Source organism: Nitrosospira multiformis (assembly GCF_900111585.1).
Lineage (GTDB): Bacteria > Pseudomonadota > Gammaproteobacteria > Burkholderiales > Nitrosomonadaceae > Nitrosospira > Nitrosospira multiformis_B.
This window is the reverse complement of record NZ_FOHI01000007.1, coordinates 1-57,671: the sequence shown is the minus strand read 5'-3', so window position 1 is coordinate 57,671 and position 57,671 is coordinate 1. Positions and strand designations below refer to the sequence as shown.

Annotated in this window: 55 protein-coding genes; 23 read left to right on the top strand and 32 right to left on the bottom strand. The window is 53.4% G+C overall.

Annotation, left to right across the window (positions count from 1 at the left end):
- Positions 1–101 precede the first annotated feature (101 nt).
- The 3 genes from guaB to BMW46_RS11200 all read right to left on the bottom strand — a co-directional run bounded on the left by guaB (position 102) and on the right by BMW46_RS11200 (position 2,506).
- Entirely contained in the window at positions 102–1,562 is a 1,461-nt protein-coding gene (gene guaB, locus BMW46_RS11210; RefSeq protein WP_074708572.1) for an IMP dehydrogenase, read from the bottom strand.
- A 191-nt stretch (positions 1,563–1,753) separates the two neighbouring features.
- The gene (locus tag BMW46_RS11205) at positions 1,754–2,044 is read right to left on the bottom strand and encodes an RnfH family protein (RefSeq protein ID WP_074708569.1); all 291 of its coding nucleotides are present in this window, start codon (positions 2,042–2,044) and stop codon (positions 1,754–1,756) included.
- Positions 2,045–2,068: 24 nt separating this feature from the next.
- Positions 2,069–2,506 carry a type II toxin-antitoxin system RatA family toxin gene (locus tag BMW46_RS11200; protein WP_074708567.1) on the bottom strand — a complete coding sequence of 146 codons (438 nt, stop codon included), beginning with the start codon at positions 2,504–2,506 and terminating at the stop codon, positions 2,069–2,071.
- A 367-nt stretch (positions 2,507–2,873) separates the two neighbouring features.
- Between BMW46_RS11200 and smpB the strand changes: the two genes are divergently transcribed.
- Together smpB and BMW46_RS11190 are read left to right on the top strand one after the other, a co-directional pair.
- The gene (smpB, locus tag BMW46_RS11195) at positions 2,874–3,317 is read left to right on the top strand and encodes an SsrA-binding protein SmpB (protein ID WP_074708565.1); all 444 of its coding nucleotides are present in this window, start codon (positions 2,874–2,876) and stop codon (positions 3,315–3,317) included.
- Between the two features lie 38 nt (positions 3,318–3,355).
- Entirely contained in the window at positions 3,356–4,426 is a 1,071-nt protein-coding gene (locus BMW46_RS11190; RefSeq protein WP_074708562.1) for a COX15/CtaA family protein, read from the top strand.
- Positions 4,427–4,964: 538 nt separating this feature from the next.
- Here BMW46_RS11190 and ccmI read toward each other — a convergent pair.
- The 7 genes from ccmI to ccmC all read right to left on the bottom strand — a co-directional run bounded on the left by ccmI (position 4,965) and on the right by ccmC (position 10,890).
- The gene (ccmI, locus tag BMW46_RS11185; protein ID WP_074708560.1) at positions 4,965–6,275 is read right to left on the bottom strand and encodes a c-type cytochrome biogenesis protein CcmI; all 1,311 of its coding nucleotides are present in this window, start codon (positions 6,273–6,275) and stop codon (positions 4,965–4,967) included.
- A 7-nt stretch (positions 6,276–6,282) separates the two neighbouring features.
- On the bottom strand, positions 6,283–6,873 hold the full coding sequence (locus tag BMW46_RS11180) for a cytochrome c-type biogenesis protein (protein ID WP_081355779.1): 591 nt from the start codon (positions 6,871–6,873) through the stop codon (positions 6,283–6,285).
- Positions 6,870–7,394, bottom strand: coding sequence for a DsbE family thiol:disulfide interchange protein (locus BMW46_RS11175; protein WP_011380552.1), 525 nt, complete (start codon positions 7,392–7,394; stop codon positions 6,870–6,872). Before BMW46_RS11175 ends, BMW46_RS11180 begins: the two co-directional genes overlap by 4 nt.
- Complete coding sequence (locus BMW46_RS11170) at positions 7,391–9,430, bottom strand: heme lyase CcmF/NrfE family subunit (RefSeq protein ID WP_074708554.1); 2,040 nt, start codon at positions 9,428–9,430, stop codon at positions 7,391–7,393. The genes BMW46_RS11175 and BMW46_RS11170 overlap by 4 nt, the downstream gene beginning before the upstream one ends.
- A 95-nt stretch (positions 9,431–9,525) precedes the next feature.
- Positions 9,526–9,972, bottom strand: coding sequence for a cytochrome c maturation protein CcmE (gene ccmE, locus BMW46_RS11165; RefSeq protein WP_074708552.1), 447 nt, complete (start codon positions 9,970–9,972; stop codon positions 9,526–9,528).
- Positions 9,956–10,120, bottom strand: coding sequence for a heme exporter protein CcmD (gene ccmD / locus BMW46_RS11160; RefSeq protein ID WP_256326904.1), 165 nt, complete (start codon positions 10,118–10,120; stop codon positions 9,956–9,958). Before ccmD ends, ccmE begins: the two co-directional genes overlap by 17 nt.
- A gap of 29 nt (positions 10,121–10,149) precedes the next feature.
- A complete protein-coding gene (gene ccmC / locus BMW46_RS11155) occupies positions 10,150–10,890 on the bottom strand; it encodes a heme ABC transporter permease CcmC (protein WP_074708546.1) in 741 nt (246 codons plus the stop codon).
- A gap of 425 nt (positions 10,891–11,315) precedes the next feature.
- Between ccmC and BMW46_RS11150 the strand changes: the two genes are divergently transcribed.
- The gene (locus BMW46_RS11150) at positions 11,316–12,209 is read left to right on the top strand and encodes a DNA glycosylase family protein (RefSeq protein ID WP_074708544.1); all 894 of its coding nucleotides are present in this window, start codon (positions 11,316–11,318) and stop codon (positions 12,207–12,209) included.
- 117 nt (positions 12,210–12,326) lie between these two features.
- On the opposite strand, the gene murI is transcribed toward BMW46_RS11150, so the two are convergent.
- The 8 genes from murI to BMW46_RS11110 form a co-directional block, all read right to left on the bottom strand.
- Positions 12,327–13,133 (bottom strand): glutamate racemase, encoded by an 807-nt coding sequence (gene murI / locus BMW46_RS11145; protein ID WP_074708541.1) that lies wholly within the window; start codon positions 13,131–13,133, stop codon positions 12,327–12,329.
- Between the two features lie 106 nt (positions 13,134–13,239).
- Positions 13,240–13,737 (bottom strand): GNAT family N-acetyltransferase, encoded by a 498-nt coding sequence (locus BMW46_RS11140; RefSeq protein ID WP_074708538.1) that lies wholly within the window; start codon positions 13,735–13,737, stop codon positions 13,240–13,242.
- Positions 13,738–13,822: 85 nt separating this feature from the next.
- Positions 13,823–14,482, bottom strand: a complete 660-nt coding sequence (gene ccmB / locus BMW46_RS11135) for a heme exporter protein CcmB (RefSeq protein WP_074708536.1) — start codon at positions 14,480–14,482, stop codon at positions 13,823–13,825.
- Position 14,483: 1 nt separating this feature from the next.
- Positions 14,484–15,104, bottom strand: a complete 621-nt coding sequence (gene ccmA / locus BMW46_RS11130; protein WP_074708533.1) for a cytochrome c biogenesis heme-transporting ATPase CcmA — start codon at positions 15,102–15,104, stop codon at positions 14,484–14,486.
- A 364-nt stretch (positions 15,105–15,468) separates the two neighbouring features.
- Complete coding sequence (locus BMW46_RS11125) at positions 15,469–15,948, bottom strand: VOC family protein (protein ID WP_074708531.1); 480 nt, start codon at positions 15,946–15,948, stop codon at positions 15,469–15,471.
- A gap of 188 nt (positions 15,949–16,136) precedes the next feature.
- Positions 16,137–18,791, bottom strand: a complete 2,655-nt coding sequence (locus BMW46_RS11120) for a M64 family metallopeptidase (protein ID WP_074708528.1) — start codon at positions 18,789–18,791, stop codon at positions 16,137–16,139.
- Positions 18,788–19,258 carry a hypothetical protein gene (locus tag BMW46_RS11115; protein WP_074708525.1) on the bottom strand — a complete coding sequence of 157 codons (471 nt, stop codon included), beginning with the start codon at positions 19,256–19,258 and terminating at the stop codon, positions 18,788–18,790. Before BMW46_RS11115 ends, BMW46_RS11120 begins: the two co-directional genes overlap by 4 nt.
- 111 nt (positions 19,259–19,369) lie before the next feature.
- Positions 19,370–20,329 (bottom strand): DUF5996 family protein, encoded by a 960-nt coding sequence (locus BMW46_RS11110; protein WP_074708523.1) that lies wholly within the window; start codon positions 20,327–20,329, stop codon positions 19,370–19,372.
- A gap of 713 nt (positions 20,330–21,042) precedes the next feature.
- Between BMW46_RS11110 and tadA the strand changes: the two genes are divergently transcribed.
- The 5 genes from tadA (at position 21,043) to ftsB (ending at position 26,049) form a co-directional block, all read left to right on the top strand.
- Complete coding sequence (gene tadA / locus BMW46_RS11100) at positions 21,043–21,534, top strand: tRNA adenosine(34) deaminase TadA (protein WP_074708517.1); 492 nt, start codon at positions 21,043–21,045, stop codon at positions 21,532–21,534.
- A complete protein-coding gene (locus BMW46_RS11095) occupies positions 21,524–22,000 on the top strand; it encodes a L,D-transpeptidase (protein WP_074708515.1) in 477 nt (158 codons plus the stop codon). Before tadA ends, BMW46_RS11095 begins: the two co-directional genes overlap by 11 nt.
- A 591-nt stretch (positions 22,001–22,591) precedes the next feature.
- Entirely contained in the window at positions 22,592–24,292 is a 1,701-nt protein-coding gene (locus tag BMW46_RS11090; RefSeq protein ID WP_074708512.1) for a CTP synthase, read from the top strand.
- Positions 24,293–24,418: 126 nt separating this feature from the next.
- Positions 24,419–25,702, top strand: a complete 1,284-nt coding sequence (gene eno, locus BMW46_RS11085; RefSeq protein WP_074708510.1) for a phosphopyruvate hydratase — start codon at positions 24,419–24,421, stop codon at positions 25,700–25,702.
- A 65-nt stretch (positions 25,703–25,767) separates the two neighbouring features.
- Positions 25,768–26,049, top strand: coding sequence for a cell division protein FtsB (gene ftsB, locus BMW46_RS11080; protein WP_074708507.1), 282 nt, complete (start codon positions 25,768–25,770; stop codon positions 26,047–26,049).
- A gap of 59 nt (positions 26,050–26,108) precedes the next feature.
- Here ftsB and BMW46_RS11075 read toward each other — a convergent pair whose 3' ends face one another.
- Genes BMW46_RS11075 through BMW46_RS11065 form a run of 3 tightly spaced genes read right to left on the bottom strand, consistent with a single transcriptional unit; the run spans position 26,109 to position 28,724 of the window.
- Entirely contained in the window at positions 26,109–27,014 is a 906-nt protein-coding gene (locus BMW46_RS11075) for a metal ABC transporter permease (RefSeq protein WP_074708504.1), read from the bottom strand.
- Positions 27,011–27,838, bottom strand: a complete 828-nt coding sequence (locus tag BMW46_RS11070; protein ID WP_074708502.1) for a metal ABC transporter ATP-binding protein — start codon at positions 27,836–27,838, stop codon at positions 27,011–27,013. Before BMW46_RS11070 ends, BMW46_RS11075 begins: the two co-directional genes overlap by 4 nt.
- A complete protein-coding gene (locus BMW46_RS11065; protein ID WP_256377045.1) occupies positions 27,810–28,724 on the bottom strand; it encodes a metal ABC transporter substrate-binding protein in 915 nt (304 codons plus the stop codon). The genes BMW46_RS11070 and BMW46_RS11065 overlap by 29 nt, the downstream gene beginning before the upstream one ends.
- A gap of 371 nt (positions 28,725–29,095) precedes the next feature.
- Between BMW46_RS11065 and BMW46_RS11060 the strand changes: the two genes are divergently transcribed.
- Both BMW46_RS11060 and nikR read left to right on the top strand, forming a co-directional pair.
- The gene (locus BMW46_RS11060; protein WP_074708499.1) at positions 29,096–31,213 is read left to right on the top strand and encodes a TonB-dependent receptor; all 2,118 of its coding nucleotides are present in this window, start codon (positions 29,096–29,098) and stop codon (positions 31,211–31,213) included.
- A 56-nt stretch (positions 31,214–31,269) separates the two neighbouring features.
- Positions 31,270–31,731, top strand: a complete 462-nt coding sequence (gene nikR / locus BMW46_RS11055) for a nickel-responsive transcriptional regulator NikR (RefSeq protein ID WP_074708497.1) — start codon at positions 31,270–31,272, stop codon at positions 31,729–31,731.
- 99 nt (positions 31,732–31,830) lie between these two features.
- On the opposite strand, the gene BMW46_RS11050 is transcribed toward nikR, so the two are convergent.
- The gene (locus BMW46_RS11050) at positions 31,831–32,466 is read right to left on the bottom strand and encodes a response regulator (protein ID WP_081355778.1); all 636 of its coding nucleotides are present in this window, start codon (positions 32,464–32,466) and stop codon (positions 31,831–31,833) included.
- Positions 32,467–32,500: 34 nt separating this feature from the next.
- Positions 32,501–34,579 (bottom strand): ATP-binding protein, encoded by a 2,079-nt coding sequence (locus tag BMW46_RS11045; protein ID WP_074708494.1) that lies wholly within the window; start codon positions 34,577–34,579, stop codon positions 32,501–32,503.
- 410 nt (positions 34,580–34,989) lie between these two features.
- Here BMW46_RS11045 and BMW46_RS11040 point away from each other — a divergent pair, with 410 nt between their 5' ends.
- The 9 genes from BMW46_RS11040 (at position 34,990) to yut (ending at position 42,718) form a co-directional block, all read left to right on the top strand.
- Positions 34,990–36,213 (top strand): hypothetical protein, encoded by a 1,224-nt coding sequence (locus BMW46_RS11040; RefSeq protein WP_256377044.1) that lies wholly within the window; start codon positions 34,990–34,992, stop codon positions 36,211–36,213.
- A gap of 226 nt (positions 36,214–36,439) precedes the next feature.
- A complete protein-coding gene (locus tag BMW46_RS11035) occupies positions 36,440–37,285 on the top strand; it encodes an urease accessory protein UreD (RefSeq protein WP_074708807.1) in 846 nt (281 codons plus the stop codon).
- A gap of 95 nt (positions 37,286–37,380) precedes the next feature.
- Positions 37,381–37,683: an urease subunit gamma gene (ureA, locus tag BMW46_RS11030; RefSeq protein ID WP_011380583.1), complete on the top strand. Its 303-nt coding sequence runs from the start codon at positions 37,381–37,383 to the stop codon at positions 37,681–37,683.
- Positions 37,684–37,706: 23 nt separating this feature from the next.
- Positions 37,707–38,048, top strand: coding sequence for an urease subunit beta (locus BMW46_RS11025; RefSeq protein WP_011380584.1), 342 nt, complete (start codon positions 37,707–37,709; stop codon positions 38,046–38,048).
- Positions 38,049–38,082: 34 nt separating this feature from the next.
- Entirely contained in the window at positions 38,083–39,789 is a 1,707-nt protein-coding gene (ureC, locus tag BMW46_RS11020) for an urease subunit alpha (RefSeq protein ID WP_074708492.1), read from the top strand.
- A gap of 9 nt (positions 39,790–39,798) precedes the next feature.
- Positions 39,799–40,332: an urease accessory protein UreE gene (gene ureE / locus BMW46_RS11015; protein WP_074708489.1), complete on the top strand. Its 534-nt coding sequence runs from the start codon at positions 39,799–39,801 to the stop codon at positions 40,330–40,332.
- Between the two features lie 2 nt (positions 40,333–40,334).
- Positions 40,335–41,015 (top strand): urease accessory protein UreF, encoded by a 681-nt coding sequence (locus BMW46_RS11010; RefSeq protein WP_074708486.1) that lies wholly within the window; start codon positions 40,335–40,337, stop codon positions 41,013–41,015.
- Positions 41,016–41,034: 19 nt separating this feature from the next.
- Positions 41,035–41,676, top strand: a complete 642-nt coding sequence (ureG, locus tag BMW46_RS11005) for an urease accessory protein UreG (protein ID WP_074708484.1) — start codon at positions 41,035–41,037, stop codon at positions 41,674–41,676.
- A 76-nt stretch (positions 41,677–41,752) separates the two neighbouring features.
- Complete coding sequence (gene yut, locus BMW46_RS11000; protein WP_074708481.1) at positions 41,753–42,718, top strand: urea transporter; 966 nt, start codon at positions 41,753–41,755, stop codon at positions 42,716–42,718.
- 133 nt (positions 42,719–42,851) lie between these two features.
- Here the strand turns inward: yut and BMW46_RS10995 are convergent, their stop codons facing one another.
- From BMW46_RS10995 to BMW46_RS15825, 8 genes are all read right to left on the bottom strand, one after another.
- Positions 42,852–43,349 carry a hypothetical protein gene (locus tag BMW46_RS10995; protein WP_074708478.1) on the bottom strand — a complete coding sequence of 166 codons (498 nt, stop codon included), beginning with the start codon at positions 43,347–43,349 and terminating at the stop codon, positions 42,852–42,854.
- Positions 43,350–43,455: 106 nt separating this feature from the next.
- A complete protein-coding gene (locus tag BMW46_RS10990) occupies positions 43,456–45,114 on the bottom strand; it encodes a glycoside hydrolase family 13 protein (RefSeq protein WP_074708476.1) in 1,659 nt (552 codons plus the stop codon).
- 71 nt (positions 45,115–45,185) lie between these two features.
- Positions 45,186–46,631 (bottom strand): amino acid permease, encoded by a 1,446-nt coding sequence (locus BMW46_RS10985; protein WP_074708473.1) that lies wholly within the window; start codon positions 46,629–46,631, stop codon positions 45,186–45,188.
- A 207-nt stretch (positions 46,632–46,838) separates the two neighbouring features.
- On the bottom strand, positions 46,839–48,872 hold the full coding sequence (locus tag BMW46_RS10975) for a nitric oxide reductase activation protein NorD (protein ID WP_074708468.1): 2,034 nt from the start codon (positions 48,870–48,872) through the stop codon (positions 46,839–46,841).
- Between the two features lie 72 nt (positions 48,873–48,944).
- Positions 48,945–49,790 (bottom strand): CbbQ/NirQ/NorQ/GpvN family protein, encoded by an 846-nt coding sequence (locus BMW46_RS10970; protein WP_256377043.1) that lies wholly within the window; start codon positions 49,788–49,790, stop codon positions 48,945–48,947.
- An 11-nt stretch (positions 49,791–49,801) separates the two neighbouring features.
- Complete coding sequence (locus BMW46_RS10965; protein ID WP_074708465.1) at positions 49,802–51,193, bottom strand: cbb3-type cytochrome c oxidase subunit I; 1,392 nt, start codon at positions 51,191–51,193, stop codon at positions 49,802–49,804.
- An 8-nt stretch (positions 51,194–51,201) separates the two neighbouring features.
- Entirely contained in the window at positions 51,202–52,020 is an 819-nt protein-coding gene (locus tag BMW46_RS10960) for a c-type cytochrome (protein WP_074708462.1), read from the bottom strand.
- A 46-nt stretch (positions 52,021–52,066) separates the two neighbouring features.
- Entirely contained in the window at positions 52,067–52,198 is a 132-nt protein-coding gene (locus BMW46_RS15825) for a hypothetical protein (protein ID WP_256377042.1), read from the bottom strand.
- Between the two features lie 304 nt (positions 52,199–52,502).
- On the opposite strand from BMW46_RS15825, the gene BMW46_RS10955 reads away from it, so the two are divergent.
- The 4 genes from BMW46_RS10955 to BMW46_RS10940 all read left to right on the top strand — a co-directional run bounded on the left by BMW46_RS10955 (position 52,503) and on the right by BMW46_RS10940 (position 57,471).
- Complete coding sequence (locus tag BMW46_RS10955; RefSeq protein WP_074708460.1) at positions 52,503–52,703, top strand: hypothetical protein; 201 nt, start codon at positions 52,503–52,505, stop codon at positions 52,701–52,703.
- Positions 52,704–53,076: 373 nt separating this feature from the next.
- Complete coding sequence (locus BMW46_RS10950; protein ID WP_074708457.1) at positions 53,077–53,364, top strand: hypothetical protein; 288 nt, start codon at positions 53,077–53,079, stop codon at positions 53,362–53,364.
- 653 nt (positions 53,365–54,017) lie between these two features.
- Positions 54,018–56,279 carry a TonB-dependent siderophore receptor gene (locus BMW46_RS10945; protein WP_256377041.1) on the top strand — a complete coding sequence of 754 codons (2,262 nt, stop codon included), beginning with the start codon at positions 54,018–54,020 and terminating at the stop codon, positions 56,277–56,279.
- A gap of 97 nt (positions 56,280–56,376) precedes the next feature.
- Positions 56,377–57,471 carry a PepSY-associated TM helix domain-containing protein gene (locus tag BMW46_RS10940; RefSeq protein ID WP_074708454.1) on the top strand — a complete coding sequence of 365 codons (1,095 nt, stop codon included), beginning with the start codon at positions 56,377–56,379 and terminating at the stop codon, positions 57,469–57,471.
- 61 nt (positions 57,472–57,532) lie between these two features.
- On the opposite strand, the gene BMW46_RS10935 is transcribed toward BMW46_RS10940, so the two are convergent.
- A complete protein-coding gene (locus BMW46_RS10935; protein ID WP_081355785.1) occupies positions 57,533–57,667 on the bottom strand; it encodes a PEP-CTERM sorting domain-containing protein in 135 nt (44 codons plus the stop codon).
- Positions 57,668–57,671: the final 4 nt, after the last annotated feature.

Genomic DNA, 57,671 nt, shown 5'->3' with positions numbered 1-57,671 from the left:
TATTGCTGTCAGTGAAGAGGGGAGGAAAGTAGCAGGGCAGACCGTAAGGTGCAACAGTTAGGCTGAGACAATATATTATTGCCATGCAACGCCATTTCCGTCTAATCGATATGGTAGTTCGGGGCCTCTTTGGTAATCTGCACGTTGTGAACGTGGGATTCACGAATCCCAGCGGCAGTAATCTCGATAAACTCTGCCTTGGCATGCATGTCATCGATTGTTTCACAGCCCAGATAGCCCATGCCTGAGCGTACTCCGCCAATCAACTGATGGATGACCGCAATGACGCTTCCCTTGAAGGGAACGCGGCCTTCCACACCTTCCGGCACGAGCTTCCTGGAGTCCTGCTCGGGCTGCTGGAAATAGCGGTCGCTTGAACCCTGCTGCATTGCCGAAAGTGAACCCATTCCACGGTAGGTCTTGTATGAGCGCCCCTGGAAGAGTTCTATTTCTCCCGGTGATTCTTCCGTGCCCGCGAACAATCCCCCCAGCATGATTGAGCTCGCCCCGGCGGCCAGCGCCTTTGCAATGTCCCCCGAATAGCGGATGCCGCCATCGGAGATCAGCGGCACGCCGCTGCCCGCCAGTTCCGCAGAAACGTTTTTGATGGCCGTAATCTGAGGTATTCCCACTCCCGCCACAATCCGGGTGGTGCATATCGAACCCGGACCGATTCCTACCTTTACCGCGTCGGCGCCATGATCCACCAGAGCCTTGGCAGCGGCGGCAGTACCTACATTGCCGCCAATAACCTGGATTTTAGGGAACCGTTTCTTTACCCACTGTACCCGTTCAAGCACACTCTGCGAGTGTCCATGTGCGGTGTCCACGACAATCACGTCCACACCTGCATCGACCAGCGCCTCCGCGCGCTCTTCACTGCCTTCGCCAACCCCTATCGCAGCGCCAACACGCAGCCGACCCTGTTCGTCCTTGCAGGCGTTGGGGTGTTCGGATGTTTTGATGATATCTTTCACAGTGATCAATCCGCGCAACTCGAAGTCGTTATTCACGACGAGCACACGCTCCAGTCGGTATTTGTGCAACAGGGCCATTGCTTCTTCGCGACTGGCGCCTTCATTCACCGTTACCAGCCGCTCCTTCAAGGTCATGATATTCCGGATCGGCTGATCCAGGTTGGTTTCGAAGCGAAGATCGCGGTTTGTCACAATCCCCACCACTTTCGAACCTTCCACCACCGGTAAGCCTGAAATTCTGAATTTGTGGATCAGATTCAGCACTTCCCGCACAGTCATGTCAGGCGGAATGGTAATGGGATCCTTTACCACGCCGCTTTCGAAGCGCTTGACGTTGGAAACCTGGGCGGCTTGGGATTCTACCGGCATATTCTTGTGTATGATGCCGATTCCGCCTTCCTGGGCGAGCGCGATCGCGAGCCGCGCCTCGGTAACGGTATCCATGGCAGCTGATACAAGAGGAATATTGAGGGAGATTTCGCGCGTGAGTCGCGTTGTCAGATTGACGTTGCGTGGTAAAACGACGGAGTGGGCGGGAAGCAGCAGGACATCGTCAAAGGTTAAAGCTTTCTCAACCAGTCGCATGATAGTGATCCTTCACAAAGCGGCATTATAGCGAACATGGATGCTATGGGGAATCATCCGCACGAAGACGAAGCGCAGGAACGATTCGAAGCTTTCCTATCTGCTCATGCCATAGGCTCTGGCCGCAATTGTTCACGACGCACCTCATTTATAAGCTTGGTTTTTATTTTCGTTCCGGGGTTGATGCGCAATCACCGGTTTTTTGCACGCTTCCTGCGGGCTTCCTTGGGATCGACCCTCAGAGGACGATAAATTTCTACCCGGTCGCGATTGCGTAGAACCGTGGTTGGCGCGACCAACTTGCCATATATACCCAGCTTATTTTTCAGGAGATCGATCTCGGGAAACCGGGGGAGGATGCCGGATAGTTTTACCGCTTGTTCCACGGTAGTGCCCTCCGGCAAATTCATCTGCCGTACAATCTGTTTCTCCGGCAATACATACACCACTTCGATGTCAATATTCCGACCAGGAATTTCCATAGACTTCCCGACGTCAATACCCGATCAGGAACTCCCATAAACTTCTTCTGCACGCTCGATGAATGCTTCCACGAAGCTATTGGCAATGACAAAGAAGACGGGTCCTACCAGTTTTTCCAGAAATATGTGCGAGAACGTGTAGTGCAGGCGAAACTCGATCTTGCACGCATTTTCCGCCAGGGGAATGAAGCGCCAGTGCCCGTCGAGGTTCTGAAACGGTCCGTTCAATAATGTCATTGTAATCAGCTCTGGCGGCTTGCGTACGTTCTCGGTCGTGAAACTGTGCTTGATATGGTGATAATCGATCATGATGGTAGCATGGGTGACCGACTCGCTTTGATACACAACGGAAGATCCTCCGCACCAGGGTAAAAATTTCGGATAATCCTCCACCGCATCCACCAGTTCGAACATGCGGCTTGCGGAATAACCAATCAGAACCGATTTTTCGATGTCAGCCATACGATGAGTTGCTCAGCTTCAGCGAGACAGTATTGAACGTCAACTTGATGGGGGACTGCTCGTTTTTTGACTTGGAAAATTGATACATATGCATTGTTTTAATTGCCTGAGTGTTTCCAGCTTATGAACCTGCGGGGAGCCTGAACTGTGATCTGAGCTGTCTCAGTGCTCCAGCTTTTCCATCTGCCGAATTCAAGGCGAAAGCTGTTAAAATACACGAAACCCGCGTTGAACTCACCCTTTTTCTTCCCTCGAGGACTTATCCAGGGATTTCTTGAACATCGTACCCTCTTATATCGTACCCCTTTATCCTTTGCGTCCTTTGCACTCTTTGTGAGTAGCGAGCACCTGTTTTGAGAACCCCTGAATGAGCATCGTCCAGAATAAGAAAGCTTTTCATGACTATTTTATCGAGGAGAAACATGAAGCGGGGGCAGTTCTGGAAGGATGGGAAGTCAAGGCGATTCGCGCGGGACGAGCACAGCTGAAGGAAGCATATGTCATTATCCGGAACGGCGAATTGTTTCTCATCGGATGTCATATCAGTCCGTTGCTGGCAGCTTCCACTCACATCCAGCCCGACCCGGTTCGTACGCGCAAGCTGTTGTTGCATGCTGAGGAAATCAAACGGCTTATCGGCAAAGTGGAGCGGGCGGGTTACACCCTGGTTCCACTGGATATCCATTATAAGAAAGGGCGAATCAAGCTTGAAATCGGTCTTGCAAAGGGCAAGAAGCAGCATGACAAACGCGAATCCGAGAAGCAGAAAGAGTGGGAGCGCGACAAGCAGCGGTTGATGCGTGTGAAATAATCCTCGATATTTTATAACTTTAGATCAAATTCCTAGCCATGCAGTTTGTCCAAACCTCAATAATCCCGCAAAAAACCGATCAAGAGTTTGCTGTGCAAAAACCGATTGCTATCTGGTTGTTCGTTTGCTGCGCTCTGGTATTCGCCATGGTGGTTGTAGGCGGCGTAACCCGTCTTACCGATTCAGGGCTTTCCATCGTCGAATGGCAACCCCTCGTTGGCACGGTTCCTCCACTCACTCAGAATGACTGGGATGAGCTCTTCGAGAAATATCATCAGACACCTCAGTATAAAAAGATAAATCTTGGCATGAGCCTGGAAGAGTTCAAGACAATCTTCTGGTGGGAATATTTCCACCGCCTATTGGGGCGCGTCATCGGGTTGGCATTTTTCATGCCATTCCTGTATTTTCTGGCGAAAAAGGCAGTCGATCGACCATTGGGTCTGAAGTTGTCAGGAATTTTCCTGCTAGGTGCCTTGCAGGGTGGGATGGGGTGGTACATGGTAAAGAGCGGGTTGGTGGATAACCCCCACGTCAGCCAGTATCGCCTGACTGCGCACCTTGGCCTCGCTTTTGCGATTTATGCCGCAATGTTCTGGGTAGCGCTCGATCTGCTCAATCCCGGCCGCGGTTTGTCCACAAACAGCGGACTACGCAGTTTGCTCAATTTCTCGACCACGCTGTCTGCCCTGATATTCATAATGGTTTTATCGGGAGGGTTCGTGGCAGGCATTCGGGCAGGTCTGGCTTACAATACTTTTCCACTCATGGATGGCCACTTCATTCCCCCGGAACTATTCATGCTGGAACCCTGGTACCGGAATTTCTTCGACAACATGACCACTGTGCAATTCGATCATCGCCTGATTGCATGGACGCTGGCAATTCTTGTTCCGATTTTCTGGCTCAAATCGAGAGCAGCGCCCCTTTCAGGCTCGGCTCGTCTTGCATGCACTCTGCTGTTGATCATGCTGGCAGTGCAGATCACTCTGGGGATTTCCACGCTGTTGCTGGTTGTTCCTCTAACCCTCGCGGCAGCGCATCAGGCAGGCGCACTACTGCTGTTTACCGCTGCCCTTTGGGTGAATCATGAGCTACGGCGTCAATAGTTGAGCGTTTCAGCTCGTCCGCAGCCGGCAGATCTAGGAGCTTGGCCTCGATGCCTTTATTCAGCAGGCGAGCAAGGTCAGCGAGTGATTGTTTTAATTGCTTGTTCGCATGCTTCATTAGTGCACCTCATTAATGACAATGAACATGCATTAATTACTGACGCATCTTCATCATCCCGCGTTATGGCAAATAACTGTAGGTCGGGCTGAGCAGAGCGGAACCCGACAAGAAATTTATCAAGATTGGTAAGCCACCGAATTGCCCTTTGATCTGTTTTGAAGCTTGTTCTTCCTTTCGAACAAGCATGCCGTGAATACCATTCGTCCTGAGCCTGAGGTTGTGGAAGGCATGAAAAACGGACGAAAGATTTAGAACGGCAGCACGCGAAGTTGCAGTGGGAAAGAGCAGATTCTATTTATCCGGAAATCATCTCAAGAGGGATTTCCAGAGAAAGAAGGGGGCGCAAAGGCTTTGCCTTTGCGCCCCCAAGGGGCATACTCCAGAGATAGATATGCTGCCGTCAGTTAGTGCTGACTACTAAGGCAGCTGCTGGTCGATAACCACGCTGATCCCGCTGGCGCCGACCATCACCGGCTGACTGAAACCTTGCAGGTCGCCGCTTTGTGGCATGGGGGATCCCGATTTCGAAATTCTGGCGCCTACTACCACCTCGGCAGGGAAAGTGGATAACTGCACGCCGGATCGAGCCATGGAGTCATTCAGTGAAAAGTTCGCGGGCAGATCCTTGACTTGCAGACGCAGGGTCGCAAGGGGCGCCTTTGGTCCCACTTTGGCACGGGCAAAAATATACAGGCTGTCACCTGGGGAGGCCTTGCTTGCGAGGGCAGGGCTCAGTGTTACCTTGCCGGAAAGTGTACCGGAGGTAGCCCCTCCCGCGCCCGAGGCTGATCCCTGTTTATTTGCAGGAGGAGGTGTCTGACTACCCGGCTGGTCTGGCGCTCTAGCCACCAGGCTTCCTTTTCCTGCTGCCAGCGATTTTGCTTCTGCGATGCTGGCGTTGACGGATTGCACCAGCTCAGTCTCGGACGGTGGAATCAGTGCTGCCAGTTTTTCCCAGTATCTGGCAGCCTCCTTGTATCTCTTCTCCTCGAATTCGGCTGTGCCTGCCAGCGCCAGCGCCTTGGGGTTATTGGGATCCAGGCTCAATGCCTTTTTGATCAGTTCCGTCGGTTTCCCGACTAGGCTGCCATTATTCGTCATCGCCACAATATCGGCGTAATCGGTAATGATGGCGGAGTCTTCGGGCGTCAGGGCAAGCGCCTTTTCATAAGCTTCCTTTGCCTCATTGAACCGCTGCATCATTGCGTAGGTCCGACCAAGCATAAGCCATCCTTCGACGTTGTCGGGATTGTCCTCAAGCTTCGCAATGAGGTTTTCCATCACCGAGGAAAAGTCGGGATGGCCTCCTTGTCCTTGCTCGGCCGACATCGATGGATGCTCCGCAGCAGGCTGTGGCAGCAACGCCTTGGTGTTGCCTATCGCCAGGTAAAGGGAAACCGCGAGGACAGGCAGAGCGAGCGCAGTGACAGTCATGGTCGCCACGTTGTGCCTTCCACCCATTATCATGGTCGTCGTATTGCCATCTTCGGGAATATCCTGCAGCATTCTTTGCTGCAACTCGCGCTTGCTTTGCTCGTATTGTTCCCGCGTCAGGATGTCGCTGCGCAGATCACTATCGAGTTCCGCCAACTGATCCCGATAAACGTCGATATTGGTGGCATCCCGTTCGACGCCGGCGTCGCGATCCTTCTTGCTCCACAATGTAGGCAACACGAACAGCAGGGCGCCGACAATAAATATGCCGGCTACAATCCAGAATGAAGTCATGCGTTTATTACCCTTTGCCTTCCTTCAGCAAGGCTTCCGCCTGCTTGAGTTGCTGTTCGGATAGCGCGGGTTCTTCGATGTGTTTGCGACGGCGCTTGAGATAAAACACCAGAAAGACTGCGCCAGCCAAGAGGAAGATGAAAGGACCAAACCATAGAAACAGGGTAGTACTTTTCATCGGTGGACGATAAAGCACGAAATCGCCGTAGCGCGCCACCAGAAAGTCGACAATTTCCTTGTCACTCTTGTTGGCTTGCATCTGTTCGCGGATTTCGCGCCGTAAGTCGTTGGCAAAATCGGCACGCGAAGCGGCTATCGTCTCATTCTGACAGACCAGACATCGCAGGTCTTCGGATAGCGCAACCATGCGTCTCTCTATTTCCGGGTCTTCGGCAACAGGAGCAGCTTCCTTTGCCCCCGCAAATGGAGCGAGAAGCAACAGACAGAGCAGCAGCGCCGTTTTTAGCAGCGCGAAACCGCCTTCATTTGCCCTCATGCCTTCCAGGGCGCTTCTGGGGTTGCCTATACGGCTGCCTTTATCGTTTTTACCGCTGCCACAAGCCGTCAAAGACGACCGGGATAAAAGTTTCAATCTCATCCTTGTAATTCTCTCACCAGAGGCAGAATTTTATTCTGCAGTGCTTCCACTGTTACGGGACCGATTTGCTTGTAGCGGATCACTCCATTCTTGTCGATGACATAAGTCTCCGGCACGCCGTAGACGCCGAACTCTATGCCCGTCCGGCCTTCGGGATCAACCGCGCTGACTGCGTAGGGGTCACCGAACTGTTGAAGCCATCTTAACGCGTCGTCTCGCTGGTCCTTGTAATTGAGTCCGTAGACAGGGACAATTCCCGACTTCGACAGTTCCACCAATACCGGATGTTCCTGGCGGCAGGAGACGCACCACGAGGCCCACACATTCAATAGCCATACCTTGCCCAGGTTTTCCTTCGAGGTCAGCGTTTTTTCCGGTTCATGCAGTTGTTGCAACTGGAATTCGGGAGCTGGTTTCCCCACCAGGGGAGAGGGGACCTGACGCGGATTGAGGCCCAGGCCGACGAGCAGAAAACCCACCAGTACGACAAAAACAGCGAGCGGCAACAGGAAACGCGTCATGCCTTTTTGCTCCGGGCAATCATGGGCGGAGCGGCTTTCCTGCCGGCTTTGCTGGCTTTAGCGGCCTTCCTTTCCTCGACCTCGACAGTCTCACGCTGCTTGCGTGAGGATAGCCGATAACGTCTGTCAGTGATGGCAAGGAAGCCTCCAAATGCCATCAATATACAGCCGAACCATATCCAGTCCACGAAGGGTTTATGATAAACGCGTACAATCCATGCTCCGTTTTCCAACGGTTCACCCAGGGCAACATACAGATCGCGCAGAATGCCGGTATCTATCGCCGCTTCGGTCATCGGCATGCCGGATGCGTTATAGGTTCGTTTTTCCGGTTCCAGTACATTGATTTTCTTTCCGTCGCGCAATACGTCAACATTGCCGATGTCGGACATGTAGTTTGGACCTGGCGCTTTTTTCACGCCATTGAAGCGGAAGGTATAGTCTCCTACCTCGACTGTGTCGCCAATTTCCATGCGCACATCTTTTTCCGTTTCATAACCACCCACAAGCGCCACACCGATAATAAAGAAGGCAATGCCAAGGTGGGCAGCGTGCATGCCGTAGTAGCTGCGCGATTGCGCGCCCAGCTTGGCAAACAAGCCCTGCTTGCCAGTGCTTCGGAGACGATGAATTACGCTGACGATCACGCTCGTAATGACCCAGCAAGCCATCAGCAAACTGAAGCTCACCATCAGCTTCCATTCGCCCATGACAAAGGGTATTACGAGAGCGGTAACTACGCTTACCCCGAATGCCCAACGCAGGCGTACCGCAAGTTCAGGGAGGCTTGCCTGCTTCCAGCGCGCAAGAGGGCCAAGGCCGATCAGAAAGACGGCAGGGGTCATCAACGGGACGAATACTGCTTCGAAGTAGGGGGGGCCGACCGAAATCTTACCGAGTTCAAGCGCATCCATGAACAAGGGATAGAGCGTGCCCAGCAGGATGCTTCCCGCTGCAACCATCATCAACAGATTGTTGGCGAGCAACATGGATTCGCGTGAAACCAGTTCGAACTTTCCACCCAATCCGATTTTCGGCGCCCGCCATGCAAAAAGCAGCAGAGAGCCTCCAGTGATGGTCACCAGAAAGGCCAGGATGAATATACCGCGCGTGGGATCGGTTGCAAAAGCGTGAACCGAGGTCAGCACGCCCGAGCGAACCAGGAACGTACCGAGCAGGCTCAGGGAAAATGCGCAGATTGCCAGCAGCACGGTCCAGCTCTTAAAGCTGCCGCGTTTTTCCGTCACGGCAAGGGAATGAACCAGGGCAGTCCCTACCAGCCAAGGCATGAAAGAGGCATTTTCAACCGGGTCCCAGAACCACCATCCGCCCCAGCCCAGTTCATAATAGGCCCACCAGCTTCCCATCATGATGCCGATGGTGAGGAACATCCAGGCAACTGTGGTCCACGGCCGCGACCAGCGCGCCCAGGTCGCATCCATCTGGCCGCTCAGCAGTGCGGAAATGGCGAATGCAAACGCCACGGAAAAGCCGACATAACCCATGTAAAGCATGGGTGGATGGCAGACCATGCCGGGGTCCTGCAGCAGCGGGTTGAGGTCGCTTCCTTCCATCGCCCCGGGCAGCATCCGCTCGAAAGGATTGGAAGTGAAAAGCATGAATATCAGAAAACCCACACTGACGAGGCCCATGACGCCCAGTACGCGCGCCACCATATCATTCGGCAAATGCTTGCTGAATACGCTTACCGCCACCGACCAGCATGCCAGCATGAACGTCCAGAGCAGCAGGGAGCCTTCGTGCGAGCCCCATGTGGCGGCAAAGCGGTACTGCAGCGGCAGGTTCGAATTCGAGTTCTGCGCTACGTTGACCACGGAAAAATCGCTGTTTACGAATGAATAGGCCAGGCAGAAGAATGCGATGGCTACAAACACAAACTGCCCCTGAACCACCGGCCGCGCCAGGGCGATCCAGGAAGGGATGCCGCGTGCGGCGCCGATAATGGGCAGGGTGCCTTGTATGAGTGCCAGCAGCAAGGCGAGGATCAGGGCAAAGTTACCAAGTTCTGGAATCATGGCTGAGGCTGTGGGTTATGGAAAAATATGAATAGATATGAGCAGGAATGGCAGAGCCCTTTCGATTCTGGAAAGGCTCGGAGCTGAAACTTTTGCTACTGCATCACTGTCTTGCGTGCCTTGTCGGCTTGATCAAGCGCGCCCGCGGCTTCCGGTGGCATATAATTTTCATCGTGCTTCGCGAGCACCTCTTCCGCCCGGAAAATGCCATCCGAAGCCAGCTTGCCCTGGGCTACCACGCCTTTGCCTTCCTTGAACAGGTCGGGAAGGATGCCGGTATATACGACCGGAATAACCTTTGCGGTATCCGTCACCAGGAAATTGACCGTCAGGCCGTCGGCCTGGCGTTTGACGCTGCCTTCTTCCACGAGGCCGCCGATACGGAAACTCTTGCCAACGGGCGCCTCATTATTGGCGACCTGGGTAGGGCTGAAGAAAAATACCAGATTACTCTGAAATGCGTTTAAAACCAGCACCGAAGCAACGCCCAACGCGGTCACGCTCGAAGCGATGATTGCCAATTTTTTATGACGTGGTTTCATTTCCCTTCTCTTGTTTTGTTGACTGATGAATCAGACTGAGATGCCTGAGCAAAGTTCGCCTGCGGTTGGAAACCAGAACGATTTCCCCTGCAATGCAGATCAAGGTAACGAGGTAGGACCCCCATACGTAGAACCCGTACCCCCCCATATCCAGAAATTCAGACAGACTGTTCCAGCTCATTGCGCTGCCTCCTGCAACTGACCTACCCACGCAGTATGACGTTCACGTTCCAGGATAATGGCGCGCGTGCGCATCAATATCACCGCGATGGCATACATCCAGCATGCGATTGACATGATCAGCATCCCTGTAAGCATGGTGGTGGCCATTTTCGGTGACTGCGTGAGACTGACGGAGGCGCCTTGATGCAATGTATTCCACCACTTCACGGAAAAATAGATGATGGGGACGTTTACCACGCCTACCAGAGCAATCACTGCTCCGGCTTTGTCCGCACGGCGCGGATCGTCTATGGCCGCCTGCAAAGACATGAAGCCGATGTAGAGGAACAGAAGAATCAGTTCAGAGGTAAGGCGCGCATCCCACACCCACCAGGTGCCCCACATGGGCTTACCCCACAAGGCGCCGGTCCAAAGCGCAATAAATGTGAACATTGCGCCAGTGGGGGCAATGGCGGTTGCCACCATGGCGGAAAGGCGGGTATTGAATGCAAGGCCGATACCCGACCATAGCGCCATGATGACGTATAGAAACATCGACAGCCAGGCCGCAGGGACATGGATGAAAATGATACGATAGGCTTCACCCTGCTGAAAATCGGTGGGAGCTACAAAAAAGCCGATATAAAGTCCCACCGCACACAATACAATTGCAGCAATGGAAAACAGGGGAATCATTTTGCCGGCGAGAAAATAGAAGCTAGCCGGAGAGGAATATTTAAACCAGTTTATCGCCATGTAGCAAAGTAGGTAGCAGACTCCATAATTGAGGCCTCGATGAGGCTTTGATAGATTGCGCCGTGCCATATGCTCATATGGCCGTATATCCCATGTGGCCGTGTATCCGGCAGGACACTGTCGGCCACTGCAACCCAATCTACCTACCCATCCTTACGCCCCGTGCGCGTAACTCCCAATTTTAACCTAAAAACCTCAAATTCAGAATTGGTTTGTTAAAAACTATCGCTTGATTGTAATCGGGAGGTGGATGTTGCGGAGGAGAGCGAGGAAGGGTGGATCGGTTACAGCCGATATACATGCAAAAATACGTGCAAAAGCAGGAAAACAGGATTTCGCGCAAGCTATCCTGGCACCATAATCACTTCATTTAGTCGAATAATCCGGCAGCCACTTCTTTCCGTTCGAGAAATCCGAAAGCAACCATGCAATTTTCCTGTTCCATTCCCTTACCTGCGACCCTTCGTCCCGGCGATATCCTAGCCTTTCATCGGCGCGACCGGCAAGAGATCGCAGAGCGTGTCAGCCATGCCTCTGTGCAAAAAGCCATGATTTGGTGTGACGCTCCGGCGTACCTTTCTATCAGCTTTGAGCCAGAATTGGCAAAGGCCTCACTGGTCATCGATGGCAAAGTAGCAGAGGATCGCCAGCCCATCTTCGAAGGTATGGTTCGGCGCATGCTGGGTCTGACCCAGGAGATCGAGATCTTCGAGGAACGGTATCGCGATCACCCGCAATTGGGTATCCTGATCGCGCAACAACCCGGTCTACGTGTGCCGGTCACTGCCACCCCATTCGAGGCACTGACCTGGGCAGTCACTGGCCAACAAATCAGCGTCAACGCCGCGGTTTCCCTACGGCGAAAGCTGATCGGCGCGACCAATATCCCTCACTCCTGTGGCCTGTTCTGCTACCCTGACGCGCGCCGGATTCTCGAATTGCCCGAAGAGACGTTACGGCAAGCGGGTTTTTCGACCACTAAAACCAGGACTCTGCTTGCACTCTCCGCCCTCGTGGCTGACAACGAGTTTCCATTGGATGCGTGGGTTGAGACGCTTCCGGTCGATGTCATTCGCGAAAAACTGGAAGCAGTCCGCGGCATCGGTCCCTGGACGGTAAATTATGGACTGCTGCGCGGCTTCGGTTGGCTCGACGGCTCACTGCACGGCGATGCAGCAGTCCGGCGCGGCCTGCAAGCCTTGCTCGGTGTGCAGGACAAAATAAGCGAGGAAAATACGAAGACCTGGCTCGCCCAGTTTTCCCCCTGGCGGGCCCTGGTTGGCGCCCATCTGTGGGCAGCCCAGGCTGCGATTGCCTGAGGAGAATTTGATGCGCCTCATTGTGGCCCCACAGTCTCGTTGTGCGATACGGACAGCAATTTGGATGATACGTTTTTGTGCCCTTGAGCAATAGGCAAGCCTGACGAATTTCCAGCGCTAAGATGCGGCAGTTATATCGATCAGTTCTATATCGGCAGCCACCAGTCCTTGGTCGAAGAATTTGGAAGCATTGGCGGCAAAGCGCTCGGGATCGTCGGTTGCCAGCATTTTAATCTGGCTCCTTGTTCCCGTAATTCCCGAAAGCTGCCTAGCGGCCGCTTCACCGCTGTTGATGAGTGTGACCGATGATCCCAGAATGTCCCGGAAGAGGGCTTCAAAGACAGGAAAATGCGTGCACCCGAGAATCAACGTGTCCGGCGCTTCGGCTGTGTCGAATATGGGATCGAGATACTGGCGGACAATAGCTGTGGCTATGGGACCTGAAGACCAGCCTTCTTCCGCAAGAGCCACCAGCATCTGACAGGCCTGGGACGATGCCTTTATATGAGGATTGATTTTTTTCAGTTCCTTTTCATATGCTCCGCTCCGGATGGTGCCGAAGGTAGCGATGACGCCGATATGCTGATTTTTTGTTGCCTGAATTGCCGCAGCCGCAGCCGGCTCGATCATGCCGATGACCGGCAGTGGAGCCGCTAGCGCGCGTACGGCCTCCAGCGCATGAGTCGATGCGGTATTGCAGGCGATCACGATTGCACTTGGGTTATAGTTCAGCAGAATCCTGCACAGGCTCTGGCTATAACGCTGCACGATTTCAGGGCTCTTGGTTCCATAAGGAAGGCGGGCGGTATCCCCTAGATAGACGTAAGATTCTTGCGGATAACGCTTTTTCAGCGCCTGAAGAACAGTCAATCCTCCGATACCGGAATCGAATACAGCTATGGGAGAAAATATTTCCGGCATCATTTATCTTTCACTCAATGGCTCACATGTACATATACCCGTGCTTCCTGTATCAGGCTAATGGAGACGGCCTCCAGCAGCGTGTTCATGAGCTCATGCGAGAATCCTCTCAGGTCGCGTCAAACCCAGGGTGGAACACGACTTCGCCTTCAGGCACGATCCCGGTGAACCCCAATCGCTGGAAATACTCCGGTGGCACGTCCCCATAGCGGAGTCCAGGATCACTGATGAACCCGAAACGGCTGTAGTAGCCAGGGTCGCCGAGGACAACGCACCCCTGGGCGTTCATATCTCTAAGGCGGGCAAGCCCCTCGCGGATCAAAGCCTGTCCGATGCCTCTTCCTTGCCGATCAGGTCGGACAGAAACCGGGCCAAGTCCATACCAGCCATTTGTTGCACCGGTGATTGCAACGGGCGAGAAAGCAACATGGCCGATGATCTCGCCATCCTCGATGGCGATGAGCGAAAGGATCAATGCTCCCGCGCTCCTCAACGCAGAGACAACAGCTCCCTCGGTCTGACTGCTATAAGGCATTTCCTTGAATGCGGCAGTTATGAGGCTTTGGATGGCGGCAATATCCTCGGGTCGTTCCAAGCGGATTTGCATGTAAACCTCCTGTCGCAATTGGCAACCCCTCTTCATCGCGCTCGCCGATACGTAATGAAGAGCTGCTGGGATTCTTCGACCTTCTTTATTCCAGGGATATACGCAGCGAGACCGCGGTACTCCACGGCGCCAATACGAGAGATGCCAGCAGGAAAGCGCCTAGCAGCGACATGTGTGCTCCCGCCCCTAACCCGGCGGTGCTTGCCTCCACTGCACCCGCACCGAAAATCAGCACAGGAATGTACAGCGGCAACACCAGCAGGGAGACCAATACGCCCCCACCGCGCAGGCCCAGAGTAAGCGCTGCGCCGATTGCGCCGATCAGGCTCAGCACGGGCGTTCCGAGCAGCAGGGAAGCGGTCAGCACAAGAAGCGCATCACTCGTCAGATCGTACTGAATGCCCAATACCGGCGCCATCAGTACAAGGGGAACCCCGGTCACGAGCCAGTGGGCCAATGCCTTGCCCAATACGAGCAGGGGGAGAGATTGGGGCGAGAGCAACATCTGCTCCAGCGTGCCATCCAGATAATCGCTGGAAAACATGCGTCCCAGTGACAACATCGAGGCCAGCAGAGCAGCCACCCAGACCACGCCTGGCGCCATGAGACGAAGCATGTTCATCTCTGGCCCGACGCCAAGCGGGAAAAGACTGACGACGATGATGAAAAAAAACAGCGTCGTCAGGACATCCGAGCGGCGTCTTGCCGCAAGCAGAAGGTCTCGCCGGAGGATCCAGAAAAACATGTCAGGTGAGCTGCAGCCGCTGGATGGCGGCGCCGGCTATCTCGATTTCCTGGTGGGTCGTCATCACGATCATGCCGCCGTGTTCCAGGTGCCGCTCTATCAAACCTTGTACCAGCTTGACTGCACTCGTATCGAGCGCAGTCAGGGGCTCATCCAGTATCCAGAGCACGGTACCGCATACCAGCAGGCGCGCCAGCGTCACCCGGCGGCGCTGTCCCTGCGACAACACCTTGGCAGGCAACAGTTCGCGTCCGCCCAATCCCATGTGCTGCAAGGCGTCATGGGCCTTGCGTTCATCCAGATCAACCCCACCCAGTGCGCTGGAGATGCGCAAATTCTCGATGGCAGTCAGATCGTCTTTTACTCCGCCTAAATGGCCGAGATAGGTCATCGCGCCAAAATAATCTCCGCCAAGAGAGCGAATCTGGATACCATCCCAGCGGATTTCGCCCTCGGCCGGCGAAGCCAGTCCACACAACATGCGTAGAAGACTCGTTTTACCGCTGCCGTTTGGACCCTGAACCTGCATCAACCCCCCGGATTCGAGCAAAAAATTGACGCCACTGAACAGCTTGCGGTCACCGCGGATGCATGCCAGGTCAATTCCTTCCAGCGTGGGCATTATCAGTCGCCAAAAAAGTCAGCATTATAGCGTAACGATAAGGCCGATGGCCTTTGGATTGATCTTCCAGTTTCTGCGGCAGTACTGCTGGAAATCAGTATGGTTTGGGTACAGCCGGGATATTCATGACATCACCGGTGGTGAGATTGGTCAGAATAGGAGAGATAGAAGCAGGGGAGGGAGGGCGAACAACAGGAATTTCGGAACAAGGCGACGGCGGCCAGTTATCTCGCTCCAGGCCTCTGGTTTGCATTCCCCGCGAAGATGTGAACCCGTCTCTCTTGTGTCAGAAGTACGGGAGTTTTAATCGTACTTCCAATGACGTTGGCAGCGCGTGAGGCATCAAAAGTACTTATTGCTTGAACTACTGCTTGAACTTTACCTCGGCGCGTTGCCTGATCTGCTCCAGCGACACGTCTTCCTTGCGCGTCGCGATGAACCAGATATGGCCGAAAGGATCTTGCAGCGCGCCTGATCGATCGCCATAAAACTGGTCTTCCAGCGGCTTGATGATCTTTGCTCCTTCTCCCACGGCCTGGTCAAACACCGCATCCACATCGTTCACATATAAATGCAAACCGACCGAAGAACTGCCGGATGATTGGGGATTACGGAAAGGCTTTTCTTCCCCGCAGTCATCCGCCATCATGATGCGTGAGTCACCGATCTGAATCTCCGCATGGCCGACTTTTCCATCTCGCGTATCCATCCTGAACAATTCCATTGCGCTGAAAGCACGTTTGTAGAATGCGATCGCCTCGGCTGCTCCATCGATGATGAGGTAGGGAGTGATGCTGTGGTAACCATCGGGTATGGGTTTATCGGGTATGGGTTTAACAATCATGTGCGGTTCCTTGGTTGATTGATGAACTCCCGAAGGGAGCGGGAGGATTGAGGGCGGAAACTGGAGCTTGCCGATGAACTTGCAATTGCCTGCGAATGGGAAAGAGTGGAAGTGGAGGGTGATTGAAAGACTCCCGGCCAGGACTCCCGACCGATTCCTCCTTCGGGCATTATTCGGGCTTTATCCCTTTACCCTCGATCACACCGTTCATCCAGGCATTTCAACAGTGTCGGCAGATCGATTCCCTGTTCTTTCAGCCTGTGTATGAGTTCGTCGCTGATCACATCCTTTTCCTGAAGGCAGTGCAGCAGGTTACAGAAATCGTTCACTTTGGGTTCGTTCGGATTCCATACATCGCCACCCGGGATCGCAACCGCAGTAAGCGTGCGTTCCCGTTCAAAAGGCGTTGCCCGTGCTGTTTCACCGCGTGCACGCACCCGGATGTGGAAGACGCCTTGCACCTTGAGTGGATAGGCAGCGGTAAATTGCCCCTGTGGATCGCGGCTGAGTGGGATAAGCTCAGAAATCCCATCCGGTCGCACTATCTCGGCCCAGACGCTTGCATTTCCCTGAAGCGGTGCGTCATATTCGTACAGCGCAGCGATCAGGTGAATGATGGCATCCACCTCGAAACTCGCTTGCTTGACGTACGCCATGAAGGTCAAGCTGGAATAGATGTGCGCGACAAACTCATAAGGCAGCGCCGCGTGCTGCGCAGCAGATACGGATGTTCCGCTCTGCAGTTTCAGTATTGCATGCCATTGCCCGGCATGGCTTTCGGCTGACTGGGCTGGAAGCACCGGCAACGCGCACCGGTAATAGGATGCATGCGGGCTCAGGATGAATCGTGAATTGGTTGACCCTGGGGGTGACGCTGGCGTAATACTGGAGCCGTCCGGCGCCTCAAGCTGAAAATCGATCGCTCGCGGAAAAGGGCTCAATACGATCAGATCCATTCCATAATCCGCTTCACAGATCGAAACCGGGATACGATGCTCCGATTCCCTGCTGAGAATACCCCGCGGATCGGCGGTGATCTGGGCATTCGATACGCCTGCGAGAATTTGCAGAAAATACTTGCTGAGCCGCATGGGCTGGTCGTCCGAAAGTGCGCCGGTCACCAGAAGATATCCGTTATGTCCCTGACATAGCGTCGTCAGTGCGGGAATGCTGATGTTGGAGGGCAGCCCCAGGCCAACCGCATAGGTATTTGCCGTGATGCTGCCCGTGACGTCGGCTAGAGGCGGGGGACGATTCCACATTCCATCGGTGAGCACGACCATGGCGGTAACGTCATAAGGCGTGGCTGCCGTCGCCTGCGCCTCATCCAGCATCTGCTTTCCATTCACGACCCCGTCACCGATGGAGGTGGCGCCAGCGGGGTCGATATCGCTTCCGGCAATATGTCCCATGGCAATGGTCCGCCCCGTACCGCCCGGAGCAGCGCCGGCTTCCTGGATTTCCATCAGACGCTGGGCCGCTTCGTTGAAGCGGACCAGGCCGATGCCGTCCGCCGGTTGCATGACACTGATAAAAACATTTGTGGCTTCGCGCAGTTTCTGCACCTTGGAGATGCCATCGCCGGCATCTTCATTCATGCTGCCGGAGCGATCGAGCACAAGCGCCACTGCAGAACGGGGACGCGCAGTCGTGTTGGCAGCAATGTTGATTACCCAGCTTTCCCCCGTCTGGACGCAGCGCACGGTAACGTTGCCGCTCGCAGTATCGCCCGGATTCGTGGAGGTGTAGGACAGCCAGAGCCGCACGTAGATAACCGGCAGAATCGGGTCGCTCGCCACAACAACGGAGGTGCCATTCGGTGTACCGAATCCGCCGGTAGGGCCTGCGGTAATCTCAAATGTCAGGCTTCGGCAGGACACCACTTCCCATAGGATTGCCCGATGTGTCGTTACACCGACACCCCCCATCCCGGCGGGAACATTCAGGAAGTTTATACTCGGGGTGGTCAGGGTGATCGATTCAGGGGGAAGAAACGGTTGCAGCGTTTGCCGGATTACGCCTGCGCAGACGGGGCAGAAAGGCGCGTAATCTCGCATATAACAGCTTGGCAGAGGGCGATAGGTGTCGCAGTCCGAGTAAATTGCGCCTTCATAGGTGCCTACCGCATCAGGTGCGGGAGGCAGCGCGGGTGGGACGCAAGCGGATGCCGCGCAACCGGGGTCGCATTGTGAAGGCATGGGAGTGCTCGGCGCGATGAGGTCGCGCCATTTGTTAGTGGTGGGGCTGGTGTCGCGTGTTACATTCGGCTGAGAAGGTTCTCCCGCCGGTGTGCCTGCGCCATTCCCCCCATACTCATCGGCCAGTCCAAAAGCGCTGTGTCCCATTTCGTGGATCGCTATCTGCGCCGCCTGGGCATGGGTGGAGCACGTGGCGATCATTCCGCCTGATCCTCCATACTTGCTCGAATTGACTATGCAAAGCACCTGATGCCTGAGTGGGACCTGGACGGACGCAACAGACAACGCGAGCCCGGCATCCACGGTGAGCAGACGATCGAGCGGTGTTCCGGCAAAGATGCTGCAAAATGTCGCGTCAAAATAGGTATTGGCCGTGGCTGGAGTTCCCCCGGCACATCCGGGATCATCTGCGCCGCTTTCATTCGACACGATGTCGACACGGTGTACATTGATCCCGCAGAAGAGTTCGTCCAGGGGCGGAATAGTGCGCAAGGCTGTAACAAAGTTCTGTACGTCGATATGGTACTGCGCCAACTCCGTCGCACGATATCCATCACCCAGGATGACCAGGTTCCATCGGACACTATCGGAGCCATGATCAACGATCTTCGTGGTGCCCACGACATACCCGTCACTCGCACTCATTGCATGCCCCCTTTCTCTTCCCTCGGTATGTCAAATCGGGCCAACTCGGTTGAGGTGGCACGCTGCTGTGCCCCCGTAGCAGAAAGAGCGGAAAGGTCCAGCGACTCACCTATCAGGGCAATGGATTCGGCAGCAGGATTATCCGGAAGAAGCACTTCAAAAATACTCTCCTTGACCTCCCCAAATTTTCGTTCGATCTTCCCATCGGGTGAGTGCACCTCAACGGAGCCGATGAGCGGCGAATGGATAAGCCGATGAAACAGGACCTGGTTGTTCCCGTCCCGGAGTTCCATCCAGAAGCCACCATTTTTCCTGGCCTGAGGCGCTTCTCCGACCGAAGGCGGACAAATCATGGGAAGTCGCTCGTACGAGACCAGGTGAACCGCTCCATCTGCAACCCGGAATGTGAGTCTCAGCGTCCTGCGCTGATTGGGGTCGAGCCGGCGGGATTGATCCGAATTTGGCATGCTTTCTCCTGTGGGTAGGACGGTATGGCTTACGGCCGCGATGCGTTGAAACTCGGTTCGCTGGTTCTAATCCTGTTGCCTGCTCCTGTTAACCTGTCGAATTCCGCTGAGCTACCCGGAGGCCATCTCAATTGCTTCTATAGCTTTGCGTTCCAGTGAGTCCCGGTCCCAATGTGCCAGGTTGGCCACAGCTTCGTAAGTAGTCTGGAAAAAGGAGAGGAGCATCTGGTCGGGATCTGTAGAAGCTCGCACGGTTTCATAAGGCAGTACGAATTTGTCCAGTTTGTCATGGAAATAGGCCGACTCCGGCTGAATGACGTATTTATCAAAACCTGCCGGCTCAGGGTAAGCGTACGCATAAAAAGCCGCTTCTCCCAGGCCCGTTCCGGGCCAGAAGCCTCCGCCCCATACCTCTTGCGTATAGGCTTCTTCCGTTATCCGGGCGGCGACATTAGGAACGCCACCTGGATGTTTCGGTGCGGTTCTTCCCGAAAAACGGGTGGCAGCCAGGTCGAACCATCCCCAGAAGAAGTGTACCGGGCTCGCCTTGCCCACGAAGCGGGCGCGAAAATCCTTGAGTACACGGTCCGCCTGGACGAGAGCCCGCCAGAAATGTGTCATGCTCTCGATATCATAGCTCGCATGCTGGTCGTCTTTTTCAAAAGGGATTGCTACTTCCACCTCGGAGGGTTTGGTGAGGATGCTGATCTCTATGTTCAATTCCTCGAGCACTCGCATCATCTGGTGGTAAAAATCCGCGACAGGCATGGGTCTCAATGCGAATGAGCGCTTCGTGCCTTCCGATGTGGAAATGTGCAGCATGTGGTCGATGAAATCGAAGTCGATGGCAAACACCAGCCCGCGGTAGGGGATGGGTGAAGTCGTGAGTCCTCTCGTGCTGACATAAAGTGTGCAGCCCCAGCTGTGATTGATGTCCGGCGAGAGCTTCAGCCGGATTTTGCCCACGATCTGTGTCCACATATGCACAGTGGTGCAGGTGTCCTGCCAGACTTCCAGGGGAGGCAGTTTCGGCCAACCCATCCCGATATCCGCTACATGTTTATTCGTCATAGGTATTGGGTCGACTCGTCGACGGGGGAAAATGGAAAAATCGCATAACTACAATGCCTCTTGCCATTCGCTGCCATTCATCTGGCCCGTCATATCGGAACCGGAGCGAGCGGAGCGGATAGAATTTCTCGTTCAGATCAAGGGAAATCCGATGGGAGCTCCGGGCATGGACCGCATGTTCCGGCCTCGTGATCGTAGCATCCACATTCGCCGGTTTCCTAACAAACGACCCATACGCTGCCGGTTATCGCCCTTCAATGGTTCGAGAGGCTTCAATTTTTCCTGGGTGGATTCAGGCATTTCCAATTCTCCCTGAAACGATTTGATTGAAAGCTTTGCTTACGGAAGTCTACTGGCCTTACAGTTTTTTCTAGTTCATGTTGTTTCAAATAGCAAGAAGCTTTAGAGGCTCTCCGCGACACAAGAAAGCGGGGAGAAATGCAGATCAATAAACCCGTTCCTGAAGGTGAAGGATTTGACTGGATCGGACAAGTTTTCTGCGGTGGCTGTGGTGGTGGCAGAAGGGCGATATACAATATGGACTTACGCTCAATTGGGCGAAAAGACTGGAATATCAAGGCAGACCATCATTGCGGATAAAGCTGATTGCGAAGGGTATCCAGGTTTTGGAGCAGGTTGGCCAATTCGATGGCAGAACATTTTTTCGGTAACAAGTAATAGTAACAAGTAATACAAAGGGAAGAATAATCGATTTGAATAGTTCGGATGCCGGTTTCATGCATGCTGCATTGGAGCTTTCTGCCCAGGCGGAACAAGCAGGCGAGGTGCCGGTTGGAGCGATCGTAGTCAGGAATGGAACAATTGTTGGACGCGGTTATAATTGTCCCATCTCGACATCAGATCCCACTGCACATGCAGAGGTGATGGCCTTACGGGATGCAGCCCGTCATCTCGGCAATTACCGGCTGGCGGACTGTACGCTCTACGTGACTCTGGAGCCCTGCGCCATGTGCATGGGAGCGATTTTTCATGCACGTATCGCCCGGCTGGTGTATGGGGCTGCGGATCCGAAGACGGGTGCATGCGGAAGCGTGATTAACCTCTCCACCGAGCTTCGGCTCAACCATCACTTGCAGGTGGCAAGAGGGGTGCTCGCAGAGGAGGGGGGGTATAAGCTGAGGCAATTCTTTGCGAAGCGACGCGAGGCAAAAACAACGAATAGGGAAGAGATTGATGAGAATTGAAGTTGGTATTCCTTCTCAAACACTTGATTTACATGATAACGATGTCGTCAGGCGCTACCGTATCTCTTCGGCGAAAAACGGCGTGGGCCAGGAAAACGGCAGCTTTTGTACACCATTAGGCAGACACATCATTCGTGCCAAGATCGGGACTGACCAACCGGTCAATACGGTATTCGTGAAACGCCGTCCCACCGGCGAAATTTATACGCCAGAACTTGCTGCGAATTTCCCCCGCCGGGACTGGATACTGACCCGCATTTTATGGCTCTCCGGTTGTGAACCCGGCTTCAATCGTCTGGGAAAGGTGGACACCATGCGTAGGTATATCTACATTCATGGCACTCCCGACAGCGTGGAGATGGGCAAACCCGGCTCCATCGGCTGCATTCGCATGCGGAATCAGGATTTACTTGAGCTGTTCGACCTGGTGGAGGCGGGAACGGCGGTGGATATCAGGAACACTTAAGTATCACCAGTCCTCTGATTTCAAAAGGATAGAAGGAGCAGAGGGAGCAAAGTTGAATCCAAAAGGATGCAGAACAGAAAATGTTTTTACTAACCCCATCATTTCAGCACTGACGGCGGCGAGGCCTGTGACAAGCAGGAACGGGAATGTTTCTCATGACCCCCATTTGATGATCGGTACTGTTCAACTCTGCGAATAGCTCCACGCTCGACATTTCCTACCTCGCCGCCCGTTGAAAAAGCGGCGCAACAAGGGGACATCGGTGAAGCTCCACCACGGCACGGCGATAGCTTTGCCTGCCTGGGAGATTACCTTGCCGCTTTGGACAAGCGCATGAAGCATGGACAGTTATGGCTGTAACAAAGCCCGGGTATAAGGAGAAGAGGGTGAATTCGGCGCTTCCTGTCCACTTCATCCATGAAACACAGCTTTGCTATCCAGTCCAATTTGAGTGGCAAGGTGTTTTCAGGTATCATATACGTCCATGACAAAGTACGCGTTGTGGCTGTCTCCTTATGACAAAGTCGAATCGACCAGAAAGAGGTGCGCGTCGCTGGTTGGAGCAAAGGGCGTATTTATGATCGGCGTCCAATGACAAAGTACGTGTTCGTGACTGGAGGGGTGGTTTCTTCTCTGGGGAAAGGCATCGCCGCCGCTTCTCTCGCAGCCATTCTCGAAACCCGCGGCATCAAAGTTACCCTGCTCAAGCTGGATCCTTATATCAACGTCGATCCAGGCACCATGAGTCCCTTTCAGCATGGCGAGGTCTTCGTCACCGAAGATGGCGCGGAAACGGACCTCGACCTGGGGCACTATGAGCGCTTCATCAGTGGCAAGATGAAGCGGCGCAATAACTTTACCACAGGCCAGATTTACGAGAGCGTGATAAAGAAGGAGCGGCGCGGCGACTATCTGGGCGGCACCGTGCAAGTCATTCCGCATATCACGGACGAAATCAAGCATTACATCAGGGTGGGTGCCGGAGACGCCCAGGTAGCCATCGTTGAAATCGGTGGAACCGTAGGGGATATTGAATCACTGCCCTTTCTGGAAGCTATCCGGCAGATGGCGGTTCAGCTCCCGCGGGAAGATACCTGTTTCATTCATCTCACATTGCTGCCCTATATCCCCTCCGCCGGGGAACTGAAAACCAAGCCAACGCAGCACTCGGTAAAGGAGTTGCGCGAAATCGGCATTCAGCCGGATGTGCTGTTGTGCCGCGCCGACCGTCCACTGCCTGCGGATGAGCGCCATAAGATCGCACTGTTCACCAATGTTCGGGAAGAGGCGGTGATTCTGGCGCTGGATGTGGACAGCATCTATAAAATCCCCTCGCTGCTGCACGACCAGATGCTGGATGAAATCGTCTGCCACAAGCTGAACCTGCTTGCCAAGGCGGCGGATCTCAGTATCTGGAAAAAACTGGTTCACGCGCTGGAGCATCCGGAGCGGGTGATAGAAATCGCGCTGGTTGGAAAATATGTCGATCTGACGGAGTCTTACAAGTCTCTGTCAGAAGCGCTGATTCACGCGGGAATTCACACGCGCAGCAAGATCAACATTCATTATGTGGATTCCGAGAGTATAGAAAAGGACGGTACCGGCTGTCTGGAAGGCATGGATGCTATCCTGGTGCCCGGGGGTTTTGGAAAACGTGGAGTAGAGGGCAAGATCATGGCTATCCATTTCGCGCGTACCAACCGCATTCCCTACCTCGGCATCTGCCTTGGCATGCAACTGGCGGTCATCGAATACGCGCGTAACAAGGCTGGCATGCAAGGGGCCCACAGTACCGAGTTTCATCCTGAGACAGCTTATCCCGTTATTGCACTGACTATCGAATGGCGCTCCCGTGAAGGCCAGTTGGAAATCCGGACTGCGGACTCCGATCTCGGAGGGACTATGCGTTTGGGTGGCCAGGAATGCTTGCTCAAAGAGGGATCTCTTGCCCGCAGAATTTACGGGTCCGACAAAATTATCGAACGGCATCGGCATCGTTACGAGGTTAATAATCAATACATCTCTCGTCTGGAACAGGCGGGGCTGAGTATCAGCGCAGTATCGGCCGGAGAGGGGTTGTGCGAAATGGTCGAATTGCCACAAACCGAACATCCATGGTTTGTTGCCTCCCAGTTCCATCCCGAGTTCACCTCGACTCCCCGGACTGGACACCCTCTCTTTGCGGCATTCATCGAGGCGGCCGCTGTATTCGCGGACAAGAGCCTTTCCAGCGAAGGAGTGATATCGACCGATAAACCTGAACGCACCACAACGGGCGCCTATATCCAATAACTGTATTGTTGGAGACGCCTTTCAAGACCGTTTCAGCCTCTAGTCCTCAAGCCGATCTCCGTAGTCCTCGGAAAATAGCAGAACCGTTTTTAATAACTTGCAGATAAATGATCAGGGAAAAATAGCATGAGTGCAATTGTAGATGTCATCGCCCGCGAAATTCTTGACTCGCGCGGGAATCCAACCGTGGAAGCGGATGTTTTGCTTGAATCCGGAGTATTGGGTCGGGCGGCTGTTCCTTCCGGCGCATCGGTTGGCACCCGGGAAGCTGTCGAATTGCGCGATGAGGACGCTCAGCGCTATTTCGGTAAAGGCGTACTGAAGGCGGTGGAAAATGTGAACACCGAAATTTCAGAAGCAATCATGGGACTGGATGCAATGGACCAGGCTTTTATCGACCGCACGCTGATCGATCTCGATGGCAGCGGCAACAAATCAAGGCTTGGCGCCAACGCGATTCTTTCCGTATCGCTCGCGGTGGCCAAGGCAGCGGCGGAAGAATGCGGACTACCGCTGTACCGGTATGTCGGTGGAGCGGGGTCGATGTCCATGCCTGTTCCCATGATGAACGTCATCAATGGCGGTGCCCATGCCAATAACAATATTGACATGCAGGAGTTCGTAATCATTCCGCTGGGCGCCCAGAGTTTTCGCGAAGCCCTGCGTTGCGGCGCGGAAGTATTTCATACCTTGAAAGGCTTGCTCGACAAGAGAGGCATGCATACGGCGGTGGGTGATGAAGGCGGCTTTGCACCCGATCTGCCCAATAATGAGGCGGCATTGCAACTGATCGTGGAAGCGATCGAGAACGCCGGCTATCTTCCGGGGCCGGATGTCGCCATTGGCCTGGATTGCGCTGCTTCGGAGTTTTACCGTGACGGCAAATACCATCTGGAGTCGGATGGCCTGACGCTCGATTCGACCCAGTTTGCCGATTATCTTGCCACCTGGGTCGATAAGTATCCCATTATCAGCATTGAAGACGGAATGAGCGAACATGACTGGGATGGCTGGAAGCTGCTGACCAGCAGACTTGGGAAATCCGTGCAACTGGTGGGCGATGATATTTTTGTTACAAACGCGAGCATTCTGAAAGAAGGTGTCTCCCAGGGCATCGCAAATTCCATATTGATCAAGCTCAATCAGATCGGAACGCTTACCGAAGCTCTTTATGCGATTGAAAGTGCAAAGCGTGCCGGCTACACAGCAGTGGTCTCGCACCGTTCGGGTGAAACCGAAGATACCACGATCGCGGACATTGCAGTGGCGAGCAATGCATTGCAGATCAAGACCGGCTCGCTTTCCCGTTCCGACCGCCTTGCAAAATACAACCAACTCCTGCGCATCGAGGAAGATCTGGGCGACACCGCCAGTTATCCCGGTCGCGGTGCCTTCTACCAGTTGAAATAAGCCTTTTCAAATCCGAGCGGACAGGTCAGGAGTTCCTCATAGGAGGAGTCCTGGGAGAAGCCGAAGTGAAAGTATTGACTCTTATACTCGTGGCATTGATTGTTTTGCTGCAATATCCGCTATGGCTGGGTAAGGGTAGCTGGCTGAAAGTATGGGAGGTCGATCAGCAGCTTGCAACCCAGTATGAAACCAACGAAAAACTCAAAACTCGCAATTCCGCGCTGGACGCGGAAGTGCGGGACCTCAAGCAAGGGTATGACGCTCTCGAAGAGCGGGCGCGCAATGAACTCGGTATGATCAAGGAGGGTGAGATCTTTTTCCGTACGGTGAACGATAAAAATGATTAGGATTTTGTGAGCAAGAGCTCAGCTATTTTCTGTGACGAGCGCATTGATCCAAATCTGACTTAAAGTCCAGCCTCTTTTCGTTCAACGCTTTGATGCTGTGTCGTTTGAACGAAATCGGTTTTTCCATCAAGATGGTTCTGTAGAACGTACCTGTCATGAAGGAAGTTGGTAAGCCAGCTCAGACAGTATAACGAAGCCCCAAATAAAACAATGGTTGCCCCCGACGCGGTGTTGAAAATGTAGCTCAGATACATGCCCGCGACGCCCGTTATCCCACCGATAATCAATGCATAGATCAGCATGCGACTGAAACAGTCAGTCATGAGGCGGGCCGTGGCTGCGGGGGTGATGAGGGTGGCAGCGATCATGGTGACACCTACAATGTTCATGGAAGCAATGATGGTTAGCGTGAGGAGCAGCGAGAATATCAGTTGAACCCTGGCTGTCCTGATGCCGAACACTCGCGCCGCTTCCTGATCGAACGTAGAGAAGAGTAGCGGCCTGTACATCAAGAACATCGTTGTCAAGGTGGATAGGGAAACGAACCCGATGAGCAGCAGGTCTCCTTCCGTGATTCCAAGGATATTTCCAAACAGAGCTGCTTCGAAACTCTGGCTAAAGGCGCGCACCTGGCTGATGATGGCGACGCCCAGCGCGAACATGGCATTCGTGACGATGCCGATGGCTGCATCCAGCTTGATCGTGCCGCTCCTGGTAATCCGATTGATCAATAGCACCGCAAGCAAGCCCATCGCCCCGGCACCGGCATAAAAATTGAGATTCAATACGAATCCAACCACTGCTCCGCCGAATGCCGCATGGGATAGGCCGTGACCTACATAGCTCATCCCGCGCAGTATCACTAGGGTTCCAATCAAGCCGCAGGAAGCTCCCACCATCAGTGTCGCCAGCAGGCCATGCCAGAAAAATTCATACTCCAGCGGCTCAAGAAGAAATTCGATCACAGGCCGCCGTCTGAAAAGTGAATAGGTGTACCAGTGGCAATCAGGAAATAGTCTTCATGCCTTACTATGGTGATATCGCCCCCGTATGTCCTGGTCAGAATGTCATTGGTAAAGATGTCGCGAGGCCTTCCCTGCGCTATCAAGCCGTTCCTGAAACATATTACCCAGGGCAGGTGTGAAGCAACGGCGTTAAGGTCATGCGTGGTGAGCAAAATGGTAATACCTTCGCTATTGATATCACCCAGCAGATGGAGCACTTCATGTTGAGCCTTGATATCGACCCCTGAGGTAGGCTCATCCAGCACCAGCAGCGCCGGATTGTTGACCAGTGCGCGGGCGAGAAATGCGCGCTGGCGCTGCCCTCCGGAGGTATTGGATATCTGCTGCCGCAGGCAGCGGTAAATGCCCAGCCTGTGCGCCAGATCATGGACACGCTCCCGCTCTTCCATGCTTGGCCAAGGCCATATCCGCTTTCCTGTATAGAAGCCCATCAGGATGACCTCTTCCACGGTAACGGGAAAACGCCAATCCACGCTTCCCAATTGTGGCACATAGCCGATGACGCCGCGCGGAATGTCGTTCAATGCCTGTCCATCCAGGAGCACAGTGCCGGAAAGGGGCGATTGCGTGCCCAGAATGGTTTTAAGCAGTGTCGTTTTGCCGCAGGCGGTGGGGCCCACGATTCCTGCGAACTGACCTTTGTCAATTTTCAATGACAAACGTTTGAAGACGATATGAGGTCCGTAGCCCGCCGTCACATCGGTCAGGCTGACTGCTGCGGGGTGTACGTGCGACTCAGTACTTGATATTGCTCGTGTCGACATCTGTCATGCAACCCGGATTCCCGCCGAGTGCTGCCGTCATTATCCTCATGTTGTTCGCCATCATGCCGATGAAAGAGTTTTCCGGAGGCGGAGGCAGCGCATCATCGGAAAGCTGATCTATGAACTTGACGCCCGTCTCGCGGGCGATCTGCTCCATGATCTTACTGGGGAAAACTTCAGAGCCAAAAATAGCAGGCACATTCTCGTTCCTGATCTGCTTTATGATGCGGATTACCTCTCGCGGACCGGGTTCCGAAAAATCGGAGGGTTGAACCGCCGCGATGATCTTCATCCCATACCGGGGAGCGAAGTACGCAAAGGAGTCATGATAAGTCACGAGCTTGCGATTTTTCTCCGGAATGGTCTTTACGCAATCAAAGGTTGCCTTATCCAGTTTACGCAGCTTGCTCAGATACATCGATGCATTTGCCATGTATCCTTTCTTGTGCACGGGATCGAGCGCGATGAGCTCGTCCTGCACGACCTCGACATAACGCATCGCCAGCGCGATATTGGGCCAGAGATGAGGATTGGGATGGCCACGCTCGCGGGGAAAGCTGAAATCATACTGCCAATCCTCCTTGCGCAAGATCCGGTTTCCAAGCTCGAGAATCCGTACTCTTCCTTTCGTGATCTTTTCCGCCAGCTTCAGGGTGGGCAACTCGAGATCGAGGCCATTGGCAATAATGATATCGGCCGTTTCCAGTAGCCTTGCATCTGCGGGAACCGGCTCGAAGGTGTGAGAATCGGTTCCATCGGGAACGATTCCAGTCACATTTGCATAATCGCCGCTCACATTCCGGACGATATTCGTGATGGGCGCCACGGTTGTGACGATAAAGAGCTTTTTGGCCGCATTTCCGGCATGGGAAGGTAGCGGTTGCACTAACAGAAGCAGTAGAAATGGAAGAGCAATCTGACGAAGCTGCACGGCTGTTTTTTTCTGTCGATGAGAAATGGTGAATGGATATCCCGCTTTGGCCGAAGATCGATCATCCTTTAAGGTGCTTATAAAGCCTACCATCAATCCATTTGCGATGATGTAGGGAAATCCTGACAAAGACTTCACTTAGTCCTACCGATCATTTCGATATCCCCCGACAGACATGCGCATTATTTGCACGTACTTTTAGCTGGATTGCAGGTTTCTCCCTGTCTTTCGTCTGGAGGTATTACAAATCTGTAATATTTCCTACCATTTTCTTTATTGTGGCTCAAGTTTCACTATAAGGAAATCGAGCAAGGAACCTGTTTCGAGTGGGATATGAATATCAATCAGAGGGCGCGATCAAGGACAGTTGCCGCACTTATTCGGCTCGACCGGTTTGCCGTGTTGTTCTTTCGATTGAAGCGGTACTTGCGGGACTGATGATGCCCTTGTGCAGCAACGCAGCAGGGATCCTGACCCTGAATGAAGTGGAAGTCCGGGCGGATGCCAGAAATCTGATCGGGACTGCTGATTCGGCAAACGAGGGCACTGTACTCAAGCGCCAGCTTGATCAGCGGACGGTTTATCGACCGGGGGAATTGCTCGAAACCGTTCCCGGCCTGATCGTCACCCAGCATAGTGGTGAAGGCAAAGCTAATCAGTACTTTGCGCGTGGTTTCAACCTCGATCATGGAACCGATCTGAGGATAACAGTGGATGGCATGCTGGTAAATCAACGTTCCCATGGCCACGGACAGGGCTGGGCCGACATGAATTTCATCATTCCCGAACTGGCCAGTGGATTGCGATATCAAAAAGGACCTTATTATGCTGATCAGGGCGATTTCTCATCAGCGGGCGCGGTCAGTATGAGTTATGTCGATAAGCTGCCGCGTGGCATTGCAAACTACGGGGTAGGCCAGCAGGGGTTCATGCGTGGACTATTGGCAAAATCTTATGAGGCGGGTAGCGGCAATTTTTTATATGCCTTTGAACTGCTGACCAAGGATGGCCCCTGGATTAACAAAGAGAATTACAAGAAATTCAACGCGGTATTGCGCTACAGTCAAAATACGGGCAACACCCGATTCAATATCACCGCAATGGGTTATGGTGGAAACTGGAATGCGACCGATCAGATACCACAACGCGCAGTAACGAGTGGTCTGATTCCGCGCCTGGGCGCAATTGACCCGAGCGACGGGGGAGAATCCCATCGCTTCAGCTTATCGGCAGCCTTGCAACACACAAGCAATCATGGAGTGACGAGAGCAAATCTCTATACTATCCATAGCAATCTCGCATTGTTTTCCAATTTTACCTATTTCCTCGATGATCCCATCAATGGTGATCAGTTTTCCCAAACCGACAAACGCTTCCAGTCTGCCTTCAACTTGAATCATACCTGGGTAACCGGTTTGGCAGGGTTCGCATTCGAAAATCTGGCGGGTGTCCAGGTCCAGAGCGACGTTATAGATAATGGCCTGCTAAGCACGAAGCAGCGCCGGGTATTGTCGGTTACGCGTAAAGACCATGTGCTCGAAAACAGTGTGGGTCTCTATTATCAAAACAGCGTCCAATGGCTGGAAAAATTCCGCAGCGTGACGGGAGTGCGTAGCGACTTTTACTGGTTCGATATCAACAGCAATATTGGCGCCAATTCCGGCAGGGAATACGACAGCATCACGAATCCCAAGCTCAGCCTGATCCTTGGACCATGGGCGAAGACGGAGTATTACTTCAACTACGGCAGCGGGTTTCATAGCAACGATGCGCGAGGTGTGACGACAACCATGGATCCGAAATCCGGAGAACCTGTAAACAGAGTCCATCCACTCGTTCGCTCTACGGGGTATGAGGCGGGACTACGCACTGCCATCATCCCCGGACTGCAGGCGTCGATCACGTTTTTTCAACTGGATCTGGCCTCCGAGCTGTTATTCGTGGGGGATGCCGGCACAACCGAGGCAAGCCGTCCCAGTCGACGCAAGGGGTTCGAGCTTTCGGCATTCTATATGCCCAATAACTGGCTAATGATGGATTTGGATTATGCGCTGGCCGATGCCAGATTTACCGATTCAGATCCGGCAGGCAATCACATTCCCGGCGCGGTTAAGGGGGTGGGCAAATTGGCTGTTGCCGTGGACAATCTGGGCCCTCTCTTTGGCAGCATGCAAATCCGCTATTTTGGAAAACGACCCCTGGTGGAGGATAACAGCATTCAGTCGGGCAACACGGTCACAGTCAACGGGCAGATCGGGATAAAGATCGATAAGAGATTCCGCGTAATGCTACAGGTATTCAATCTATTCAATACCAAGGCTCACGCGATTGATTACTACTATACCTCCCGACTTCCCGGTGAGCCCGATGCCGGTGTTGCCGACCGGCACTTCCATCCTATCGAAAGCCGCTCTTTCCGAATCAATCTGGTCGGAAATTTCTAAAGATCAGCATATTGCTGAAGAACCTATCGAACTACTGAATATCTGGAGCCCAGGCAATGGAACGTCTTACCATCTCACTGAATGATCAGCTTGCCAAGCAGTTCGAATCCGCAATGCACAAGCTAGGCTACTTCAACCGGTCCGAAGCTGTTCGCGATTTGATACGAGACATGATTGAAACCACGCGACAGGAAGAACATGCTGATGGATACTGTATTGCAACGCTCAGCTATATCTATAATCACCATGAACGTGAACTGGCGCGCTGTGTTACTTCAACACAGCATAATCATCACAACCTTACCCTATCCACCATGCACGTGCATATGGATCATGATAATTGCCTGGAAGTGACCATTCTGAGGGGTACGATCAGGAGTGTGAAAAATTTTGCCAATCTCGTTACCGCTACACCGGGAGTGCGGCATGGCAAGTTGCATCTTCTACCAATAGAAATCGTGCAGGAGCACGATTTTCATGAATCCGAGCCACATGTTCATAGCAGCCCTCTTACCTGAAGGGGCGAGTTGCTGCGGATAGTGAACCAGGACGGTGCCGAAGAGATTTCGGGAATCGCATCCAGCCGCTGCAGAAGTGGGATCGATCTGCATGAACTCCTATTCGAGCAGCTTATGCTCCGCCACGTAGCGGATCAATTGCGCGTTGTTCTGCATGCCCATTTTTTCGAGAACGCGGGCACGATAGGTACTAATCGTTTTCGCGCTCAGTTTCAGCTTCTGGGAGATTTCGGTCAAGGATATTCCGACTGCGATGAGCTTGAGTACATCGAGTTCGCGGTTGGACAGGGCGGAGTGGCGTGGCATGGTGGAAGAGGGGCCCAGATCGAACAGAAGTTTCTCGGCCAGTTTCGGATCTATGTATCTTCCCCCATGCGCCAGCCGGCGAATTACCGATATCAACAGGTCAGTCGGACTATTTTTTGTCAGATAGGCTGAAGTGCCGGCGCGTATCGCACGAATGGCATACTCGTCCTCATGGTAGGTGCTGAGCATCAGTATGCGATGCTTTGGATCGTCGTCCATGATCCGCTGTAGCACCTCGAGCCCGTTCATTCCAGGCATGCTGACGTCAAGCAACGCTACATCCCATCCCCCGAGGCGCATTTTTTTCAAAGCATCAAGTCCATCAGTAGCCTCGCCCACGACCACGATATCTGTTGTTTCGGCAAGAATGCGTCTCAGGCCATCACGAAAAAGCCGATGATCGTCAGCCAGAAAAGTCTTGATGATCAAGCATTCTCTCCTGAAAACGGGTACTCACCGATGCTCATGAAACGGATATTCCATTATTTTGTAAAGATGCGGGCGACTCGGGGCACTCCGCAACAATGGAATGAAGAAGGGATGCGCTATTTGTAATGCCAGAGGCAGTACAATCAAAACGCTCGTTTCGCCTCACCGGAATTGATACACGAACCAAGGCACCTTGGCCTGGCTCACTTGTGATAGCGATATAGCCCCGAAGTGCTGCGGCCCGTTCGCGCATTCCAACCAATCCAAATGACTTTCCTTTTTTTGCACTCTCGGGGTCGAATCCTCTGCCATTGTCGTAAATTTCGACAATGACCTCGTCCTTTTCCCGGGATAGCCGGATTTTCACACGGTTTGCTCCTGAATGCCGCGTTACATTTGTCAGTGACTCCTGGACGATACGGAATATTGCAACAGTCTGGTCCTCGTCCAGGTTCACCGGTTCCTCGGTTAGTCGCAGTTCGCAGTCTATGCCGGTATGTTTTTTGAACTCGCTGGTCAGTTTTGTAAGAGCCGATTCGATTCCCAGTCCCAGTGAAGCAGGACGTAAATGTTCCGCCACATTGTGCACGCTCTGGCCCGCTTTCTCGACAAGTTCGGCCATGTTGTGTCTGATGGTTTCGAGCCGTTCGCTCCCATGATCTTTCGCGCTTCTTAGCAGTGAGATTTCCAGATGCAGCGCCGCCAGAAGCTGACCGAGCTCATCATGGATCTCGCGCGCAATATATTTGCGATCTTCTTCTCGCATTCGCTCGAGGTGAGCAGCAAATTCTCGTATTGCTGCGTCACGCACCCGGAGTTCCTGCTCTATCAGAACCCGTGCCTCGGTCTGCTGGTGTTCCAGCCATCGTCCCAGGTCGTCTCCGATTACATCAATCAGATTCTGCTCCTCCGGCAGCAGAAAGAACCGGTCCCCGCGATAAAACAGTTTTATCCAGCCACGTGTCTCGCCGTGGACGATGATCTGTTTTTGCAATTCATGCACATGATTTCCGTGGTATGGATCGGATACAAGTTCCTTGCCATTCAGTTCGATTTTGACGCTGGCGAGATGTGGAAACTGCATTGCTGCGATGAGTTCGGTCGCGATTGTGCCGCATACTTCTTCCAGCGATGAGGACTCCATGCCTCGCCGGATCGAATAAAAGCAGTTAATTTCCTTCAGCCGTTCTCGCAGCGATTCTTCGACTTGTCTAAGTTTGATAATTTCATGTTCAATGGCTTCTGCCATGGAATTGAACCCCCCCCCCAGCTCCGCGATTTCATTGCGGGTGGAAATAGCACAACGAGTCGAATAATTGCCTTGTGCAATACCGCTTACCTGGCGTCTGAGGTAATCGAGCGGAAGCAGAATGTTGCGGCGTGTATAAAAAGTGGCAAGAGTCGCAAAGAACAACGCAATGCATAGTACGACCAGTATCAGCAGGATTTGCTGCTCGAACTTGAGCTGCAGATTACTGAGTTTGTTACGGGTGCGTGTGTCCAGTTCGAGCATGAACTGGTTGATGGGTGCCATGATTCTGATTTTCTCAGTCTCATAACGCTTGCCAAACAAAAGATCGATTGCAAAATTTCGCCGAGAGGGACAGGGCACATTGAAATTCCCCTGCTGATCTTCACACAGCCCTTTTACGGCAGCGAATGCCTGCTTTTCCAGCCTGACGAGGTTGTCCGAATTTTCCTGCGACTGCCGCAGCAGATCGAGTTCCCCTTCACTGAAACCTTCGCGGCGCATCAATTCCATGAGAGAAATCGTATTTTCCCTTGCACTCGTGGCATGGGTATTTTCCAGATGCGCGTAGGCAATCGGGTAATCCTGGGGACGCGGCCGTATGCCATTCCGGATATCGAGTATTTCAAAAAAGCTGTGCTCGTAGGCAGGATTACCCGTTACTGCATAGGTGCGAGCCATCTTGGTCAAATCCTCGGAACTGCGAAACAGCTCATTTGCCAGTTGTAGCGATCGGTGCTTCTGGCGTTCAGCCTCGGTAACCTCATCCAGCGTGTTTAACGCCCGAGAAGAAAGAAATATGAGCACGGTGAGCACGAATAGGATGGAGGCGAGAGAGAAATTCGTGAAAAAACCGATCCTCATATTTTTATATATATCCCTATGGCCATCAATCAGGGGTTTTTTGCCAAAAAATCAGCGTGAATAAATTCACAATAATCAGGAACCAGCAGTTGGTTTTTTTGTAGCCAGGGTTGACGGCCTAAGCAGCAGCTTTGGCTGGTAAATGTAATAAATATCAAGAAATTTTCATATACCAAATTTGGAAGCTGTGGATGTTTTCTAATGATGAATACTAAAAATTCCTGCATGATTGTGCAACCTGATTATCAGTCGGGTAACAATTACAAGAAGAAACTTTGGTAATGAAGAACTTCATGCAAAGAGCAGATAAAGTACGAAATAATGAATCGGCACCGGTCGAGGTGCACCTGTGGAAACTTGTCTGCAAGCAACGGAAGTTTCTCGTTCATGTTTGCAGCGTATCGCTTGCGATGCTGGCGCTGATTATGGATTCCCTGTTTCTATCCTCATGGGTGCAGGCAGCAGAAGTCACGCTTCCAAAAGGGCCAAAGTACGCAATCGACGAAACTAAATGGGTGACGCTTGGAATGGGGTTCCGTGGAACCGGGCTATGGGTGGAAAATCCCGCCACAGGTAATCTCAGGAGCGGCGATTTCAGCATCGATAATGCTCGTTTTTACTTGAATGGGCAGATACATCAGTACCTCAAGTTCGAAGTCAATACGGAATGTTTTTTCTGTAACAACACCCATCCCGGTGATAATCCCAAGATGTCGTACAACGTACTCGATGCGATTGCAAAATTTGAGCTCAACCGTTATTTCAATATCTGGGGTGGTCGTATGCTGGTGCCGACCGAACGGGGCGAACTGAGCGGGCCTTTTTTTCAATCAACACATGACGCTTTCAAGACACCATTTTTTTCCCAGGATTTCAGCACCAAATTTGGCAGCGGGGGAGCTGGGCGCTATGGACGCGACGATGGAGGCACATTCTGGGGAAGCCTTGAACCGGGCTTCATCAGGGGTACCCTGGGATATGCTGTCGGTGTCTACCGCGGAGTCCAGTCATCCCGTAGCGCCGGCCCCAATCAGGGCGATGACGTATTATGGGCAGGCCGTTTCACATATAACTTCTTGAATCCAGAAAAGAATCCTGGCTACTATACCAGCAGCACCTATTTTGGCAAGGCCGGCGATATTCTCGCGCTTGCTTTCGGCGTTTCATACCAGAAAAATGGCGCCGGCTCCTTTGCGCATCGAAGTGATTTCTTGGGGCTGGTCGGGGACGCCCTTTTTGAAAAAGTGCTACCCCGGAACATGGGTGTAATCACCGCAAATGGTGAGTACAAGCAGTTTTATGCCAACTATTCGTCTGCGGCGTTTAGCGATCCAGATTGCTTTTGCATGTTCGATGGCAAATCGTGGACGATCACCGGACTTTATCTCCTGCCGATGAGAATCGGTATTGGCCAGTTTCAACCATATGGCCGATTCACCAGTATTCAGCCAAATAACAGCAGCAACAGGGAAGAAATTGAAGCGGGTGTCAACTATATCATTGACGGTTTCAACGCTCGAATTTCAGCGTACTACCAACACGGAGATCTATTCACCAAACGGCTGAACTATGCGCCGGATGTGGCTGGCGAGAAAGTTGATGTATTCAAGCTATCGTTTCAATTACAAATGTAGACATTACGTATTTCGGTCAAGCAATCGGCATGCATTTGATTTTTTATCCGGGAATGAGGTTTGAGGTGCGGAGAAGGAGATTCATTTGAGTTATTCCGGGAGCGCTAGCTTGAAGTCAGGCGCAAAAACACATTTGAGCTCACTTGATGAGAACTCGACACCTTCATCCGGCAGTATTGCTACCCTGTGCCCGCTCCCCTCTTCTGGAAGGCCATTGGATCCGAAAATGAATCTGGCTCCAGATTCTCCATTGAGGGCCCATTTGCGGTTGAAGTTTGCGGAGAGTTCCGGCATCACCCGCATGGTGGAGCGAGATCATCATGGCCCCTTGTTGGTGCAAAAACCTCTCTATCCCGAGGGTTATGAGGTATGCCAAGCTATTGTCATACACCCGCCGGGCGGCGTGGTCGCAGGGGATGAATTGGGAATACGAGTGCATGTCGGTCCGTCCGCTCATGCTCAGATAACTTCTCCCGGTGCAACAAAATGGTACAAATCCACCGGTCGGACTGCGCGCCAGCACGTTTATCTGCAGGCGGAAGCAGGCGGTGTACTGGAGTGGATGCCGCAGGAAACGATTTTTTTCAATAATGCAAGAGTAATGCTTGATCACCAGGTCGAGCTGGAGAAGGATTCGGTTTACATGAGTTGTGAGATTCTATGCTTTGGCCGTACGGCATTCGGAGAATCGTTCGATAGCGGTGAGATAAAACAGCACACGAGTATCCGCCAGGAGGGAAAGCTGGTCTGGTTTGAGAAGCTTCGTCTGGAGGGCGGAAGCAAAGCGATGAATGGAAGGCTTGCACTTTCCGGTCGCACCGTTTGCGCCACTTTTATCATGAGTGGCAAACCCCTTCCAGCGCAGGCGATCGATCTTGTACGGGAAGAGGCGGCACGCATCGGCGGAGAATCGGGGCAGGTGGGCATTTCCCAATTCAAATCGCTTCTGGTGGGACGTTTTCTGGGAGATTCGAGTGAAGTGGCGAGACATGTGATGCTTTGCATCTGGCGGGCCGTCCGCCCCATCACGCTCGGCCGGCCTGCGATCGTGCCGCGCAGCTGGAATACCTGATGCTGTTCTGTTCTGCAAGTTTTTGGAGGATGGGGCTTGGAAAATCGCTGGAGGTATTTTTCAGCACCATTTGAGATTTTTAATGAGGAGATACGATGGATCTGACACCGAGAGAGAAAGACAAGCTCCAGATATTCACTGCTGGATTGCTCGCGGAAAGACGAAAGGCGCGCGGTTTGCGGCTCAATTATCCTGAAGCAGTTGCCTTGATTACCTGCGCGATTCTCGAGGGGGCGCGTGACGGTAATACGGTGGCAGAGCTGATGTCGGAGGGGCGAAAAGTTCTGACACGCGCCGATGTCATGGAAGGTGTGCCGGAAATGATTCCCGATATTCAGGTCGAGGCTACTTTCCCGGATGGTACCAAGCTCGTGACTGTCCATAATCCAATCGTATAAAGAGAAACCGTGGGAGATTAATAATGGCAAAGACGGTAAGAAAGGCAAGAGATCCCCTCATACCAGGCGAGATAACCACACAACCCGGCGAAATCGAACTCAATGTCGGCAGAAAGACAAAGACATTGAAGGTTGCAAATGGTGGCGACCGCCCGATTCAAATTGGTTCCCATTTTCATTTTTACGAAGTCAACTCGGCGATGAAATTCGATCGCGAAGAAGCCTATGGCATGCGCCTGAACATCATGGCCGGCACGGCCGTGCGCTTCGAGCCTGGGCAGGAACGGACGGTGGAGTTGGTGGAGTTGGCGGGCAACCGGATCGTCTATGGATTCAATCAGAAAGTAATGGGCAAGCTTAAGTAGAGATCGCCGGATCAAACGAGAAAGGAGCTAAAGAATGAGTTTGAAGGTTTCCCGCCAGACTTACGCGGAAATGATGGGCCCTACGACCGGCGACCGGATTCGCCTGGCTGATACCGAACTGATGATCGAAATCGAGAAGGATTTCACCACCTATGGTGAAGAAGTGAAATTCGGGGGCGGCAAGGTGATACGCGACGGCATGGGGCAGTCACAGCACAATCACGATCAAGTGATGGATACGGTCATCACCAACGCGGTAATCATCGACCACTGGGGCATCGTCAAGGCTGATGTCGGCCTGAAGAACGGGAGGATCGCGGAGATCGGCAAAGCGGGTAATCCCGATATCCAGCCGAATGTTACGATGTCGATCGGCGCGGCGACGGAAATCATAGCCGGCGAGAACATGATTCTGACTGCGGGCGGAATCGATTCCCATGTCCACTTCATTTCCCCCCAGCAGGCAGAAGATGCGATGATGAATGGCATTACCACGATGCTGGGGGGAGGCACTGGCCCGGCAACGGGCACGGCAGCCACGACCTGTACGCCTGGCCCCTGGCACATTCATTCCATGTTGCGGGCCTCGGATGGTATGGTGATGAACACCGGTTTTTACGGCAAGGGAAATGTAAGCCTTCCGAGGCCGCTGGAAGAGCAGATTCTTGCCGGGGCATGCGGACTGAAGCTGCACGAAGACTGGGGTTCGACCTACGCAGCCATCGACAATTGCCTGGCGGTGGCGGACAAGTATGATGTCCAGGTTGCCGTTCACACAGATACCATCAATGAAGGCGGATATCTGGAAAACACGATTGCAGCCATGAAGGATCGTACCATCCATACTTTCCACACCGAGGGAGCCGGGGGAGGGCATGCGCCGGACATCATCGCCGTCGTAGGTCAGGAAAACGTGCTGCCCTCATCAACCAATCCAACCCGGCCTTATACCATCAACACGCTGGATGAACATCTCGACATGCTGATGGTATGCCATCACCTTCATGCCAACATTCCGGAAGATATCGCGTTTGCTGAGTCGCGCATTCGTAAGGAGACCATAGCTGCGGAGGATATACTGCAGGATATGGGCGCAATCTCCATGATGTCCTCTGATTCGCAGGCGATGGGGCGGATTGGAGAGGTGGTTCTGCGTACCTGGCAAACTGCGCACAAAATGAAAATACAACGCGGGACTTTGCAGGAAGATACATCGAAGAATGATAATTTCCGCGTCAAACGCTACATCGCCAAATACACCATCAATCCGGCGATCACACATGGCATCTCGCATGCCCTCGGTTCAGTGGAGGTGGGCAAATATGCAGATCTGGTGTTGTGGCGGCCTGCATTTTTTGGCGTAAAGCCCTCCGTGATCCTGAAAGGTGGAATGATTGCGGCATCTTTAATGGGTGATCCGAACGCCTCGATTCCCACCCCGCAACCCGTCCATTACCGTTACATGTTCGGGGGATATGGCGGAGGTATCAAGACCTCGTGCTTTACCTTTGTCTCACAGGCAGCGCTGGCCGCAGGCCTGGTCGATCAATTGAAGCTGGATAAGAATCTGATCGAGGTCAAGAATACGCGCAACCTGCGCAAGAAAGATATGATCCATAACTCGGCGACACCTAAAATGGAAGTCGATCCGGAAACATACGAAGTTCGGGCGGACGGACAGTTGCTGACCTGCGGGGCGGAGGACGTGCTGCCGATGGCGCAAAGGTATTTCCTTTTTTAGGGGCTATAGATGCTCACCTTGAACACCAGGATAAGCACTGCGGACAAAGTATCCGCACAGCTCGTGCTACCGTATGAGCTGCGCGAAAACAGCCGCTTGCGCACCGCGCTTCCCTCAGGGGAAGAAGTGGCCATTTTCATCCCGCGGGGCACGGTGCTGCGGAACAACGATTTTCTCATGGGGGACGACGGTCGCGTGGTTCAGATCGTTGCCGCACAGGAATCCACCTACCGCATCACGTGTGCAAACCCGCATGACTTGCTGCGTTGTGCCTTCCATCTGGGTAACCGCCATACTCAGACCCAGGTGGGTGAAGGGTTTTTGCGCATCGCCCGCGACAACGTGCTGAAGGAAATGCTGGAGGGACTCGGGGCAACAGTCATCGAGGAAGATGCACAGTTCGAGCCGGAGGCGGGGGCTTACGGCAGCGGAGGGCATCATCACCATCATGGGGAGTCGAGCCAGGGCCATGCTCATGGTCCGCTCGCTCCGATTCCGGTGCATCAGAAAATCCACCGTCCCTCCGATATTCCTTCCCGGTAATAATGAAAGAATACCGCGCCCTGCTGGCCCTGTTGCACCTTGCCAGCCCTTCGCTTCCGATCGGGGCTTATACATATTCCCAGGGGCTGGAATCGGCCATTGAGCAAGGATTGGTTCGAGATGAAACCTCCGCGCGCGAATGGCTCGTTGAAATGCTGGGAATTTTTACGGATTTCGAGTTGCCGATTCTGCGGCGTCTGTTGAAGGCCTTTTCGGAGCGGGATGAGACTGCGGTGAACTTCTGGACGGAATGCTTTGTCGCTTCCCGCGAGACTGCGGAGTTTCGTGCCGAAACGATACAGATGGGGTATTCACTGGCAAAGCTGATCATCGATCTCAAGCTCGGGGATGATTCGATGCGGGCGATCTTGGAAAACCAGCAGGCGATTCCCCTACCCACGGCGTTCGCATGTGCTGCCGAAGGGTTGGGCATCCCGCACGAAGAAAGCTTGCTGGGCATGCTGTTTTCAATGGCCGAGAATCAGGTGCTGGCCTGTGTCAAATCGGTTCCGCTTGGCCAGCTTTCGGGGCAGCGGTTGCTATTGTCCCTGCATCCCGTCATTGAGGCCTGCTCGATTCGCGCAAGCCAGCTTACGGACGATGAGTTGTCGAGCTGGGCTCCCGGCTTGTCGCTGTTGTCGATGCAACATGAGGTTCAATACAGCCGGATCTATCGATCGTAGTTCTTGATGGGAACAGAAAATGAACAAACAATCTAATCCACTCCGTGTCGGAATTGGTGGTCCCGTAGGTTCCGGAAAAACGGCCTTGTGTGAAGCGCTCAGCAAGAGAATGCGCGATCGTTATGAAATGGCTGTCATCACCAATGATATCTATACCAGGGAAGATATGGAAATTCTCCTGCGCGCCGATGCGCTGCCTCCAGAGCGTCTGATGGGCGTGGAAACGGGGGGATGTCCCCATACGGCCATCAGGGAGGATGCTTCCATCAATCTCGAGGCCGTTGCGCGCATGACCGCCGATTTTCCGGAACTCGATCTCATTCTGATTGAATCGGGTGGCGACAACCTTGCTTCCACCTTCAGCCCCGAACTTTCCGATCTGACGATCTATGTCATAGACGTGGCCGGGGGCGAAAAAGTGCCGCGCAAGGGCGGACCCGGTATTACCCGTGCTGCATTACTCATCATCAACAAGATCGATCTTGCTCCCTACGTGGGAGCAAATCTCGAGGTCATGGCGCGTGACGCCAAGAAAATGCGTGGCGAGCGGCCCTTCGTATTCACCAACCTGCATACGGGAGAAGGAGTCGACCAGGTAATCGACTTCATCGTGAAGCAGGGACTGCTGGATGAGGTCCGGTCGCAGCATCATCATGCCTGATTTCCTTTTCCGGCAGCTTGGCAAAAGCGCGCTACTGCATCTTTCATACATGGTTTTGTAAGGGTTTCCATATATCATGGACTGGGCATCCCGAGTCGATAGCGCGTTCCCCCAACCCCTGCGGGTGATTCTGAGAGGTGTTGGACAGGTATTTTTCTGCTGTAACGCGGTAACCGGACTCATTTTTCTGATAGCGCTCTTTATCGGCGGAGTGGCTGCCGGGGCAGCGGCAACCGTAGGAGTGGTCACGAGTACCGTGACTGCCCATCTGCTGGGATTCTCGAAAAAGGATATCGACGCTGGCCTGTATGGTTTCAACGGGACGCTGGTAGGTCCCTGTCTGTTCCTGTTTCTGGAGCATTCTCCGCAGCTATGGCTGTACGTCATTCTCGCATCGATATTATCGAGTGTCGTGCTGGCTGCTCTCATGCGAATTCTTCGCCCCTACCAGATCCCAGCCTCGACCTCGCCGTTTGTCCTGACCTCGTGGATGTTCCTGGTCGCGGTCTATGGTTTTGAAAGTTTCACCCGCAGTCCCGTTTTGCCGGCTGCCGGTATTCCTGTTGCTGTTCCCGGCGCGAGCGGCCTGGCCGTAGAAAACTGGCCCGTTGCGCTATTCAAAGGGGTGGGCGAAGTCATGTTCGCGGACAGTGTGACAGTCGGTATTCTGTTTCTGGCCGGCATCGCCATTGTTTCCCTGCGCGGCGCCCTGATGGCAATAAGCGGAGCATTTGTGGGGATCATCTTCCCGACCCTTCTGAACGCAAACCTGAATGCGATCGAAATGGGCCTGTACGCATTCAATCCGGTTTTGACGATGATGGCCATTGGCTGGGTGTTTCTCAAACCCAGCGGGAAAAGTGCCGCTCTCGCCGTGCTGGCGGGCGTGATGACAGTTGTATGCCAGGCAGGCCTTGCCAGCTTTCTGACCCCTGTAGGCCTGCCGACTCTCACGTTCCCGTTTGTTCTGGTCATGTGGATGTTCCTGTTTGCCGCGGGAATGTCCAGATACTGGATCGACCCAGATGCCGAAGAAGGGTGAGCAGGGGTCTTATGGTTGTGTCCGGGCTGAAATGTCCGAAATAAAATCAGCTGACGTTTGCTATCGTCCTTTCTGTGAATGTTATTGGAACACTATGCTGCTGCTTGCTATTACCCTTCGCACATTTATTGCCTCAGTATGAAACCGTTCCATCAATTTCAATTTTTCCTTTCCCGGTTGCGATATCCTGATCTCCTTTCAATTCCGCAATTCCCTTTGCTCCGCGAAAACGCCCCGTTCCGCCGCTTATTTCAAATTTCGCATCCGTCAGGTTGTACCTGGATTGATCATCGGCCGGCACAAATGCACCTTTGTAGAGGCCGGTAACGGTGTCGCCGTTTGCCCCCGTCAAGGTGAACGTGCCCTCGAAAATAAAATGATCCTCCATCGGGGTAATGCAGTCGATGGCCTTGAGCGAAACCTTACCCATGTGGGTACTTTTGCCGATACCTGTAGTGGTACCACCGAATTTGGAAGGGCAATCCGCTCTGAATCCAGGCTGTTCATGGGTCTCTACGCTTGCCTTGAGTGGTCTGCTGGTTGCATCGGCCAGCAACACCGTCGGCAGCATGAGGATTGCAGACAGGATTGCAGAAATGATGTTACGCGTTAAAGCTTGAAGAATTACCACAAGTCATACTCCTTCCTGGTAGATATTGAAAAAAATCATTCAAATGGAACCGACGGGGTTAGCCCGCATCCTTCTCAGCGAGAAAGAAAGATTCCCGCTGCCATTGTCAATGCGATTCGTTGATGATGCGCCCTTCGAAAGGTTGTAATTGATGCGCAGGGCTTTGAGAGTGCGTGGAAAGCAACACTGGTTTATTCAAGGGAGTTTTAATCCGCTGGTGGGACATGTTGAGGAGCACCACGTGCTTCTCTTCATTGAATATTCGGCGGTAGGCGAGAATTTTCCGGTCGCAGAGGTCATGCAAGATTTCGAGGCTCCCTGTATGCAAGCTTGGCGTCCTGTTGCGGAGTTGGATGATTTTCCTGTAAAAATTGAGAAGGGAATGGGGTTCCGAAATCTGTTTGTCCACATTTATTTCCCTGAAGCTGTCTGCTACCGGCAACCAGGGCTCTGCTGAACTCTCACAAAAGCCTGCCCTGGGCCTTTCATTCCATAGCATTGGAGTACGGCATTCGTCGCGATTTAGAATTTCACTGCTGCGATCAACCAGAAACTGAGGTACCCATTTATGCTGGATGGCAATCGCATCTTTTCCGTCTTTCAGGGGAATTCTTACCCGAGGTATGCCAATCTCATCACCGAAATAGGTGAAGGGAATCCCCCGGCAGGTAAACTGGAACAGCGCCAGCAGTTTTGCCTTTTCTATACTCCCTCCCAGGCGGCTGATGACACGGTTACGGTCGTGGTTGGCAAAGACGAGAGTGGGTATCAGCGGTTCGGGAAAATGCTTCTCGAATATCATCAGCATTTCGCGGTATTTTTCCGCCTTGAAAGGTGTGGAAATGGCCTTGAAAAGGAAAACAGCGTGCAACCCATGCTGTCCATCGTTTTGACAGAAGCGATGGATCAGTGCTTCATCTCCATGTGATTCCCCGATAAGCACCCTTTTGGGGTTATCGAACTCATCCACTACGCGCCGCAACTCGGTAGCGAATTCAAAGCTCTTTTCGTGGAGAAAATTGTTTTTCAGGTTCTGGAAAAAAATGGACAGCGATTTATCCGATGGGGTCAGACGGGGACTGGGAGGATTACTGCGTAACTCGGAGTCCTCGTAGATGGCACTGATGATATCGAGACGAAATCCATCCACCCCCTTGTTCAGCCAGAATCTGATGACTTCGAACATTGCCTGTTTGACTTCCGGGTTGTGGTAGTTCAGGTCGGGCTGAAAAGGGAGGAAAGCAGTGTAATAGAATTGCTTCCGTTGGGGGTGGTAAGTCCAGGCTTTGTTACCCGCCATGGCGCGCCAGTTATTCGGGGGCCTCAAACCCTTTTTGCCTTTCCCATCTTTCCAAACATACCAGTCGGCTTTGGGGTTGTCGCGCGAGCTTGCGGATTCGGTGAACCAGGAATGCTCGCTCGAAGTGTGATTCAGCACCAGGTCGAATACCAGTTTCATGTTGCGGCGGTGCACCTCTTCAACCAGTTTCTCAAAGAGCGGCATATCCCCATATTCAGGAGAGATGGAGAGGTAATCGCTGATGTCGTAGCCGAAGTCTTTTTGTGGACTTTGCGTGAAGGGCGACACCCAGATTGTTTCATATCCGAGATCGTGCAGATAATCCAGTTTTTTAATGATGCCTTGGATATCTCCGATTCCATCGCCATTGGAGTCGTAAAAAGAACGCACATAGACATGATAAACGGTGGTTTTCTTCCACCATTCGCCTTCAGCGTTCGAATTGTCAAGGGCAGTGCGACTCATGGAATTGGCGGTGGACCGAAAATCATGGTATCGGGCTTGAAACGCATTCTGGCCATTTTAATCTGAAAGCACTAGTTTGCCTGCTGTTTTCCAAGATGACTGTGCTTGCGGGCGTAAGCGAAATAGATAATCAGACCGGTACCTGCCCATGCAAGAAATAGCCTGATTGTCTCCCACCCCAGGCTGACGAACAGCAGACCGCAGCCACCCATCGCCAGTGGGCCGACCATCCACAGCATAGGGGTCTTGAAAGGCCGATGGAGATCGGGTGCCCGGCGTCGCAGGACCATCACGCCGAGAGCGACCATGAAGAAAGCGAAGAGCGTCCCGGAATTGGAAATATCGGCCAGCATGCCTACCGGAAACATGGCAGCGAACAGCGCGACGGCCGTTCCGGTGACCAGGGTGACAATATGGGGAGTGTGAAAGCGTTTGTGTACATGAGAAAAAATACCGGGCATCAATCCATCATGAGACATGGTGAAGAGGACGCGGGTCTGCCCATAGAGCATCATGAGGACGACAGAGGGCAGTGCGACAATTGCTGCCGAAGCCACCCAGTTGCCTATGGTTGGGTAACCGACCTCGCGCAGCACAAATGCCAGCGGTTCTTTGGAGAGGGACAAATCACCTCCCGGCTGCGCTCCCACTGCTCCGACCGCGGCGTAGGCGACGACAAGATAAATGAGGGTGCAAATCGTCAATGAAGCTATCAACCCTATCGGCACATTACGGTTTGGGTTGCTCGTTTCTTCGGCTGCGGTCGAAACAGCATCGAATCCGACATAGGCAAAGAAGATGGAGGCAGCGGCACCTAGGATTCCCACTCCTGAAAGCGGTGTGCCCCATCCGTTGGGCAGCATGGGTTGGAAGTTTATGGAATTTACCGCCGGCAGGGCGAGAACGATAAATGCGGTAAGTGCGATAATTTTTATGACAACCAGAACTGCAGTAAACCTGGCGCTTTTTGTCGTGCCCATGACCAGCAGCACGGTGACGAACAACGACACCAGAAATGCCAGCAGATTGAATCCTCCTGCCGATGGGGTGCCATCCGGCCCGACAATCATGTCCGCCGGTCCTGCCGTCAGGGCCAGCGGCAGCCCATAGCCTATTTCGTTCAGGAAGCCATTGATATAACCGGACCAGCCAACGGCTACCGCCGCTGCGGCGATCGCATACTCCAGAATCAGCGCCCAGCCGACCATCCATGCGACGAGTTCACCGAACACCGCGTAAGAGTAGGTGTAGGCCGATCCTGCCACTGGTACGATCGCGGCAATTTCAGAATAGACAAGGGCGGCCAGCGCGCAGACGAACCCGGCTATGAGGAAGGAAAACATCATGCCGGGGCCGGCCTTGGCCGCGGCAACCGAAGTCAATACAAAGATGCCGGTGCCGATGACGGCGCCGATTCCCAGCATGGTCAGATCAAATGCGCCAAGCTGTCGTTTGAGCCCTCGGGTTTTAGCCGACTCCAGGATGTGAGCCACAGGTTTGACGCGCTCAAACAGCACAATGTTTCTCCAGTAATAGATGCAAAGGATTTCAGTTGGATTTTAACCGGTTTCGCTCAAGCTCGGCGGTTATGGGCAAGATCGTTATTTTAAACCAGCAGGCCACCGCAAACCAAAATGCTGTGGGGAAAACGGCTAGGCTGAGGAAGAATTATCGCAGGAATGCGTGGGATGACGGCAATTCGTGGGTCGACAGAGGAGTGAAGCTCACTGCCTGATCAGCCTTCTGAGCACGTCTGCCAGGACAACAGGAAGCGTTTCCGCCTGCTGCAATACGGCGTAGTGCCGCGCGCCAAACACCCGGGCAAGATAGTGCGGCGCGTGCCGGTCGACAGTAATGCAGAACGGATGAATGGCCTGGAGGCGGGCTTCGGCCACGGCCTGACGCATGTCTTCCACTCCGTAGCGACCCTCGTAGCGATCGACATCGTTGGGTTTTCCATCCGACAGCAGGATAAGCAGGCGATACCGGGCGCTGGTGGCAGTGAGCAGGCCGGTGGTGTGGCGAATCGCTGCCCCCGCGCGCGTGTAGAGCTGCGGTTCCAATGCTGCAATGCGGCGCTGGACAAGTGTCCGGTCGTTCTCTTCAAAGTTCTTCAAGGGCCACAACGAGACATTTTGCGCGCTTTCTCCCGAAAAGGCATAAATGCAGAAAGGATCACCCAGTTTGGTCAATGCCAGATAAACGAGCAGCAGTGCTTCCTTTTCAACGTCGATGATGCGCAGCTCCTGGGAAACCCATCCATCGGTCGAGCCGCTGATATCGATCAGCAATGCAACGGCAATGTCGCGCCGCGCTGCTTTTACTGATTGATACAAGCAATCCTGCGGGGGCAAGCCTGCTCGTCGTTCCGCGAAGGCATTCACGCAGGCGTTGATATCGATCTCCTCTCCTTCCGGTTGGCGGTAGTAGCGAATCCGCCGCGGTCGCAGTCCCTCAAGTCGAAGCTGAACCTGCCGCAGCAGAGCAGGGCGTCTTGCCACCACGGACTCTGCCCAGGCGACATCTCCCAGCAATGGCGGTTGAAGCCGAACGATGGCACCCTCCTTGTGATAACGCGAAACGCGGAAATCCCATTCCGGGTAGGCAATGCCGTGCGCCGCTCCCTTGCCGGGGAGGACGAGCGTCGTCCGTTGGTCAAGGGGATCATCCGCCAGCAGAAGTTCGCGCACGGTTTTCGAAGATGAGATGAGCTGTGCTTCCGGCAGTTCGGACAGGGAATCCGCCAGATCGCCAGCATCAGCGTCGTCGTCACGGTCAGCCGGCCGCTGGAGGCCCGCAGGGTCTTCGACGTGCTGCTGCGGATCATCCTTCTGCACCATCCACATCCCTTGCGTTTCGTCATCCTCATCGGGAGTTCTTTCCCGGGCTTGCGGACGACGGGAAAGATTTGCGCTGCGCCGGGGGCTTGCGGAAGGCTGCGTCATATCCCGGAGTGCTTCCTCGTATCGGATAGGTTGATTTCCGGAGGAGGGCGGCAGCATCTTACCCCACCACAGATCCTTGGCGCATCCTCGATAGCGAACCGCGGGCATCCTTGCTCGAGTTGAGATCTTCATGCTCATCTCTATCGCCCAGTCAAGCGAATCCTCGGGTTTCCGCGCAAGAGCAAGCGGGGGAGGAATGTCATACGGACAAGCCTTGAGTACGCCACAATAAAGTTCTTCCACCGCCTGTTCGACCCCGTTCAGAAGCGCAGGCTGCGGTCGCTGCGACAGCATCGCCCGGCGCAAGGCCGCAAAGTCATGCCGCAGTCCGGCAAAATGAAGAGCGAGAGCATGATCTGCAGCAGCTGCTTCGCTCAGCTGGAAAAGATCAAGTGTCAACAACGCATCAGCGGACACCATTTGTTGTGCCCGCCGCTGGGCACGCGCGGCTTGCTGCAGGGCGAGCAGTCGAAAGAAATAATGCGGAGAAAGCTCGCTCTGTTCGCTCAGATGAAGCTGCATGGGCAGGAAAATCGTGGCGCCATCGTTCGCCGGCAACGGGCGGGTTTCGATCAGATGTCGCGGGATGCGGCCAAACAGCCGGGATAGCGCAGATGGCGGCGGCGGAGGTTGGGCGACCCGCAGCGATACAGCGTGCCCGTGAACGGCCGACAGGAGAAATTCCAGGCGTTGGCGGCAGGTGGACAGCGTGCAGGAATTATCCGGTACGTTGTTGTCATTGTCCCACAGACGGGATACGAAAGCAGTTGCCTGGCGGGCGGCATCGATAATGAGTCCTTCAGGTTCGGCCATGCGGAAACAGTGCTGGAAAAAGGGTATAAGAAAGAACGGGGGTTCGCACGAGGAGGTTTGGCTAAGGGGTGTTCAATCCAGCAGCATTGCATCTACGAGATCCCGCATCGCGGCCACGAGGGCAGGATCATCGGATAATGGAGACACAAGTGCAACATGACAGGCCAGTCGGGGGGCAATTCCGTTGGCGATGAGGCGGGCTGTTGCCACCAGCAGGCGCGTGCTGGGTACTTCGGCGAGACCACGGTCTGCCAGACCGCGGATGCGTCCGGCCAGCGCCACGAGATCATGCGCCATGGCGTGTTCCGCGCCACTCTCGTGAATGATGATCTCGGCTTCCCGTTCAGGAGGTGGAAAGTCGAAATCAAGCGCGACAAAGCGTTGGCGAGTGCTCGGCTTGAGGTCCTTGGTTACATGCTGATAACCGGGATTATATGAAATGACAAGCTGAAAACCTGGGGTGGCCTCAATCAGTTCACCGGTTTTATCGATAGGGAGAACACGCCGATAGTCCGTCAAAGGGTGGATAACGACGACTGCATCCTGCCGCGCTTCAACCACTTCGTCGAGATAGCAGATTGCGCCAGTGCGAACAGCGCGCGTGAGCGGACCATCCTGCCATACGGTGGCGTTATCGCGTATCAGAAAGCGGCCCACGAGATCCGCCGCGGTCAGATCATCGTGACAGGATACGATGATGAGGAGCCGCTTCAGGCGCCAGGCCATGTGCTCGACAAAACGCGTTTTTCCACAGCCCGTCGGTCCTTTCAGCATGACGGCGAGGTGGCGCCGATGGCATTGCGTAAAAATGCTTACTTCATCGCCGAAAGGAAGGTAATAAGGCTCTTCAGTCTGCGGATGCGGTACGTCCTGACGCGTATTTTCTGAAGCAGCGGTCTGGATTAACGAATCCTCCATTATCGCGCAATCTATCCGCTAACGGCGGAGTTGGCATGACCGGCTGGGGCAAGATCGGGTGCGGATGTGCTGGAATCAATTGCCGCGACGGATCTGGGCGCAGTTCGGAAAAAATTCCAGATGAACAGGGCTGCTCCCGTGGCGAATACTGATGCGGTGGCGATCAGCATCAGGAAATGCACCTGCAGTTTCAACTGTGTATCGAGATAGCCCAGGCCGAGGATTCGCTCCAGGTAAACCTGCCCGATGCCAGCCGTGCCGAAGGAGAGCGTCATGCCGAACATTCCCATCACCTGCATCCAGAACGCCCAGTAGCCGATACTGCTTCCCTCCACTTTACGATCGCTGGTGAGGTGGGGCAGGGTATAACTGATCATGGCCAGCACGGTCATGGCGTAGGCGCCGTAGAAAGCCCCATGGCCGTGCATGGCGGTGATGAGCGTGCCGTGCGTCCATTTGTTGACGCTCGGCCAAGTATGCGCGAATCCGAGCAGCCCGGCGCCAAATACCGTGAATACGGTGCTGCCGATAGTCCAGTGTACGGCCAGCGAGTTGGGGTGGGAAAACCCGGCGCGCCGCATGGCAAAGTATGCATACATTGCCATGCCGAGGAGCGCCACCGGTTCCAGGGCGCTGAAGAAACCGCCGATAGGCAGCCAGTAATGAGGCACGCCTACCCAGTAATAGTGATGCGCGGTGCCCAGGATGCCGGCCATGAAAACCAGGCCGACGATCACGTACAGCCATTTTTCCATGACTTCCCGATCGGCGCCCGACAACCGGATCAGTAGATACGCGAGCAGTCCGCCTTGTATCATCTCCCATACGCCTTCCACCCACAAGTGGATCGTCCACCATCGATAGAAGATGCTGACGGTATAATTTTCATATTCGATCAGGGCCGGCAGATACAGGATTGCCGCAAACGCCAGGCCGGCTACCAGCACTCCTTCGGTAACGGTCCAGCGTCCCGCCCGCTTGATTGTCATAAGGATGTTATACAGAAACATCAGCATGACAATGACAACCACGATCTTCAGCGGGAACGGTTGCTCCAGCATTTTGTTGCCGGCGGTCCAGCCGAACATATAACCGACAACCGCCGTCACTCCCATCAGTGTCCAGGCGATAAGCTGGATGTAGCCCAGTTTGACGCTATAGATTTCGCTGCGTGATTCCTCCGGCACCACGTAGTAGGTTGCGCCCATGAATCCGGTAAGCACCCAGACAATCAGAAGATTGGTGTGGATGGCCTTGGTTTTGTCGAAAGGGAGGAAATTCAGAAGGGGGTCGGGCCCGAGGTACTTGCTCGCAGTGAGCAGCCCGAATACCAGTTGCAGGCCGAACAGGCACATGGCGACGGCGAAATACCAGTATGCGATCGACTGTGAGCGGTAGCGCATGGCTTCTCCTATTTCAAGGTTTCAAGATAAGCAACGAGACTGTCGATTTGCTGCGGCTCAAGATCGGCAGCAAAATTATCGGGCATAAACGACTGACTGTTGGCGGAATACATGGCTCCAGGAACGAGATAGGCACTGGGATGGGTAATGGATTCGCGAATATAGTCGGTGGGCGTCTTCGCTTCTCCCTTATATTCAGGAGAGGCAATGATTGCCGCGGCACGGGTGGCAAGCCCAGCGAGGGTAGGTCCTGCCAGGTTTGCTCCAGAAGCAATCGAATGGCAGGCATTGCAAGCGGGAGGTGAGGAGCGGAAGAGCGCTTCCCCCTGCGCGACCGGATCCGTGGAAACAGAAGCATGGGTTGGAGGTTGGCCGACATCGGTACCTGGAATCGTTGTGCCGGATACGATAATGGGACGCGGGGGCCAACCTTGGTTATCGATGTGACCGACCCAGTCGAGAAAGGCGATGACCTCGCTGATTTCCGCATCGCTCAGTTTCGGGTTCGGCATCAGACGCCGATGCTTTTCCTCGGAGTAGAACTGGGAAGGGTCCTTCAGGAATGCGGTGAGATAAGGCGTGCCCCGCTGCTGGGTAATCTTGGTCAGATCGGGCGCATAGTAACCTCCCTCTCCCAGGAGGGTGTGGCAGTTGATGCAGTTGTTGTTATGCCAGACATCTTTTCCCCTGATGATCTCGGGCGTCAGCTTGTCTTCATTGGTAAGCCCGGGAAAGCGCCGATGACTGTCGAATGTAAGGCCAATGAAGACGGTGGCGGAAATAAGGGTACAAATGATAAAAAAAAGCCGTCCCTGTCGTTTGGTCATCGATACCTCTTTGAAATGTTAGAGACGAGTACTGCTATGGCAGAGCTTATACGCTGATGCCGTACCAGTTCTTAAGCGAGATCAGGGCGGCGTAGGTTATCGCCAGCGCGATTGATACGATTACGACGATGCTGAGGATTTTGAAGGGAAGAAAATAGCGGGGTGGGCGAGGCGGCATGACAACTCCAGGTTTTACTATCGGGGAAGTGGTGCGAGGAATCCGACTTCTGTTGAATTTGCAACTCTAATATTCATAGAATAGTACAAATGGGGAAAAGATTTGTTGACGCCGGGCAAGTTTGTCATCTCTATTCCCGAATGGATGCGGAGCAAGGGGCGTAAGGAATTTAAGGGATTTGGCTCGAATGGGAGCATGGGTTGGTAATGAACGTTTGCTATACCGCCCCTCTCCAACTGAGGAGAGGGAACATCGATATACGTCGGTTCACAATTATCATCGTCAGTTTACCTATGGAGGCAATATGAATACTGACTATAAAGGGTACACGATCATTACTGCATCGGAGCGGGACGATGCCAGTGGTCTCTGGAATGGCCGCTACAGGATAATGGATGATGAAGGCATAGTGGTTTACGAAAGCTTCGTGGAGCCTTTGCACGACGAAGAAAAGGCATATGAGGCGGCTAATGTGGCAGCCCGCGCGTGGATAGACGAGCAGTAAATTAGGCTTCTGTGGCAAATCCCTTATTCCAGTCGATCAGCACATCCCCGAGATCAAATACCACGGTAAGGTTATTTTCTTTCACGCTGTAAATCGCCTGTAAAAGGATTGTGTATAGCTGAAGCCCTCTGCGGCGGGACACCACTTCGGGGGTCAGGATGCGGGTAGCGACTTACTTGAGTAAGTAAAACTAACAGACCCGACGATAGGTTTCCCACACTTGCAATACGTCGCATCGTACTGTTCGATAACGTACGGATGATTTGCGATCCTCCTGATCTAATAATCAAAGGTTGCGTTTTTTGCCATGGTTCCTTTGCTCACATCACGACGCTCATCCTTAGCCACTTGTTTTTCATAAGGAGATCCATTCATGAATAAAAAACCATTTGTTGCGATTTTCTTACCTGTTGCCCTGGCATTTTCAGTGTCGGTTTTTGCCGATGAAAAAGTTCAATGGTCCGATGTTCCCGCTGCGGCTCAGAAAACGATAACTGAAAACTCGGGTCAGGGCGCGATCGAGGAGATCGAGAAAGAAACCGAGATGATAAGTGGCAAGAAGACAACCATTTACGAAGCTGATGTGAGACAGCCCGACGGCAAGAAGATCGAAATCAAAGTTAGCGAGGATGGGAAACTTATCGAGATTGATAAAGATTGATCAGCAGGTTTTTACAATTCTGCCTTTGACTTCACACGGACTCTATCAGTCATATAAGTCGTTTCAATTGAGGAACCTTGTGGATGAATAATACGATCCACAAGGTTCCTACACATCGCGGATTTGTCTATACCAACAAATCTGCCTAGTAAAGTCTTCAGCCTTGAAGGCGCCTATTTTTGATTTGCCCTTCCTTAGGACTTGCTTCGTCAAGACAATCTCCCAGAAATTATTGACTTGGACAGGGAATGCTTTCTACTGCTCCCCTGAAGACAACGATTATGATTTGCTTTTTTCCCATTGCTAGGTATAATGAGAATCATTCGTATTAAATTTGGTTTTTGGTTTTGCAGAGCTACAAGTAATATCTAAGGAGATGTCGCAGCGTTAACGATAGGGGAGAAGGGTTAGCGTTGGCATAAAAAAGTTTTACCTCAGATTCTTTCTCGGCTTTTCTCGGTAGCCGGCAAAACAAGAAAACCAGGAATATTCGAGAAAAAGCCAAAAAAACCAAATACAGGTTATCCGTTGCTGCCAGGTCCTCCTTTCCCGGCAGCTTTTAGCCCGCCAGCCCGCTTTCGGGCAAGCCAGCCATATTTTTATTCCAGAGCCTGCCAGTTAATCGCTGGCCGGCTTTTTTATGACGTAGCCACATGAAAAATAAGAACAAAAAAACTGCAGCATTTCACCGGTCTCGGCGCAACCTGTCTCACAAGAGGGTCTTCCGGCTCCCGGCATTGAAAGTGGATTTATTCGCCCTCGTTGCGCTTTCTTTGGCTTGCTGGACAATGCATGCAAACGCACAGACTCCAAATCAGGATGCGCAGGGCGCCACCCAGGTCCAGACTTTAAGCCAAACTCAAGCTTCCAGCCAAACCCCGACTGTTCAGGATTCAAGTCAGGCTGAGGCCGGTAAACAGCTTCCCACTGTGACCGTCAGGAGTGAGCGTGTAGGGAGCTTCAAGTCGGATACCGTGCAGGTGGGCACATTCCGCGACATGGCGCCTATCGATGTACCCCAGACCAGCAATGTCGTGACACGGGAGGTACTTGATGCGCAAGCAACTACCAGCTTGTTCGGTGCCTTGCGCAATACAGCTGGCGTGACTCGCGCGCAACTCAACGGTTCCACTTACGACAATCTCTCGATCCGCGGGATTCTCGTGGAGAATCGCAGCAATTATCGGCTCAATGGATTCATGCCGATCATCAACCTGATCGATATTCCGATGGAGAACAAGGAGCGCGTCGAAGTACTTAAAGGCGTCTCCTCTCTGTATTATGGATTTGTGCCTCCCTCTGGCATTGTCAACATGGTCACCAAGCGCGCTGGCAAGGATCCCATCACTAATGTTTCGTTGATGGCGAATATCTATGGCGGCGCCAACACCCACATTGACCTTGGCCGGCGCTTTGGGGATGCGCAGCAATTCGGAGCGCGTATCAATCTTCTCGCCGGGAGAGAAGATATCGGTATTCATAATTTTTCCGGATATCGGGCGCTGATGTCAGGCGCCTTCGACTGGCGGGTCACCGATCAACTGTCCATCAAGTTCGATGTGGAACATTATCGTAAGGAGGTTTCTGAGCAGGCGGCGATCCAGGCGCCTGCAGCGGTGAATGGTGTGATAACGCTGCCGCCTGTTCCGAATGCCCGCCGCAACCTTGCGGGGGAGTGGCAGAAATATGATGCCGAAGCGACCAACCTGCTGCTTCGCGCCGATTACGCGCTGAGCGATAACTGGGCATTGTTACTTGAAGCCGGTAAGGCGCGCACCATGCGCGATCGGAATTTTTCCCAGTTCCAGAATTACAATCTTGCCACGGGCCAGGGTACGCTGCGCATTTTCTTTAATCGGAATCAGGTTTGGGATAACGAAAATCTCCGTGCAGAAGTTTTCGGTCGCTTGCCGGGCCAGTTCATCACGCATGAAGTATCCCTGGGTTTTGTCGGCAACGAACGGAGCCAGGATCCGCGCACTTCATCTACTGCCGATGTGGCGCAGAATCTGTTCCATCCGAATGACATCGCGCGATTATCCCCCAGCGCTCTATTTCGCTCTAACTTTTCAAAGATAACGGACCTGGGCGTGTATCTATCCGATCGCATTTTGATTGCGGACAGACTGCAGGTAATGTTGGGAGTGCGCGGCAGTTTCTATGAGAGTGTCGGAACCAACACTCACTTTAAGGCAACCAACGTTAATCCATCGCTGTCACTGCTGTACAAGATCATTCCCAATGTATCGCTCTATGCAAGTTACATTGAGGGAGTCGAAGAGAGCGGGCAGGCGCCGGCTAATCGCGCCAATAGCGGCGAGATCCTGGCCCCGGCGGTATCAAAGCAAAAGGAAGCGGGTGTAAAGGCGATGATCGCGGAAGGAATACTGCTGCAAGTAGCCTACTTCGATATCAAACGCGCCTCGACTACTATTGATGCAGCCAACCGCTTTGTTTTGAACGGGATGGCGCAGTATAGCGGCTTTGAGCTGGCGGCTTCCGGGGAGATAACCAAGCAACTGTCCCTTATCGGATCAGCCCTGTTCATGGAGGCCAAGCAGTTAAATAGGGATAATCCTGCGACGTTTGGCCGGATACCGGATAACACGCCGGAGCGTACGGCGAGCCTCTTTGCGGAGTATCGTTTGCAGAGCGTGCCCGGCTTGGCCCTTGGCGCCGGTGTGTACTATGTGGGCAGGCGTCCAGTCAACACTGCAAATCAGGCTTTCGTGGATGACTACGCTATATTGTCCCTTAATGCGCGCTACGCAACCCGCATAGCTGGCAAGCGCACCACGATCCAGGCGGTGGTGGATAACGTAACCAACAGCAACTACTGGAGCACAGCAGGTAATGGCTTGCTCGGTGTAGGGGCTCCTATCATGGCCAAAACCGTGGCTCGGGTCGAATTCTGATTATCGGGATACCCCTTGGCCGGTTAGCTTGGTTTGAGGCGAGAAGGCGAGCACCCTATGCTTGGGTTTACTCTCTCACGGTTCGCCTGAGAATTTCATGAGAATTCGAAGAGTCATTTTCAACTTCCATTTATATATGGGGTTGGCAGCCGGATTATTTCTGGTGTTGAGCGGCCTGACCGGAAGCATGATCGTTTTTCGGGAAGAGATCGAGACGCTTATCCATCCTGAATGGATGCAGGCAGATATGGCTAGCAATAACTCGAATGCTGTCTCCCTGCAGACGGTGCTGGATACAGTCAAACGTGCTTATCCACAAGATAAGCTCCTTTCCGTGCGTATGCCCCGCGGGTCACAGCAAACCTATCTGCTCAAGATGAACGATGCGCATGGCTTGTTCGTGTATGTGGATCCTTATAGTGGCCAGTTGCTGGGCGGGCACCGGCAGGATGAAACGTTTATGGGATGGCTCGCGCTCGTTCATACGGAGCTCCTGATTGGCGAACCCGGCAAGACCATTCTAGGTGTCAGCGCCCTACTGCTGCTGTGCATGAGCGTTACTGGCCTGATATTGTGGTGGCCGCGAAACGGAAAGATTTCCCGCGGCCTAAAAATCAGTTGGTCTGCACCGACCAAGAAGCTCGTTTTTGATATTCATCGTGCGCTGGGTATCTACGCGGTTCTTTTTCTTCTGCTCATTGCCTTTACAGGCATCTCGCTGGTGTTCAACAAACCGGTGGCTGAATTTGTAAATTTTTTGGCCGCCAGTCCGCCCCGGCCAACACCCCCTCCTTCCAACCCTGATGGAAGAGGGCAGGTGAACCTTTCAATTGACGATTTATTGCGTGAAGCCGACCGCATCCTGCCGGCGCCTACCACCTGGGTTAATTTTCCTCAAACGCCGCAGGCCTCAGTGGTGGTACGAAAAAAGCTGCCGGAAGAATGGCACCCCAACGGCAGAAGTTTCATCTATTTCGATCAATACACCGGGAAAGTGCTGTTTGTAGAGAATGCGCTGACTGCATCTATGGGCACGCGGATTTATAATAATCTCTACCCCCTCCATATCGGGGAGACAGGAGGGTTAACGACGCGCGTCCTCCAGCTGCTGATCGGTTTTTCACCCCTTATTCTGTTTGCTACCGGTTATATCATGTGGAGGAACCGAAGTAAGGTGAAAGTGCGTAAATAGAGTGACAGAGATGATGACAGGAGTTAAAAACCCCGCCCAAGTGGACGGGGTTTGTGGAAGCTTACAAAACTGGCTCAAGGTTTTGCTTATCGCTTCGACGTTTCGCCATGGCACCCATCAACCCGAGTCCTGCAAGCAGCATGGCATAAGTTTCCGGTTCGGGAATGGTCGGAACCTGAGTGACAGTAAAGGTCATCGTG

Coding starts and splice junctions, on each gene's coding strand:
- BMW46_RS11200 (WP_074708567.1), bottom strand. CDS start 2,506: ATGGCTGACATCGAAAAATCGGTTCTGATTGGTTATTCCGCAAGCCGC.
- BMW46_RS11180 (WP_081355779.1), bottom strand. CDS start 6,873: ATGAGATTGAAACTTTTATCCCGGTCGTCTTTGACGGCTTGTGGCAGC.
- BMW46_RS11190 (WP_074708562.1), top strand. CDS start 3,356: ATGCAGTTTGTCCAAACCTCAATAATCCCGCAAAAAACCGATCAAGAG.
- ureC (WP_074708492.1), top strand. CDS start 38,083: ATGAGTTTGAAGGTTTCCCGCCAGACTTACGCGGAAATGATGGGCCCT.
- BMW46_RS10955 (WP_074708460.1), top strand. CDS start 52,503: ATGAATACTGACTATAAAGGGTACACGATCATTACTGCATCGGAGCGG.
- BMW46_RS11115 (WP_074708525.1), bottom strand. CDS start 19,258: ATGCCAAATTCGGATCAATCCCGCCGGCTCGACCCCAATCAGCGCAGG.
- BMW46_RS15825 (WP_256377042.1), bottom strand. CDS start 52,198: ATGCCGCCTCGCCCACCCCGCTATTTTCTTCCCTTCAAAATCCTCAGC.
- BMW46_RS11140 (WP_074708538.1), bottom strand. CDS start 13,737: ATGCAAATCCGCTTGGAACGACCCGAGGATATTGCCGCCATCCAAAGC.
- BMW46_RS11205 (WP_074708569.1), bottom strand. CDS start 2,044: ATGGAAATTCCTGGTCGGAATATTGACATCGAAGTGGTGTATGTATTG.
- BMW46_RS10935 (WP_081355785.1), bottom strand. CDS start 57,667: ATGACCTTTACTGTCACTCAGGTTCCGACCATTCCCGAACCGGAAACT.
- BMW46_RS11125 (WP_074708531.1), bottom strand. CDS start 15,948: ATGATTGTTAAACCCATACCCGATAAACCCATACCCGATGGTTACCAC.
- BMW46_RS11045 (WP_074708494.1), bottom strand. CDS start 34,579: ATGAGGATCGGTTTTTTCACGAATTTCTCTCTCGCCTCCATCCTATTC.
- BMW46_RS10970 (WP_256377043.1), bottom strand. CDS start 49,790: ATGGAGGATTCGTTAATCCAGACCGCTGCTTCAGAAAATACGCGTCAG.
- ccmB (WP_074708536.1), bottom strand. CDS start 14,482: ATGTTTTTCTGGATCCTCCGGCGAGACCTTCTGCTTGCGGCAAGACGC.
- BMW46_RS11120 (WP_074708528.1), bottom strand. CDS start 18,791: ATGAGTGCGAGTGACGGGTATGTCGTGGGCACCACGAAGATCGTTGAT.
- ccmI (WP_074708560.1), bottom strand. CDS start 6,275: ATGACTTCATTCTGGATTGTAGCCGGCATATTTATTGTCGGCGCCCTG.
- BMW46_RS11150 (WP_074708544.1), top strand. CDS start 11,316: ATGCAATTTTCCTGTTCCATTCCCTTACCTGCGACCCTTCGTCCCGGC.
- ureE (WP_074708489.1), top strand. CDS start 39,799: ATGCTCACCTTGAACACCAGGATAAGCACTGCGGACAAAGTATCCGCA.
- BMW46_RS11040 (WP_256377044.1), top strand. CDS start 34,990: ATGCTGGCGCTGATTATGGATTCCCTGTTTCTATCCTCATGGGTGCAG.
- BMW46_RS11010 (WP_074708486.1), top strand. CDS start 40,335: ATGAAAGAATACCGCGCCCTGCTGGCCCTGTTGCACCTTGCCAGCCCT.
- ccmE (WP_074708552.1), bottom strand. CDS start 9,972: ATGAAACCACGTCATAAAAAATTGGCAATCATCGCTTCGAGCGTGACC.
- BMW46_RS10990 (WP_074708476.1), bottom strand. CDS start 45,114: ATGAGTCGCACTGCCCTTGACAATTCGAACGCTGAAGGCGAATGGTGG.
- ureA (WP_011380583.1), top strand. CDS start 37,381: ATGGATCTGACACCGAGAGAGAAAGACAAGCTCCAGATATTCACTGCT.
- nikR (WP_074708497.1), top strand. CDS start 31,270: ATGGAACGTCTTACCATCTCACTGAATGATCAGCTTGCCAAGCAGTTC.
- BMW46_RS11175 (WP_011380552.1), bottom strand. CDS start 7,394: ATGACGCGTTTCCTGTTGCCGCTCGCTGTTTTTGTCGTACTGGTGGGT.
- yut (WP_074708481.1), top strand. CDS start 41,753: ATGGACTGGGCATCCCGAGTCGATAGCGCGTTCCCCCAACCCCTGCGG.
- ccmD (WP_256326904.1), bottom strand. CDS start 10,120: ATGGGGGGGTACGGGTTCTACGTATGGGGGTCCTACCTCGTTACCTTG.
- murI (WP_074708541.1), bottom strand. CDS start 13,133: ATGATGCCGGAAATATTTTCTCCCATAGCTGTATTCGATTCCGGTATC.
- smpB (WP_074708565.1), top strand. CDS start 2,874: ATGAGCATCGTCCAGAATAAGAAAGCTTTTCATGACTATTTTATCGAG.
- ccmC (WP_074708546.1), bottom strand. CDS start 10,890: ATGGCGATAAACTGGTTTAAATATTCCTCTCCGGCTAGCTTCTATTTT.
- ureG (WP_074708484.1), top strand. CDS start 41,035: ATGAACAAACAATCTAATCCACTCCGTGTCGGAATTGGTGGTCCCGTA.
- BMW46_RS10945 (WP_256377041.1), top strand. CDS start 54,018: ATGAAAAATAAGAACAAAAAAACTGCAGCATTTCACCGGTCTCGGCGC.
- BMW46_RS11170 (WP_074708554.1), bottom strand. CDS start 9,430: ATGATTCCAGAACTTGGTAACTTTGCCCTGATCCTCGCCTTGCTGCTG.
- BMW46_RS10950 (WP_074708457.1), top strand. CDS start 53,077: ATGAATAAAAAACCATTTGTTGCGATTTTCTTACCTGTTGCCCTGGCA.
- guaB (WP_074708572.1), bottom strand. CDS start 1,562: ATGCGACTGGTTGAGAAAGCTTTAACCTTTGACGATGTCCTGCTGCTT.
- BMW46_RS10965 (WP_074708465.1), bottom strand. CDS start 51,193: ATGCGCTACCGCTCACAGTCGATCGCATACTGGTATTTCGCCGTCGCC.
- BMW46_RS11090 (WP_074708512.1), top strand. CDS start 22,592: ATGACAAAGTACGTGTTCGTGACTGGAGGGGTGGTTTCTTCTCTGGGG.
- BMW46_RS10960 (WP_074708462.1), bottom strand. CDS start 52,020: ATGACCAAACGACAGGGACGGCTTTTTTTTATCATTTGTACCCTTATT.
- BMW46_RS11025 (WP_011380584.1), top strand. CDS start 37,707: ATGGCAAAGACGGTAAGAAAGGCAAGAGATCCCCTCATACCAGGCGAG.
- BMW46_RS10975 (WP_074708468.1), bottom strand. CDS start 48,872: ATGGCCGAACCTGAAGGACTCATTATCGATGCCGCCCGCCAGGCAACT.
- ccmA (WP_074708533.1), bottom strand. CDS start 15,104: ATGCCCACGCTGGAAGGAATTGACCTGGCATGCATCCGCGGTGACCGC.
- BMW46_RS10940 (WP_074708454.1), top strand. CDS start 56,377: ATGAGAATTCGAAGAGTCATTTTCAACTTCCATTTATATATGGGGTTG.
- BMW46_RS11035 (WP_074708807.1), top strand. CDS start 36,440: ATGAATCTGGCTCCAGATTCTCCATTGAGGGCCCATTTGCGGTTGAAG.
- eno (WP_074708510.1), top strand. CDS start 24,419: ATGAGTGCAATTGTAGATGTCATCGCCCGCGAAATTCTTGACTCGCGC.
- BMW46_RS11110 (WP_074708523.1), bottom strand. CDS start 20,329: ATGACGAATAAACATGTAGCGGATATCGGGATGGGTTGGCCGAAACTG.
- BMW46_RS11095 (WP_074708515.1), top strand. CDS start 21,524: ATGAGAATTGAAGTTGGTATTCCTTCTCAAACACTTGATTTACATGAT.
- BMW46_RS11070 (WP_074708502.1), bottom strand. CDS start 27,838: ATGTCGACACGAGCAATATCAAGTACTGAGTCGCACGTACACCCCGCA.